At 42.4% G+C, this 52990-nt stretch carries 51 protein-coding genes; 16 read left to right on the top strand and 35 right to left on the bottom strand.

Annotated elements, in window-relative coordinates:
- Positions 1–405: 405 nt before the first annotated feature.
- The 4 genes from AX660_RS19735 to AX660_RS19720 all read right to left on the bottom strand — a co-directional run bounded on the left by AX660_RS19735 (position 406) and on the right by AX660_RS19720 (position 5204).
- Positions 406–897, bottom strand: coding sequence for a DUF6436 domain-containing protein (locus AX660_RS19735; protein WP_068380972.1), 492 nt, complete (start codon positions 895–897; stop codon positions 406–408).
- A 48-nt stretch (positions 898–945) separates the two neighbouring features.
- Positions 946–2424, bottom strand: a complete 1479-nt coding sequence (locus AX660_RS19730; RefSeq protein ID WP_068380969.1) for a methyl-accepting chemotaxis protein — start codon at positions 2422–2424, stop codon at positions 946–948.
- 367 nt (positions 2425–2791) lie between these two features.
- Positions 2792–3673, bottom strand: a complete 882-nt coding sequence (locus AX660_RS19725) for an alpha/beta hydrolase (RefSeq protein WP_068380965.1) — start codon at positions 3671–3673, stop codon at positions 2792–2794.
- 70 nt (positions 3674–3743) lie between these two features.
- Positions 3744–5204: a polysaccharide lyase family 7 protein gene (locus AX660_RS19720; RefSeq protein WP_068380962.1), complete on the bottom strand. Its 1461-nt coding sequence runs from the start codon at positions 5202–5204 to the stop codon at positions 3744–3746.
- Between the two features lie 287 nt (positions 5205–5491).
- On the opposite strand from AX660_RS19720, the gene AX660_RS19715 reads away from it, so the two are divergent.
- Positions 5492–6223 carry a FadR/GntR family transcriptional regulator gene (locus AX660_RS19715; RefSeq protein WP_068380958.1) on the top strand — a complete coding sequence of 244 codons (732 nt, stop codon included), beginning with the start codon at positions 5492–5494 and terminating at the stop codon, positions 6221–6223.
- A 36-nt stretch (positions 6224–6259) separates the two neighbouring features.
- Here the strand turns inward: AX660_RS19715 and AX660_RS19710 are convergent, their stop codons facing one another.
- Both AX660_RS19710 and AX660_RS23245 read right to left on the bottom strand, forming a co-directional pair.
- Complete coding sequence (locus AX660_RS19710) at positions 6260–6631, bottom strand: hypothetical protein (RefSeq protein WP_068380953.1); 372 nt, start codon at positions 6629–6631, stop codon at positions 6260–6262.
- Between the two features lie 118 nt (positions 6632–6749).
- Positions 6750–6905, bottom strand: coding sequence for a hypothetical protein (locus AX660_RS23245; RefSeq protein WP_157884362.1), 156 nt, complete (start codon positions 6903–6905; stop codon positions 6750–6752).
- Positions 6906–7202: 297 nt separating this feature from the next.
- Here AX660_RS23245 and AX660_RS19705 point away from each other — a divergent pair, with 297 nt between their 5' ends.
- Together AX660_RS19705 and AX660_RS19700 are read left to right on the top strand one after the other, a co-directional pair.
- The gene (locus AX660_RS19705; RefSeq protein ID WP_106404115.1) at positions 7203–8378 is read left to right on the top strand and encodes a benzoate/H(+) symporter BenE family transporter; all 1176 of its coding nucleotides are present in this window, start codon (positions 7203–7205) and stop codon (positions 8376–8378) included.
- 1 nt (position 8379) lies between these two features.
- The gene (locus tag AX660_RS19700; RefSeq protein ID WP_068380949.1) at positions 8380–9027 is read left to right on the top strand and encodes a GntR family transcriptional regulator; all 648 of its coding nucleotides are present in this window, start codon (positions 8380–8382) and stop codon (positions 9025–9027) included.
- Here the strand turns inward: AX660_RS19700 and AX660_RS19695 are convergent.
- The 3 genes from AX660_RS19695 to AX660_RS19685 all read right to left on the bottom strand — a co-directional run bounded on the left by AX660_RS19695 (position 9024) and on the right by AX660_RS19685 (position 11422).
- Complete coding sequence (locus tag AX660_RS19695; RefSeq protein WP_068380947.1) at positions 9024–9536, bottom strand: hypothetical protein; 513 nt, start codon at positions 9534–9536, stop codon at positions 9024–9026. The genes AX660_RS19700 and AX660_RS19695 overlap by 4 nt on opposite strands.
- Positions 9536–10018: a hypothetical protein gene (locus AX660_RS19690; RefSeq protein ID WP_068380945.1), complete on the bottom strand. Its 483-nt coding sequence runs from the start codon at positions 10016–10018 to the stop codon at positions 9536–9538. Before AX660_RS19690 ends, AX660_RS19695 begins: the two co-directional genes overlap by 1 nt.
- Before the next feature lie 192 nt (positions 10019–10210).
- Positions 10211–11422, bottom strand: a complete 1212-nt coding sequence (locus AX660_RS19685; RefSeq protein ID WP_068380943.1) for a pyridoxal-phosphate-dependent aminotransferase family protein — start codon at positions 11420–11422, stop codon at positions 10211–10213.
- A gap of 459 nt (positions 11423–11881) precedes the next feature.
- On the opposite strand from AX660_RS19685, the gene AX660_RS19680 reads away from it, so the two are divergent.
- Positions 11882–12589, top strand: coding sequence for a hypothetical protein (locus AX660_RS19680; RefSeq protein WP_068381209.1), 708 nt, complete (start codon positions 11882–11884; stop codon positions 12587–12589).
- On the opposite strand, the gene AX660_RS19675 is transcribed toward AX660_RS19680, so the two are convergent.
- Positions 12567–13490: a LysR substrate-binding domain-containing protein gene (locus tag AX660_RS19675; protein ID WP_068380941.1), complete on the bottom strand. Its 924-nt coding sequence runs from the start codon at positions 13488–13490 to the stop codon at positions 12567–12569. The genes AX660_RS19680 and AX660_RS19675 overlap by 23 nt on opposite strands.
- A gap of 115 nt (positions 13491–13605) precedes the next feature.
- On the opposite strand from AX660_RS19675, the gene AX660_RS23240 reads away from it, so the two are divergent.
- From AX660_RS23240 to AX660_RS19665, 3 genes are all read left to right on the top strand, one after another.
- Entirely contained in the window at positions 13606–13749 is a 144-nt protein-coding gene (locus AX660_RS23240) for a hypothetical protein (RefSeq protein ID WP_157884361.1), read from the top strand.
- Between the two features lie 26 nt (positions 13750–13775).
- Positions 13776–14240 (top strand): GNAT family N-acetyltransferase, encoded by a 465-nt coding sequence (locus AX660_RS19670; RefSeq protein ID WP_068380938.1) that lies wholly within the window; start codon positions 13776–13778, stop codon positions 14238–14240.
- A gap of 114 nt (positions 14241–14354) precedes the next feature.
- Positions 14355–16445, top strand: coding sequence for a TonB-dependent receptor plug domain-containing protein (locus AX660_RS19665; RefSeq protein WP_068380935.1), 2091 nt, complete (start codon positions 14355–14357; stop codon positions 16443–16445).
- Between the two features lie 241 nt (positions 16446–16686).
- Here AX660_RS19665 and AX660_RS19660 read toward each other — a convergent pair whose 3' ends face one another.
- The 10 genes from AX660_RS19660 to AX660_RS19615 form a co-directional block, all read right to left on the bottom strand.
- Positions 16687–16968, bottom strand: coding sequence for a YkgJ family cysteine cluster protein (locus AX660_RS19660; protein WP_068380932.1), 282 nt, complete (start codon positions 16966–16968; stop codon positions 16687–16689).
- 581 nt (positions 16969–17549) lie between these two features.
- Entirely contained in the window at positions 17550–18851 is a 1302-nt protein-coding gene (locus AX660_RS19655; RefSeq protein WP_082769026.1) for an ATP-binding protein, read from the bottom strand.
- On the bottom strand, positions 18841–19584 hold the full coding sequence (locus AX660_RS19650) for a response regulator (RefSeq protein WP_068380927.1): 744 nt from the start codon (positions 19582–19584) through the stop codon (positions 18841–18843). Before AX660_RS19650 ends, AX660_RS19655 begins: the two co-directional genes overlap by 11 nt.
- Positions 19584–20018 (bottom strand): DUF3019 domain-containing protein, encoded by a 435-nt coding sequence (locus AX660_RS19645; RefSeq protein WP_157884360.1) that lies wholly within the window; start codon positions 20016–20018, stop codon positions 19584–19586. The genes AX660_RS19650 and AX660_RS19645 overlap by 1 nt, the downstream gene beginning before the upstream one ends.
- Before the next feature lie 10 nt (positions 20019–20028).
- Positions 20029–20862 (bottom strand): MipA/OmpV family protein, encoded by an 834-nt coding sequence (locus AX660_RS19640; RefSeq protein WP_068380921.1) that lies wholly within the window; start codon positions 20860–20862, stop codon positions 20029–20031.
- A gap of 99 nt (positions 20863–20961) precedes the next feature.
- Positions 20962–21378 carry an ACT domain-containing protein gene (locus AX660_RS19635; protein WP_068380918.1) on the bottom strand — a complete coding sequence of 139 codons (417 nt, stop codon included), beginning with the start codon at positions 21376–21378 and terminating at the stop codon, positions 20962–20964.
- Positions 21379–21420: 42 nt separating this feature from the next.
- Complete coding sequence (locus AX660_RS19630) at positions 21421–21732, bottom strand: DMT family transporter (RefSeq protein WP_068380915.1); 312 nt, start codon at positions 21730–21732, stop codon at positions 21421–21423.
- Between the two features lie 111 nt (positions 21733–21843).
- Positions 21844–22842, bottom strand: coding sequence for a cation diffusion facilitator family transporter (locus AX660_RS19625; RefSeq protein ID WP_068380912.1), 999 nt, complete (start codon positions 22840–22842; stop codon positions 21844–21846).
- Between the two features lie 6 nt (positions 22843–22848).
- Positions 22849–23565, bottom strand: a complete 717-nt coding sequence (locus AX660_RS19620; RefSeq protein WP_068380909.1) for a transglutaminase-like domain-containing protein — start codon at positions 23563–23565, stop codon at positions 22849–22851.
- A 131-nt stretch (positions 23566–23696) separates the two neighbouring features.
- Positions 23697–24188, bottom strand: coding sequence for a YcxB family protein (locus AX660_RS19615; RefSeq protein WP_327082865.1), 492 nt, complete (start codon positions 24186–24188; stop codon positions 23697–23699).
- Positions 24189–24476: 288 nt separating this feature from the next.
- Between AX660_RS19615 and AX660_RS19610 the strand changes: the two genes are divergently transcribed.
- A complete protein-coding gene (locus tag AX660_RS19610; RefSeq protein WP_068380907.1) occupies positions 24477–26561 on the top strand; it encodes a bifunctional diguanylate cyclase/phosphodiesterase in 2085 nt (694 codons plus the stop codon).
- Positions 26562–26642: 81 nt separating this feature from the next.
- Here AX660_RS19610 and AX660_RS19605 read toward each other — a convergent pair whose 3' ends face one another.
- A complete protein-coding gene (locus AX660_RS19605) occupies positions 26643–27194 on the bottom strand; it encodes a pyridoxamine 5'-phosphate oxidase family protein (RefSeq protein ID WP_068380904.1) in 552 nt (183 codons plus the stop codon).
- A 238-nt stretch (positions 27195–27432) separates the two neighbouring features.
- On the opposite strand from AX660_RS19605, the gene AX660_RS19600 reads away from it, so the two are divergent.
- The 3 genes from AX660_RS19600 to AX660_RS19590 all read left to right on the top strand — a co-directional run bounded on the left by AX660_RS19600 (position 27433) and on the right by AX660_RS19590 (position 31351).
- Positions 27433–27975: a YkvA family protein gene (locus tag AX660_RS19600; RefSeq protein ID WP_068380902.1), complete on the top strand. Its 543-nt coding sequence runs from the start codon at positions 27433–27435 to the stop codon at positions 27973–27975.
- A gap of 286 nt (positions 27976–28261) precedes the next feature.
- The gene (locus AX660_RS19595) at positions 28262–29545 is read left to right on the top strand and encodes a M24 family metallopeptidase (protein ID WP_068380900.1); all 1284 of its coding nucleotides are present in this window, start codon (positions 28262–28264) and stop codon (positions 29543–29545) included.
- 60 nt (positions 29546–29605) lie between these two features.
- Positions 29606–31351, top strand: a complete 1746-nt coding sequence (locus AX660_RS19590; RefSeq protein WP_068380898.1) for a DUF885 domain-containing protein — start codon at positions 29606–29608, stop codon at positions 31349–31351.
- 113 nt (positions 31352–31464) lie between these two features.
- Here AX660_RS19590 and der read toward each other — a convergent pair whose 3' ends face one another.
- The 9 genes from der to ndk form a co-directional block, all read right to left on the bottom strand.
- Positions 31465–32919 (bottom strand): ribosome biogenesis GTPase Der, encoded by a 1455-nt coding sequence (gene der / locus AX660_RS19585; RefSeq protein WP_068380895.1) that lies wholly within the window; start codon positions 32917–32919, stop codon positions 31465–31467.
- Between the two features lie 108 nt (positions 32920–33027).
- Positions 33028–34257, bottom strand: a complete 1230-nt coding sequence (gene bamB, locus AX660_RS19580) for an outer membrane protein assembly factor BamB (protein ID WP_068381203.1) — start codon at positions 34255–34257, stop codon at positions 33028–33030.
- 10 nt (positions 34258–34267) lie between these two features.
- Complete coding sequence (locus tag AX660_RS19575; protein WP_068380892.1) at positions 34268–34903, bottom strand: YfgM family protein; 636 nt, start codon at positions 34901–34903, stop codon at positions 34268–34270.
- 68 nt (positions 34904–34971) lie between these two features.
- Entirely contained in the window at positions 34972–36246 is a 1275-nt protein-coding gene (gene hisS, locus AX660_RS19570; protein ID WP_082769037.1) for a histidine--tRNA ligase, read from the bottom strand.
- A gap of 144 nt (positions 36247–36390) precedes the next feature.
- Positions 36391–37509 carry a flavodoxin-dependent (E)-4-hydroxy-3-methylbut-2-enyl-diphosphate synthase gene (gene ispG / locus AX660_RS19565; RefSeq protein ID WP_068380886.1) on the bottom strand — a complete coding sequence of 373 codons (1119 nt, stop codon included), beginning with the start codon at positions 37507–37509 and terminating at the stop codon, positions 36391–36393.
- A gap of 43 nt (positions 37510–37552) precedes the next feature.
- Positions 37553–38497, bottom strand: a complete 945-nt coding sequence (locus AX660_RS19560; RefSeq protein WP_068380882.1) for a RodZ domain-containing protein — start codon at positions 38495–38497, stop codon at positions 37553–37555.
- 3 nt (positions 38498–38500) lie between these two features.
- Positions 38501–39730, bottom strand: a complete 1230-nt coding sequence (gene pilW, locus AX660_RS19555) for a type IV pilus biogenesis/stability protein PilW (protein ID WP_082769036.1) — start codon at positions 39728–39730, stop codon at positions 38501–38503.
- A 25-nt stretch (positions 39731–39755) separates the two neighbouring features.
- The gene (locus AX660_RS19550; protein ID WP_068380876.1) at positions 39756–40901 is read right to left on the bottom strand and encodes a bifunctional tRNA (adenosine(37)-C2)-methyltransferase TrmG/ribosomal RNA large subunit methyltransferase RlmN; all 1146 of its coding nucleotides are present in this window, start codon (positions 40899–40901) and stop codon (positions 39756–39758) included.
- A gap of 156 nt (positions 40902–41057) precedes the next feature.
- On the bottom strand, positions 41058–41489 hold the full coding sequence (gene ndk, locus AX660_RS19545; protein WP_068380874.1) for a nucleoside-diphosphate kinase: 432 nt from the start codon (positions 41487–41489) through the stop codon (positions 41058–41060).
- Positions 41490–41703: 214 nt separating this feature from the next.
- Here ndk and AX660_RS23425 point away from each other — a divergent pair, with 214 nt between their 5' ends.
- Positions 41704–41877 (top strand): hypothetical protein, encoded by a 174-nt coding sequence (locus tag AX660_RS23425; RefSeq protein ID WP_164483522.1) that lies wholly within the window; start codon positions 41704–41706, stop codon positions 41875–41877.
- Positions 41878–41935: 58 nt separating this feature from the next.
- Here AX660_RS23425 and clpB read toward each other — a convergent pair whose 3' ends face one another.
- The 3 genes from clpB to rluD all read right to left on the bottom strand — a co-directional run bounded on the left by clpB (position 41936) and on the right by rluD (position 46349).
- Positions 41936–44506 (bottom strand): ATP-dependent chaperone ClpB, encoded by a 2571-nt coding sequence (gene clpB, locus AX660_RS19540; RefSeq protein WP_068380870.1) that lies wholly within the window; start codon positions 44504–44506, stop codon positions 41936–41938.
- 98 nt (positions 44507–44604) lie between these two features.
- Entirely contained in the window at positions 44605–45363 is a 759-nt protein-coding gene (gene pgeF / locus AX660_RS19535) for a peptidoglycan editing factor PgeF (protein WP_068380868.1), read from the bottom strand.
- Positions 45364–45365: 2 nt separating this feature from the next.
- On the bottom strand, positions 45366–46349 hold the full coding sequence (rluD, locus tag AX660_RS19530; protein WP_068380866.1) for a 23S rRNA pseudouridine(1911/1915/1917) synthase RluD: 984 nt from the start codon (positions 46347–46349) through the stop codon (positions 45366–45368).
- A gap of 167 nt (positions 46350–46516) precedes the next feature.
- On the opposite strand from rluD, the gene AX660_RS19525 reads away from it, so the two are divergent.
- Entirely contained in the window at positions 46517–47284 is a 768-nt protein-coding gene (locus tag AX660_RS19525) for an outer membrane protein assembly factor BamD (protein ID WP_068380864.1), read from the top strand.
- A 195-nt stretch (positions 47285–47479) separates the two neighbouring features.
- On the opposite strand, the gene AX660_RS19520 is transcribed toward AX660_RS19525, so the two are convergent.
- Positions 47480–48418, bottom strand: coding sequence for a flagellar motor protein MotB (locus tag AX660_RS19520; RefSeq protein WP_068380862.1), 939 nt, complete (start codon positions 48416–48418; stop codon positions 47480–47482).
- Positions 48419–48421: 3 nt separating this feature from the next.
- Positions 48422–49186: a flagellar motor protein PomA gene (gene pomA / locus AX660_RS19515; protein WP_068380859.1), complete on the bottom strand. Its 765-nt coding sequence runs from the start codon at positions 49184–49186 to the stop codon at positions 48422–48424.
- 284 nt (positions 49187–49470) lie between these two features.
- Between pomA and xseB the strand changes: the two genes are divergently transcribed.
- From xseB to dxs, 3 genes are all read left to right on the top strand, one after another.
- The gene (gene xseB / locus AX660_RS19510; RefSeq protein WP_068380856.1) at positions 49471–49722 is read left to right on the top strand and encodes an exodeoxyribonuclease VII small subunit; all 252 of its coding nucleotides are present in this window, start codon (positions 49471–49473) and stop codon (positions 49720–49722) included.
- Positions 49722–50612 (top strand): (2E,6E)-farnesyl diphosphate synthase, encoded by an 891-nt coding sequence (gene ispA, locus AX660_RS19505; protein WP_068380851.1) that lies wholly within the window; start codon positions 49722–49724, stop codon positions 50610–50612. Before xseB ends, ispA begins: the two co-directional genes overlap by 1 nt.
- A gap of 63 nt (positions 50613–50675) precedes the next feature.
- Positions 50676–52538 carry a 1-deoxy-D-xylulose-5-phosphate synthase gene (dxs, locus tag AX660_RS19500; protein WP_068380848.1) on the top strand — a complete coding sequence of 621 codons (1863 nt, stop codon included), beginning with the start codon at positions 50676–50678 and terminating at the stop codon, positions 52536–52538.
- Positions 52539–52990: the final 452 nt, after the last annotated feature.

Below are 52990 nucleotides of genomic sequence, written 5' to 3'. Positions count from 1 at the left end.
AAGATTTCTCTGGCTTTTCGGTTGGTGATTCCTTAGATACTGATAACCCTAATTCACCGTATAATAGCAGCACAAGCGAAGCGGTAGTTGAGTTATTAGAGTAACGAATCAATTCACCTAATAGTCAAATTAGACTAATAAAAAAAACCAGTGGCTTACCCTACTGGTTTTTTTATGTGTATTAGAGCGTTGCCCCGTCCTAAATCATGTGAACAATTTGTCTACTAAGAGGAAGCAGCAGATAGATTATGTTATTCCGTTAATTTTTCGATTAAAACTGAGCTTCCGTTCAAACCCACATTTTCGTAAGCCTGAGTCTTAAGTCCTGAACCAGTAACACACCATTTTAGCCAACAACAAAAGGCGGTTTATCCGCCCTTTTTATAACTGCAATTACAACCTCTATCATCCATGGCAATAACAACCAGTCGATTCGAAAGGGATGATTGCACCCAATGTACCTCGCGTTGCGAGGTAAGGTTCCACAGTACCATTACCAGAAAAGCATCCAATACCTGTTGCATAAGGACCCAAATAACTTAGCTTACCTAGCTCATCAAATATTGCGATGGCTGGAGTACTAGATAGGATGCTGGATAATCCTATAATATCTTCGACAAAGACAGTCTCGTTTGTCTTGCCAATAGACTTAACCATATCTTTTACCGACTTAATATGGCGGTTTGCAACCAACTTACACAAGCAATCCTTACTACTTGTAATATGCACAGCAACATTCTTTAAAGGTGTATTCAAAGCGCTATGCAACAATTTATTTACCTGGTTCTCAAAATCAGGCTGGTTAGACGCATAATATAAATTACCACTAGGATCGAAGGGCGTTTCAGTACTTTTATTCGCAAAAAACAATCCTATTATGGCGACCAATAACCACAATAGGATGACAACTCCTAATAATAAATTTTTTGTATTTGAGCGCACAATCTAGACTTCAAACTTCGCTAGTGCTTTGTGTAAACCTACAATCTCGCCTTTTAAATCGATAAGTTCAGAGAGGTTATGTTCGATATCTTTAACCTGATGATTAGTTAAATCTACTAGTCGTTTAGCTGAGCCAGAAATGGTTGATGACATCATTGCTTGCTCTTCTGCTGAGGCGGCGACTGAACTGATGTTTTGACTTAATTTACCTATTAGTGTATTTATCTCGCCAATACTTTTACTGGCTACATTTGAGCCAATCACATTTTCTTCTACCCGTTTCGCGCAAGCTAACATCACAGCCACTGCGTTACGGGAGCCATCAATTAATTTTTTGGTTATTTTTCCTATTTCCTCGGCATTTTTCCCTGTTTTTACAGACAAGCTTCTGACTTCATCAGCAACCACGGCAAAACCTCGACCGTGCTCTCCCGCTCTAGCTGATTCGATGGCAGCATTTAGGGCAAGTAAATTTGTTTGATCAGAAATACTTTTAATGGCAGCCATTGCAACATCAATCTCATTACACATTGATGATAAATTTTCGAGCGAAGCGGATGCGGTATCAATTTCAGCTTTTAAATTTTTAGCATCATTGGCATTTCTGTCGATAATGCTTTTTGCACTTTTAGTTCCCTCACTGGCTTCCTGGCTTAGGCTGTCAATCTCAACAACACTGCGAGACACATCACTATTTGCCAAACTAACTTGTTCGAGAGCTATTCTAATTTGCTCCACTTCACTTTGATTGTCTTTTGCTCTTACCATAGAGACTTCTGAGCTTTGAGACAAACTGTCGGATAAGTGTTTTGAATTATCTCCACTTTTTTTAATATTGACGACTAAGGAACGTATGGCTCCAACTAAGCCATTAAAATCCACTATGGATTTGCTATTTCCTTGAACATTTTTGGTCAGATAAATTTTATCTTTGCCAACAATTTCATCAACTGAATGGCTCAGTATATAACCTGATTTAGACTCTAACTCCGAACTACGGGCTGAAATGGCCAGAACAATACCTTCGGCGACAGCAAAAAAAGCATGGATCGCCAAAAACATGTAAGTAAGATGGCCATCTTCAAAAACATAAACTCCGGATATGGCTCCCTGTAAGGCAAAAAACAGAAAGTGATGGACAGCAACAACAACAACGCCTGTCACAATGACCTTCCAGTCTCTGTAGATACTTAAAAAAGCCAACAAAGTAAAGATTTCAAAATGCATTTCTGCCAAACCCATCACTTGCTGGATATGTAAGGCTGTTATTAGCTGAGTACCTATTGCCACTACATGTCTAGTGCTTTGACTATACGGACTCAGTCTCGTCATGATGAGCGGCAACGCAACAATAAGAGTCCCTAGAGTTGCACTCATGAGAACCGTGTCCGTAAAAAAACCAATAACGATGGCTGCTATCCACTGAACAATAAGAACACCGGAAAAAATGTCATTTGCCGCTTTGTGCCAAGGATAATTCATATACCTGCCTATAGATTTATTGAACAAAAATTGAAGGTTTTACGGAAGGCAACTTAAGATTATTGATAGCCTGACTATTTAGCGTAGTTAAACTCATTAGTCGTGAGTAGTATCTTGCAATTTAAAATTGCAAAATACATAAATTCAACATGGTAAAACGATAAGTGGGATAGGTATTTTCTGACCAGATCATTAACGTACTCACAATTTAAACATCGCATAAGAGTCAGTACGGTATAAATCTAATATTGGTTCACTTAGGGAGAGTTAGGGCACAACAATACTTGGTATAAATTATATTAGGCCCCTATATAGACTACAAAATCTGTTACAGGCTCATTAGATGCGGTGGTTATTGGGCTTATTTCTATTGCGTCCACTTATTTATAAATTCAAGATATTTGGCGTAGACCTGTTTGGCTTGTTGCGGTGTGGAGCGGTTCAAGCTATGAGTTCCTCCTTTTACTTCATGGTATTCAAAATTGTGCTGTCGTTTCTGCAACTCTTTGGCAAAGTCACGGCTCATTGTTACCGGTACTATGGGGTCCGCATCTCCATGTGATAGGAAAAATGGCGGGTCTTGGCTATCCAAATAAGTGACAGGGGACATGGCTAAAAGTACCTCTACCAGATTGTCAGCATTCAGCGGGGCAAGCCGTTGTACCGTAAGACTATTGTGGTATTGGGGGGCAGAGAAGTCGGCTATTGGTGCTGATTGGGCTGCAACCGCTCGTACTGAGCTGTCATACTCTGTATAGAGTCCGTGTTTGGAAAAACCATCTGCATTGCCCGTTACCCCTGCCATCACGGCCAAGTAACTCCCTGCCGATGCGCCAGTGACAATGATTCTTTGTGGGTTAATATGGTATTGGTTTGCGTTTGATTTTAAAAAGCGAATGGCTAGCTTTATATCTTCGATTTGTGCTGGAAAACGATGGTCGGGTGATAAACGGTACATGGCACTGGCGGCAACAAATCCGCGCTTAGCGAAGCGCTGGATTTGAGCATTTTTATCTTTTTTGTCGCCGGATTTAAATCCCCCTCCATGGATAAACAACAAAACCCCACGAGGTTCTTCACTTTTGCTATCAGGAAAAGCAATATTAATTGAGAGCTTAACCCCTTCAATTTGGCCTATTAGAATATCTTCCAACAGGCCTTTGAATGCACTTGCATAAAGTGTGTTGCTGAAGCTTAGACTGCCAACAAAAATGGCAAGCAGTAAGCTCCTCTTTATGACAATTCGCATGTTATGCTTTGCTCCGTTTAATCGCTATCAGCTTAGCAAAAACAAGCGGATCATGGGTAGCTTCCCGCTTTTATTGTTCGCTATGCGCATAGCCCGTGTGGGCGTTTTTAATTTCGTAGAATGTCGCCTGGGCGTATTCATCAGGATCACTGGAATTATTTAAGTGATACACGCCCACTTTGAAGTAGTGATACTGGCCGTCTTGCTCAAACAAACTTTCCCCCATATCGTAATGCTCTACCACATCACTTTTATCTTCTCGGCTAATAGTCACGCTGAGCAAGCTACCTTCAACCTTAATGTGATAACTAAACTTTTCATCTAGGGCTATGCCGTCACTAGGATTAGCGGCGGTATTACTTCGTGAGCCTAACAATTCAACATAAGCTTCATCAACATTGCCGACTCGGCTTTCATGGGCAAAATAAACAGAGCCCAAGCTATTCCCCGGCAATTTACGATAATACAGGCGAACTGGCTCATCATCGTTAGCGTGTATTTGGCCAATAACCACTCGGCCAATCTGATAATCTTCGCCCGTTGTTGTTACCTGATTCACAGCCAATGTCACGCGCAAATCACCATCTACGCCACCGGCTTTAGATTGGCCTTGGGCCGATGCACTGCCAAATACCCAATTGTTTTTGTTTACACCTTGAGTGCTAATCGAGCGATCGCCTCGGCGCAACATTTCTCTTAATTCCACTCGTACATAACTGGTATTGGTTGAAGTTTTAAAGCCATAACTGGGGGAGCGCATGACAATGCCATCGTCCTTCGAGGCATAAAAATATTCCGAGTTGGTATAACCTTCGGCAAGTGCCGTCTCAGATATGGAGTCAGCTGTACCACTTTTATCTTCATCAATAGGTAGACTCAAATACCAATCAATTAATTCGATACCTAGCTCGTTGGGTAAGGTTGCTGCGTATTCTCCATTTGCATCCTCGCAACTATGTGCCTGTGCTTCAACAATACTATTATTACTGTCTTCGTTATTACCCAAGCCAACAATTTTAATATAACGCGCCTCAGACTCAATGAGGTTAAACAACTCAAAACCACTGTGTTTGCCACTGGATTGTGTCTTTGTCAGGACGTTTGTCCAGTTTGTATTATCAACAGAGGTATCTACTGAAAAATTAGCAACTCGCTCAGCCCCTTTAAACCACTTAATTGTTAATGCACCTAATGTTTTTACAGCACCTAAATCAAGGATAAGAGATTTATTTATGCCCTCACTTGACCATCTTGATAGTGTTGATGTGTTTGAGTCGATGGCGTTTTGTGGTGGGTAATTAAGCTCAAAAGTGCCGTCATCACTGGCTGTTGCCATAGGGTAAACTTCATTCACACATTGGCTTGGTGTTGGTTGCTCAACTTGTGGGGGGGCTGGCGGCTGTATCACGGGTGGGCTAGCTTGGCTGCCACCACCTCCTCCGCAGGCGCTTAACAACAAAGATAAAAGCACTATCAAAAAGGCAAATGGCTGGTAGTAACCACGAATAATTTTTACGAAATTTTTAAACATTCTTTTACCTCAAGATGTTGAGCACATTAAGCTTTGATGTGTCAGTGATAAGGAGGGATTATAGGTATAAAACATTATCGATCCAACAAAAACATAATACCAATATTTAAATTTGGTAATAACAATTGGTATTCCATACTGTTAGGATAATCATTTCACTCACTGTAAAGTAGGTGTCAATGAGTGTTAGGGATGATTAATTTATTTTATAAACTTTTGATTAGGTTAGAATAAATTATCAAGTGACACTTAGCGTTGCTTAAGTTGTGTTTGCATTAGAGGTAAAAATGAAAAGTCGTCGTATGTTTTGGCAAATAGTCGAAAAAATTGAAGTATTGATTGATTCTGGTCAGTACCCTCCCGGCAGCCGATTGCCACCAGAGCGTGAATTGGCCGAAATGTTTAATGTAAGTCGCCCAACGATACGGGAGGCGATTATTGCTTTAGAAGTACGCCAGCGCATTGAAGTAAAAATAAGTTCTGGGGTTTATGTCTTAGAAAATCCAGATGCCGTCATGCCAGTGCTAAATGTCAGTGCTTTTGAGCTAACTCAAGCCAGAGCCTTAGTGGAGGGAGAGGCTGCCGCGCTAGCTGCAGTTTCAATAACAGAATCTGAACTTAAGCAACTTGATGCAACTTTAAACGCTATGGAAAATGGCATAGAGCCAGAAAAAGCCGATCGTGAGTTTCATTTGATCATATCGACAGCCACGCGCAACAACGCCATATCGTTAGCCATTGAACATTTTTGGCAACTACGTGACTCACTGCCCGACATTATCAATGCCTATAAAAAGGTGTGTGACCGCAGTGACAGTGACCGTTTGAAAGAGCACAGAAACATCTATTTGGCTTTGCAAAAGCATGATTCAGCAGAAGCAAGAGCGGCAATGCACTTACACTTTAATCGTTTGATCAATAATTTATTTGAAATCAGTGAAGCCAAAGCCCTTGAAGAAGTGAAAAAACAATCAGATAAAACCCGTGACTTATACTCGTTAAACCATTTAGTGGTGTAACACTTACAACTGTCTTGAGTTCAAACTTAAACCGCTTTAGCGGGATAGTGCAACGTAGTAGCTGATTACCGCTATTGTAAAAAAGCACAACCAAGATAAATGTTTGCCACGAGAAAATAACAATGAAACCGTGCCACTTAAAGCAAATACGCCAGCAATGATGTACAGGATCTCAGCTTGAACATCCACACTTGGAACCGACAATACATATAAAATAGCAGCAAAACCCCACCATGCTAAGGTCGTTATATGCCAAGCAAATCTAAGTACCCGTTTAGTGAACCAATCACCCCCAAGTAATTTGGGTAAATTGTCCCGCTTAAACAAACGAATAAGAATGTATTTTTCACCTAAATAAGAGTGAATTACACCAATAATTACCAGCAAAATAGCGCCAACTAACAACATACTGTTTCCTTACATCAACGCCAAAATGGCGAACTGGGTTAATTTTTGGCAGTTGGTTTAGACATTAAACCTTTTAGCGATGAACAGTGAGCTGGTCTATAGCCTATTACCGCTGCAATTATTCTTTTAATGCACCAGACTTTTTTAATAGCTCTTTTAACTCTTCGTGCTCCTTCCGAAGCTGAGTAACTTGAGTCATGGTGTTCAGCCCCATGATGCCAAAAATAAAGCCCATAGTGCCCATAGACATGCCGATTATGCCAAAAACTTCCATACTATTTTCCTTCATTAACGTTCTGCACGTTGTCTTTAATTATTGTACTTTTCTGGCCTAACACCACGTTAACCGTCGATGTGATGGCAAAATAACATCTTGATAAAATTTCGTGAGCAACTTCTAACCCACAGCTAAACGAACCTGTTGTAGCACCAATTAACAACTAAGGTCAAATATTGCTAGCTAAGGCGGAATCGAGCATTTTTGCTCTCAAAAATCCCTTGGCACTGGTAAACTACGTCTGTATAAATGTATACATTATTATTTTTGTATACATTTTTGAGTAACAAGCCAATGAAATCATTTATGTCCGACCTGAGTTTATCTGCCATCAGCGCGGGTTTTATTGCAGTATTAGTGGGTTTTGCCAGTGCCATGGCCATCGTATTTCAAGCGGCTCAAGCGGCAGGTGCTAGTCATGAAATGATAGAGTCCTGGGTATGGGCTCTAGGTTGGGGTATGGGCATTGGGTGTTTGGCCTTTTCGCTGTATTACAAACGTCCCATTATTATTGTGTGGTCAACACCCGGAGCGGCCTTATTAGCCACCAGCTTGACCGACATCAGCATTGAACAAGCTATAGGGGTGTTTGTCTTTGTTGCGGCGCTTATCATCATTACCGGCTTATCAGGTTTGTTTGATACCTTAACTAAACGCCTGCCCTTGCCCATTGCTGCGGCCATGTTAGCCGGTATATTGGTGCAATTTGGTTTAGGTATTTTTACAGCCTTACAAGCCAGCCCTTTGTTAGTTGGGATCATGTTTGTGGTATTTATTGTGGCCAAACGTTGGCTGCCTCGTTATGCCATTATGCTGGTATTATTGAGTGGTTTGGCCATGGCCTATGTGCAAGGTAGTTTGTTAATTGAGGTATTAAATCTGTCTTTAGCTACACCTGTGTGGGTGATCCCAGATTTTAACCTTAGCCATCTTATTGGCATTGGTATCCCCTTATATATTGTGACCATGACCTCACAAAACATTCCCGGTGTGGCCATCTTAAAATCCAGTGGTTATGCTGCCCAACCCATTTCTCCCATCCTCAGTGGTACAGGTATTATTAATTTAATCTTGGCACCCTTTGGTGGTTTTACTTTTAACTTGGCAGCCATTACCGCAGCAATTTGCACCAGTGAAGAAGCCCATCCTGATCCTGAAAAACGTTATGTCGCTGGTGTCTCAGCTGGGGTGTTTAACATATTGGCGGGCATAGGCGGCGCTACTGTAGTGAGTTTGTTTGCGGCCTTTCCTAAACCGCTGATTGCCGCGTTAGCGGGTTTGGCGTTGTTAAGTACCATTGGAGCCAGTTTGCTGGCAGCTACCGAAAAAGCCCAATATCGCGATCCCGCCATCGTGACCTTTTTAGTTACCGCTTCTGGGGTATCCTTTTTTGATATTGCCTCCGCTTTTTGGGGTTTAGTACTGGGATTGCTGACTCACTTTGTTTTACGCCAATATAAGGGCCGTTAATATGCAAGATAAACCCATGGCTCAATCTCTCTACGAACAATTAAAACAGGATATTCGTGATAATAAACTGCCGGTGGCTATGGCCTTAAAGCAAGAAGAGCTGGCCGCTCAATATGGTGTAAGTCGTATTCCTATTCGGGATGTATTACAAAAACTTAAAAACGAAGGTTGGTTAGTACAAAGTGGCAAATGCGGGGTGATGATCGCAAGCTTAAGCGCCCAAGAAGCTGAGGATTTAAGCCTGATGCGCCAGTATCTAGAGCCTTTAATATTGGCTTATGCCCTGCCCAATCTCACTAATAATATCCTCGGCCACGCTGAGGATTTATTGGTGGCATTAGACAACAAACATCTGAGTGTCACTGAGTGCGGTGAATTAAACTGGCAGTTTCACGCTTGTTTGTATCAAGCAGCTAATCGGCCAACCTTGTTTAATACTATTGTTAGTTTGCATCAACAGTGCTCACGCTACATCGGTTTTCACAATACACAGTTGAACTACAACAGCACCAGTCAAGGTGAGCACTATCAGCTACTTGATGCACTAAAAAACAAACAACTCGAACTGGCACAAAGCATATTAAAACAGCATATCGCACAAGCCAGTTGTCAGTTAGTGAGCTACTTGCAAGCTGAGAATAAGCCTTAGTTTTGCTCTAAGGCATGAATATGCGAAATGTAGTGATTACGAGTATGTCTGAAAAACACATTGCAGTGTTGTAGCTGAATTCCATCCTCATTTTTTTCAATATATGGGTTGAGCTCTATGGCCACTGGCACTCTGCCCTGTTGAGTATCTGCCAAGTTTACTATGGCCAGATAAAGTTGATACTTTTCACTGACATCATGCTGAGGCGCGACCCAGGGCATGCGTAAAATAATGTCGCTTTTGCACTGCGGAGCGGGTATTGGAAACTCAGCCTTGTTAATGAGCAATTCAAATTGACCACCATTAACAACAAACTGCTGCAGAGTCACACGCTCCACACTCAGTAAGTTTTTAGGCGATAAGTCATACAGTACATGATAATAAGCTTTGCCATTGCCCCCTAGATTGACCGTATAGGGAGCTGGAGTTTCTGTTATCGCGGCATTACTGCAACTACTTAAAAAAAGCAGCAGACTTAAGCCACTTACTAGGTCGGTGAATTTTGTCATTACCCCTCATCAGTCATCACATAGTGCTGCCATTTTTCAACATATTCAGCTGGTTTTCCCTTACCCAATGGCGTATTGAAATACTGCTTCCAGTAATTGGCTTGTGCCTGCACATCGCCTTGTTTGGGTAAGGCTTCACGCACTCGCATATAATGCACACGTGCCATGGCAGTCGCATACTCATCATTGTTTTCTAATTCACTGATTTTATCGGCTGTGGGCGAAGATAAAAATGCCAATACCAGTTCGGCTTTTTTGGCATTATATTTTAAATAATTATTCCAAATATCATCGTGGGTAGCAGGCTCCATTTGATAATAACCACGCGCCGGGCCGTTGCCCATTTGCCTTCTGTATTTAAAATTAAGACTTTCTTGTACCGCGGTGCCTAATAACAGCTCTTCTGCGGCTACACTGTGGGCCTGCATTTTAACCAATACGGGTTTGATGACTTGTCGCTGAAATTGAATAGCCTTGTTCATTGTTACATCCTTTTATTAAGTCGATTGCAAAATCGTGACAAAACACAGAATTATTCAACAACAAGTATTTTAAATTTCATTACTTTGAATAAGATATTTTAAGCCGAAGTTAAGGTGAATGACGTCGTAACTCAACCCAGCTTCGGCTAAAAGCGTAGTCCAGCACAGCCTTAATACAAGCTCAAAGCCCGACTACAGGCCTTCACTAAATTCAAATTGATTAAGCGCCCCTTCGAGGGCTGCCATACCGGCAGGTAAATCGAGTTTCGAACCTAATATATTAAAACTCGCGCCAAAGGCATGTAGAGTGCGGAACAGGTTATGAGCGCGGCACTGTTCACCCATTTGGCCAATACGTACAATATTAGGACCAAACGAACCAGAAATTTCCACTTTAAAACGCTTCGACATAGTATTGAGCAAAGCCTTGCCTTCGATGCCCTGTGGCAGGGTAATACCCACTACCGAATTTAACCGTGCCTGAGGTTTAACGTACAAATCTAAGCCCATAGCTTCGATACCGGCTTGTAGGGCTTGAGAGCAGCGCAAGTGGCGCTCAAATCTTACCGACAGTGTTTCGTTACACACTAGGCGCAGCGCTTCGTGAATAGCCAAAATACCCGATACCGGCGCAGTGTAGTGATACGATTTTTTATACCAGAATTGATCCGCCAGTTTGGCATCCAGACACCAGTGTTTAAGTTGATCTTGGCGCGCTTCGATATGCTGCCAAGCTTTGGCAGAAAAACCCACTAAGGAGATGCCGGGAATACACGACAAACCTTTTTGTCCACCGGTGATCACCGCATCAATGCCCCATTCATCCATATCAAAACGCATGGTGCTTAAAGTACAAACTGCATCGACGATCACCAAACAATTATGTTGTTTAGCAATAGCGCCAATTGCGGCTAATTCGCTGTTGTACACGGTATTCGAGGTTTCGCCTTGTACTATGGTCAGTACCTGAGGCTGATGCTGAATGATGTATTGCTCAACTAGTTGTGCACTGGCACTAATACCATTTTCAATATTAAGTTGCACAACATCTGCTCCTACACGCTGCGCCATTTGAGCTAAACGATTACTGAAAAAACCATTACACACACTCAAGACTTTACTACCCGGCACCACAAGATTAACCACAGCCATTTCCATGGCAGCGGAGCCAGGGCCAGCGACCCCAAGAATATGCCCAGCCTCGGTTTGAAATACATAACGCGACATCACCTTAACCTGCTCGATAATCTGCGCCATCGTATCGCCCAAATGGTTGATCACTATGCCATTGGCTGCCGCCACTTTAGCGGGAATAGGTACAGGTCCCGCGCCCATCATCAATAAAGGTTCATCAGGCAGGATGTTATCTAAAGCTAACAGGTTTTTGGGTACCGCTATACGCACAGCTATTCCTTAGTCATTTATACCCTTCACCCTTAAAACAGTACGTTTGTTGGCTGCACTCATTCACCTTCATGCACTCTAGAGCTCATGGGGTTTCATTCATTTGCCGCCGTACAATTCCATTGATAAGGGGTATATAAATCAAATTGAGGTAAATTCGTCAGACATCATAAGCTATCACAAAATTAACTTACCAGAGGCAGGCATTAACTCTTTGTGCATAAGATATGCTTAAGGCAGGTAAACAAAAGCGTCTGGCTTGGTTTGAGGATTTTACTACTTAATGCGCTACTAACAAATCTGTCACCACGCTTAGTACTTCCCATGGATAGCTGCTTGGGCTTACCATTTTACTAAATGATTACTTTTGATTACAACAACATACATTTTGATAAAGAATCCCCAAGCCAGCTACTTTACAGTAACGCGCAATTATCCCCCTCCCTCTATGAGATATTTATGAAAAAGACGCTAATCGCTCTATATTGCTTAGGTTTGTTACAAGGTTGTAATTTGGATCTCAATTCTGACTCGTCAGATCAAAACTTATCATTTAACTACGATTTTGAATCAGGCGCCCAGGGCTGGATAGCTGGCTTCTCAGACTATCCAAGTGACTACGACGATTTAAGTATTTATGAACTAGCCTCAGGCGTAATGACTTTACCAGCCGATACCAGCAAACACGGTTTCTACCTTGCGGGTCACAATCGGAGCGATGATTTGTTTATGTTTATCAAAACCAAAGTTACAGGTTTGCAAGCATCTAGCCGTTATATCGCGAGTGTTAAAATTGATCTGCTCTCTGATAAGGGTGAAGACTGTTTTGGTATTGGCGGCTCGCCTGGCAGTTCAGTTTATATCAAGTTTGGTTTTGCTGATGTTGAACCCAAACAGGCCGAATATTATATGAACATTGACAAAGGAAATCAGCTCGCAGGTGGAACCAACGCGAATACCCTTGGAGATATTGTAGTAAAAGGCGAAGAATGCGAAATAGGTCGGTTTTTACCTAAGGTCATTGCAAGCACCAGTGAAAACCACCTAGAATTGACCAGCAATGCAGACGGCAGCATCTGGCTGTTTGTTGGCTCAGACTCGGGTTTTGAAGGCTTAACACAACTCTATTATGACAATATCACTATTACTTTGACACCTGCTTCGTAGCGGGTGTCATACCGCGGTTTATTTCACTCTTAAGCCATTGCCGAAAGGCCAGAATACGCGTCAGTCGTGGCGATTCTTCATCATATAACAGTGAAAATTTAAGACCTGGTTCAAGTTGAACAGTAAAGGGTTTAACCAGTACTCCATTATCCAACATATCCTGCACCATGCTGGCTGCGCTCAGGCAAATACCATGACCACTGAGTACGGCATTAATACCCATTTCCCAGGTGGTTACCTCTATCCAACTGAGTTTACCGGGCTGCATGGTGACTTGAGCTTTTTCAAACCAGTTACGCCAGCTAAATAGCCCAGGATTAATAGCCTCGACTAACTGCATATCACAAATACAGTGGGGTGAACTTAACTGCACTTGCTTAGCTATCTGCGGCGAACATACCGGAAAAACCGGATCCACCAACAACAATTCCTGATGTACTTTTGTCACAAAGTTATCGCCCTGCCGAATAGCCACATCAATATCTGAATGGCGCAGTTCTTCATATTGGGGCGAGGCTAAGGCTCGTACTACGATATCAGGATGCAGCGCAGAAAATTTCCATAAACGCGGCACCAACCAACGTGAACAAAAAGACGGAGAAGCCGTCACCGTCAGCACACCACCTAAAGATTCCGTTTGAATACTATTAAAGGCTGTTGAAAGCGTGGTAAATGCTTCGCATACCGCAGTAAACAAGGTCCCCCCTGCCTTAGTTAGGCGCATTTTGCGCCCCTCACGGGCAAACAATTGTACGGCAAGCTGCTCTTCAAGATTTCGAATTTGCTGACTTACCGCCGCTTGAGTAATAGCTAATTCCACAGCGGCTGCGCTATAACTTTGCAGACGGGCACTGGCTTCAAAACAGCGTAGTAGTGCCAACGAACGTAATCTTTTATCCATAGCTAACTCACAAGAATCCTATAAGTGATACTTATATTAATAGCAAAAATTGATTGTTGGATTTGTAACACATCTCATTTGAAAATGCAGTCTCAAACTTCAAAAGGAAAACATCATGCAAAAATCAAATACGCTACCAATATCATCAGAACAGCATGTTGCCAAAATAAAGCCAGCCAAAAAGCCACATAAGTTGCAGCACTATTTGCAGTTGATTGGGCATTATTTATTTTTGGCTCAACTTTCAAACTATAAGTAAAACTTCACAGTAATAAGGAGCAACTCATGATTGAATATGTGACTAAACACAATTTAGCTGAAGTACTACCATTGATAGCTGACTATCAGAATTTTTATCAGGCAGGTGAGATTTGCCAGCGTAAAAATAGCGTCTTTTTTGCGCGTTTTTCTGCTCATAGCCCCATAGGCTGTCAGTTTGCCTATCGGCACCAGCAGCAAGTCATTGGTTTTGCGACGGTATTATTTAGTTACTCATCAATCTTAGCCGCCAAAGTGGCGCTACTTAACGACCTGTATATTGTGCCAGAGCAGCGCAACCAAGGTTACGCCCGGCAGCTAATTAAACATTGCCATCTGTTTGCCCAAGCTAAAAAAGCCGCACGTTTACAATGGTTGACTAAGCAAGACAATCATAGGGCACAAGGGCTATACGACACCCTGCCAGCAACTAAAAGCCCGTGGTTTGTTTATACCTTAAACAACCAGCTATCAGTTAAAACCATGCGATAAGAAAGATTACAATTCAATACAAGGCCTTACAAAGACACTCATATTTCACACAGTAACTACATATTTTTATCCCTAAGCTTGACCGGTAAATTTTAGTCACTTGAAAGGCTCAGGATGAAAACCCAACTTGTACTTACTCCCATTGCGTTATTATTAGCCAGCTTATTTGCCAACTCGCCGTTATGTCAGGAAGTTACTGATACAGCTTCAGATACTAGCAAAATCGACCGCATCGAAATTAGCTATAAGCGCAGTAGTGTGATGTCAGAAATCACCGAAAATGCAGAAAAATTAATCGCCATGCCTGGCACTAATGGTGACCCACTGCAAGCCGCCTTTGCATTACCGGGTGTGGTTGCCGCAGGCGGCGCGATGGGCTCACCTGCTGTCAGAGGTTCATCGCCTGAAGATAACCTGTTTGAAATAGACTTTATGCCCGCTGGTTATATTTTTCATGACTTTGGCCAGTCGATTTTTAACCGTCATCTAGTTCAAGATTTTCAACTCTATTCCGCTGGTTATGGCAGCAGTTACAGTGGCGCCAGCGGAGCCGTATTTGATGTAACCTTACGCAATCCTAAACATCAGGCCATACAAACCACGATTGACCTCAGTTTGTTTAATTCAGGGATTTTTATCGAAGGCCAGGTCAGTGAAAACAGCGCCTTTTATTTTTCAGCACGCAAAAGCATGTTGCCCTTGTTTTTTGACGAAGGTGAAGAACTCGAAGATGAAGATGGCGAACTTAGTGGTATCAGCATTAACGATCCGCCCGACGACAATGACTATCAAGGCAAATGGGTGTGGGATATTAATAGCCGCAATGTGCTGAGTATGTCGCTGACCGGCGCCCGCGACAGCGCAGCGATTAATTTGAACGAACGTGCCGACATCAGTTTAAAAATTCCAGAATATCAAGGCGACGCCGAGTTTAAGCAAAAATTTAACAGTCAAAGCATCGTTTGGGATCACTACGGCAAAAACCTGCAGATTAAAAGCGGCATCGCCTATTTGCACGATAACGAACGGCTAGAACTCGGTAAAAGCCCAGGTAACCCCGATGGTTTATTTGTAGACAGTGATAAAAAACAAATATCCTATAAAAGCCGGCTTAATTATCAGCTTAATCAAGCCCATCACGTGATTGTTGATGGCGCCTATTATGATGTCACTGAACAGTATGCCTATGACATGTTTTTGCAGCTTTGTACCGAGATTGATCCCGACTGTGAATCTGAGTTGGGCGAGCGCTTCACTGATGTAAGCTCAATAGATACCAGTAATCAATTTGTTGGTATTACTGACGTATGGACCTTATCACAAAGTTGGCAGACCGAATTAGGGCTACAGTGGCAACACAATAACTACAGCAAAGAAAGCTTTGTACTGCCGCGTTTTGCGTTGAAGTATTTTATCACCGACAACAGCACCATCAGCGCCAAATACGGTAAATATAATCGCCTGCAAGATATTGAATACATCCTGCCCACTATAGGCAACCCGGCGCTGCTATCGCAAACCGCCACGCACAGCACACTGGGTTTTGAGCAGCATTTAGCTAACGAGTGGAGCTGGTCGATTGAAACCTACTATAAAGATATGCAAGACCTACCACTGGCATTAAGCGACGAGCAAAGTGATGCCAATTTACAATACAGCAATGATGTGGCGGGCAAAGCCTACGGTGTTGACCTGCTGATTAATAAAAATCGCACCGAATCCTGGTATGGCTGGTTGTCGCTCAGCTATGCCAAAAGTGAGCGCACTAATCTACGCGACAATACCACCATTAACTATTACGCTGACACGCCTCTGGTACTCAATATGGTGCTCAATTATCAACTTAACAATACTTGGAATTTAGGCTTTAACTTTACCGCACGCAGCGGCCAGCCTTATACCCCTATCATAGGTGTAAAAGAAAACCCCCGAGCCGATGGTTATTTTCTGCCGGTTTATGGTCAGCCCTACTCTAAGCGCTTTGATTTGGCCCATCGTTTAGATGTCAGGGCCGAACGTAAAAGCACCTTATGGGGATTAGATGCAACTTGGGTATTTGAAATCATGAACGTCTATGGCCAAGATAACGTCAGTTACATTGATTTAGATTATCAAAACATTCACTCAACAAACGACCTGTTGGTTAAAGAAGAAACCGATGATTTTACCCTGCGCCCCTCGGTGGGTTTAAGTATTACGTTTTAAATACCGGTTTATATCAGCAGGCTCATTACGGAGCCTGCGAATCAATCAATTTATTCACTTATATCCAAGCTGATCAGATCGCAATTGAGCAACCTGAGAGACGGCCATGAACGAAATTAGTTGCAGAAACTAAACAATGTAATGCCCTTAACATTGCAAACAACGCGCAACGTCTGGTTAGCACTGCCTAAGTTTATCATGGGATTTTTCTTTACATTAAAATTGCTAGCTAATATGAAAATTAGGTTCGCTCCTCGATGCATTCATAACCGCCCATTTCGAATTCTCGGCAGATCAATGGACGATTTTCATAAATACTACAAAGCATAGTGGCTCGATCTAAAGCGGCACACCACCCATCGTCTAAGCGAGCCATCGTCATACCACCCCAATGATCAAACTCGATATATCTTTCGGGCACACCTGTGTCAGTAATAAGCATGACTTCTAAGCGACAGCAGTTTGCCTTGCATGTTGAACATGTGACATTGCTGTTAGGTAAGTTAACTATTTCAATTGTCATTTTTTATCATTCACCAGTTTTATTGAAAAATAACGCCACAAGCAGTAGAAAACGTGAACGCGTTACCCTAGTAGCCAGTGTTTGGTTTTCCGATGAATTGACTTGTATATGCCTATTCGCATACTACTTCGTTTTTTTATTAAGAGTAATTACGACTCTTTTATGAATTTCATTATTAGTTAAATAGCCACAATTCCCACGAAACACAATTGAACTTTTACTTTTATATTGGTAGTAATAAACACCATCGTTTTGTTGTATATATGGTAGTGCAGTGTGTTCTCCTCACGACCCCTTAACGCCCCTAAGTTCAAATTAGAACTTGGTAAAGCGACCTCAACTTGCTCAATGACATTACCTGATTTATTTACAATAGTAACGCTAGGCATGACAAATGCGCTGCCATAATCGGCAAAAAAATCACCATCAGCAAATAAAGTACAACATTAACGAAAAACTTCTTACTGCATCCATGGACACATAACACCGCGAAAAACGATCCAATAGATTGTTAGGTTAGAAAACACCAAACCTTTTATTTATCCAGACTTTTAGGCTGCCTTATGATCAGTGCAAAACAGTTAATCAGCACTTGGAAAAACCACCTTGATCTCTGCACCGCCCAGTTGTTGACTGCGCCCTATCAGCAGCTTAGCTTGATGCCATTCAACGATGCGCTGCACTATAGCCAGACCCATACCATACCCCTTGGTTTTATCGGCGGCGGTTTTGCCACGTACAAAAGGTTTAAGTAGGGCTTGTAGATCTTGCGTAAAACCCTCACCGTCATCAGCAATGATTAAACTTATATTTTTGGTACTCTGCTGCAGTTGCACCTGTACTTGCTCACGTCCATAACTGAGGGCATTTTCTAATAAATTATTGATCATGATTTGTAGATATTTAGGGTCGCCTGGCACCCACATTGGGTCTGCACTCATGTGCCACACGATAGCATGATTAAGGGTGTTTTTAGCCTTAACACAGTTCTGGATAAGTGCATTGAGATCGACCTTTTGTTTATCAATTTTAACCATCACTTGCTCTAAGCGAGCATAGTCCAAGAGTATTTCAACCAAACTTGTCATTTCTTCCACGTCATTGCTTAAATGCTCAAGATATACCGCTTGTTGTTTTGGGTTATCTTCTTCAGCAAGGGTATCGATGCCAAAACGCATACGTGCCAATGGTGTTCGTAAATCATGAGACACAGCACTGCTGAGCAACTTTACATCACTCACTAAGTGTTGGATGCGTTGAGCCATATGATTAAATTCAAGTTCCAAATCTTTCACATAAGACACACTGCCGACTTTGATACGCTGATCTAACTGCCCTTTACCAAATAATTGTGCGCTGTGGCGTAACTGAACCAAACGCGAAACCAAAGGGTAGGTCCATAGCCAAATCAAGCACACCAAGGCGACATAAAACATTAGAGTGAGCAGCAGTTTTATATGGCCATTGTCCTGTTGGCTACTAACAAACTGAGGCTTTATTAATAATAAGGACTGTTGATTGGCCATATAAAAGTACAAACTAAATTCGTCATCGTTAGTCAACAACAAAGGTTCACCTGAGGTAACTTGCTGGATTAATGGCTGTGGTAATTGAATATTACTTAAAGCCACCATAGTGAGCTGATAATGACTTTGAGATGGCCAATTTTTTATAAACTCTTGCGGATGATCTAAAGTATTTAACGTTGTCGCTAATTCTTGGCCGATTTGTTCTAACATGAGCACACTATCGTTAGTTAATGTGTTCACACTAGGCACCACATAATAAAATAAAGTATCCAACAATCGCCCTATACCAATGGTGGCGGCTAATACCGCGGCAATCAATGAAAGGGTCACTAAGCCCATTGAATTACCACGCATCTGGTGCAAACAAGTAACCCTTGCCCCAAATGGTTTTTATTTTTAATGGGTCGCGAGATTCATCGCCTAACTTTTTTCTGAGCTTAGAAATGCGTAAATCAATAGAACGATCAAAGCCGTCATACTCAATACCACGTAGTTGACTGATTAAGCTATCTCGTGAAATCACTTTGCCTGCGCTTAAAGCCAGTATCCACAAAACATCAAACTCTTTAGACGACACCTTAACCACTTGGCCATTTAAACTTACACTGCGCGACATTTTATCAACCTGTAAACCTTTGAAAGTGAGTTTTAAAGGTTCAATTGAGCTTTGCTCAATCCCAGTATTATTGACACTTTTCAACTGTGAAACTGGGATAAACTTAGATGCTATGGCTTTATTGATTCGAGTCAGTAAGACTCTTGCTCGCACTGGTTTAGTAATATAATCATCCGCACCTAATTCTAAGCCAACAACTTCGTCAATTTCTTCATCTCTGGCAGTTAACATAATGATGACGCCCGTGTATCGAGCTCGAGCCTGTTTACATACTTCAAAACCGTCCAAGCCAGGTAACATACCATCCAAAATCACTACTTCGGGCTGTAAACGAGTAATGGCCGAAATCGCTTCATCACCACGCATGCATTGGGTGACTTTAAAGCCTTTGTTGTTCAGATAATCTCGTATCCAATCGGATAAAGAGGCATCATCTTCTACTAATAGGATCTGTGTGACTTTTTCATTCATTAAAATAGACGCCAGCTTAAACGAGATTTTTGTTGTTTTTTATATACCCAGGATACCTCTAATTCAGCCGCAGCAATGACATCATCACTTTTATCCTGCTTTAAATAAAAGTGCAGGCTTTGCGCTGTATTAAACTCCTGAACCATTACGCCTTGGTTATCCGCCATCCAGCATTTAAGTGCACTTGTTTGGTCGGACGAATATAAACAATAATTACCCTTATTTGCCGTGTGCCAACTTAATGTCAAATTAACAAAACAAGCTTGGCCCTGATGCAAAGACACGCAGGTAGTGGGCTGTATTTGAAATGTATTGGTTAAATTAGAAACCTCTTGTTGCTTAACATCTGCCAATACCAAACAACTAAAACTGAGCAAACAGACTAAGCTTAATTGCCAGCCAAACCGCATAACGTCCTTGTGTAACCACCTCATGTCATTCCCCTTAAAACAAAACATAAACAAGAGAAATTTGAGCGATGGTTTCTATGCGGTTTTCTACCAAGGGACTGTCATAAATACTGTTGGGTAAACGAATTACTTTCAACGAACTTTCAATCACCCAGTCTTTTGCCAGCGGATACGTCAAACCCAACTCCGCACTTAAAGTCAGGCCTCCCCCCGCTTGATAAGCGCGAAATTTATCACTGATTTCTGAGCCACTAACACCATAAAAGTGGTTCAATGTTCGCTTACTATCATATTGGGCGCTGAGAATAGTATGAAAATTGGTGTTATAACGCTGCCAGCTTTTGCCATACCACATTGCCAGGTGAATATCGCGATGCTCAAGCGCGGAAAACGGTGCAACTAAAACTCTTAGTACACTGGAATCGTCAAAATTATAAGTCGATCTCAGACCCGCACGTTGTTCTTCTTCGCGCGGAAGGATCCCCACCAAGCCATCTTGCTCATTTCCAATGTCATAAGCGTCATCTGAAGCAATGGCACCATAGATTTCGCTAAAATACACATCAAAAGACCATTCTTTACCGCGATAAAAATTATAACCAAAACCCGGTAGGCCTAAGCCATTGACTCCTTTATTCTCGATAAAAAAGCCATTCCATTGATAATTAAGGCGTAAATTAAGCAGAACTCCCAAATGTTGAGGTGCATCTACAAAACGGCTATCAAAGGCAGCAAAGCCAAAAGTCGCCTCCATAAAACCGCCGTTTTCATCTTGTTCTTCATTGGTGTTTTGCTCCTGAGCAATCACCGAACTCAGACTCATCACCAGAGCTAAGATGCCTAAGCAATAGACTAAAAATTTATGCAAAATGTGCTTCCAAACCAAGTGTCAAACCAAGATGTTAATTTAACCTTAAAATACACTGAAACTTTGTATCCAATTGTAGCGTTTTATCATTTACCTTTTCTATTGACGACGCAGCCACTCATTTGTCAGTGACTTCAAGGCATGCATGGCTGCTTGAGCTTTATCTGTAGGCACAAAAATATGATCATGATAATAAGCCGCGATCACATTAGCGCTGATATTCGCCTTAGTGAGAGCAGCAGAAACTGCCGCGGTTAAACCTATAGCCTCTAAACTGGAATGCACATTTAAGGTGATGCAACGATAGGTGCCGCTAAAAGATAAGTTTGCTAGCTGGGTATCGGCCACCGTCAACACCAAAGTTGTGCCCTCACTTTCTACAAACATGGCTTTGGGACTAATGCCTGTTTGCAGTGCCGTTTTTACATCAGTGACTGTGGTAAACACATATTCATCTTGCGCTAAACTCGGCGACATTGAGGTTAACAACAAGGCTAAATCAGTTTCACCCGCCATACACAACTCTCCTTATCCGTTAATGAAGATGATTAGTAAACACTAGCTAAATTTCAGCCCAATAACACCAGCCAATATCAAACCATAGAAAAAATAATGAGATTTAACGATGGGTTCGGCAAAAAATAAGGCATTAATCACCGACATAGCAATCACACCGACACCGACCCAAATAATATAGGCATGGGCCACGGGGATTTTTTGAATGGCTTGGGCAAAAAGGACAAGACTCAATAGCATACTGAGCGCTGCAAATGCCACATAGGGCAGCTTAGTTAGGGACTCCGATTGTTTTAACCCAATCACCCAACCCGCTTCGAGTAAACCAGCAACAAATAATAATAACCAAGACATAAACTCACCTTATTTAACGAGGTCGTCCTCAATATAAGGTTGAGCGGTGGGGTCGTCCCCACTTCTAGAAGTGAAGGCCAATGTTAACAGCTAGAATTAAAAAAAACAGCCTTAACTATCACGACAGACTTCATCAGCAAACTCAATTTCAATAGTAGTATGGGCTAAGTCAAAGCCACTCAGTTTGTTTTGAATATCGCCTTTAAGAATTTTCAGTTCGTCCATCGTCACACTATGGTTCAACACTAAGTGGGCAGTCATTACATGTTGTTCACCATCTAGTGACCAGAAATGCAGATGATGAATAGCACTCACCGACTCAGGCGCCGTGAGTACGGCTTGTAATTGCTCTCGCATGTGTTGATCAGGTGTAGCTTGCAAAAACAATCCGAGGGTTTCACGTAAATTACGCACCACGTTAATTAAAATAAACAAAGTAAAGGCGATGGATAAAATCGGATCGAGTATGGGCCAATCAAAAAACATTAATACGACAGAAACAATTAATACTGCCACCCAGCCCAATACATCTTCGATTAAATGCCAGTTAAGTACTCTCTCATTTAGCGACGTTCCGGCACTGAGTTTATAAGCAGCAAAACCATTTACGGCGATGCCAAACAAGGCGAGTACCAACATGCCTTCAGTGTGAGGCATCTCGGGGGCATAGAGTCTGGGGATGGCTTCAAACAAGATCCACAGCGAGCCGGTTACCAGTACTACACCATTGATCAGCGCACCTAATAAAGAAAAACGTTTGTAGCCATAGGTGAAATTTCGAGATGCTTGTTTATTACCGAGTTTATTCAGCCACCAGGCCGAACCTATGGATAAACTATCACCCAGATCATGCACCGCATCTGCCATAATGGCCGTGCTATTAGTTAACCAACCACCTACAAATTCAATAAGAGTAAAACAAGCATTAAGAAAAAACGCCCAACCTAAACGATTCGACGATGCATCGAAGTGATGATGGTGGCCGTGATGATGTCCATGTGAGTGATGATGTCCATGGGAATGCCCGTGACTTTGCGAATGACCGTGGGAATGCCCATGAGAATATTCATGTGCTTCATGGCCATCTTTATGTTTATGTTGTTCTGCCACTTTTTATTATCCTCTTCGGGCTTGTTTGCGGATCCGTGTTACGTTCCAGTTAATAACATGCCTAAACACTTTGGCATACAACCATCGTTTTACACCTGACAAATTTGTGCCTTGTTTGGCATAAAATTCATCTGGGCTGGCAAATACGCCATAGTCATCATGGATACCTTCTTTTTGAATATAGGTATCGCTGCCCTGCCACTCGACCTGCGGCGCTGACAAACATTGTGTTGCCACGCCATAACCACAAAATGCTTCACCTTGGTGAGCAAAACGCTGTTGTATCACCGACAGATAAGTCTGGTCGAGGATAAAACCTTCTAGATTTACCCAACGCCCCTCAAAATAGACCTCAACCCAAGAGTGTAATATGTATTTGGGTGCCAGTTGATAGATCAGCGGCGGGATCGCGCCTTTTTGTAAACTCTGGTCAATAGTAAAGCCATGTAAACGACAAGCTATGCCCAACGCCCGCAACAAGGCCATCAACAAAGTGCCCTTGGTATTACATTGGCCGTAACCATCATGCAATATTTCACTGGCGCTTAAGTCATCGCTGCGGTTGTAGCCAAAACGGATTTCGTCTTTCACAAAACTATATACTGCGCCAATTTTGTCATAGTCAGTTAAATGCGCCCAGTCTCTCGATGCAAGCAAATTAACAATATCATCATGGTTAAAATTAAGTATGGGAGTGGCTGCGCTTAAGCTGGGATCTTGCATTTTAGTGTCCTCGATAATCGTTAAACTGCTACCGAGCTTAAAGTTTAGAGTTACTTTAAGGTCAAGGACAAAAAATTAAGTTTTATAAAAACCAATGCACCCCATTAAAAGAAATTTTGCAAAGTTCACTATTAAGATTCTGTGCGGGATTTTGCTTGGATAAATTCATTGGCTTGCTCGGACAAACATCTGCCAGCCACATAGTTTTTACCCTTGGTATGAAACAGCATCCAACCCTGACTGGTTTGTTCAATTTTATTTATATCAGCCCACAAAATAGTACTTTCAACGTGTAGCGACTTGCTGCTAACCCCCTCTTCATTGATGTGCAGCGTCAACTCAGTATTAGCCGCTTTACTGATCAGTTGCCGAGCTAACCACCAAGGTTTACGAAAACGTAGGCTAAAAATTTCCAGCCCAGCTAATGCAATTATAAACCAGGCTATAAAGGGCTCTATTTCTGTCAACAGCAAAAGACTTAAACCAGCAAGTGAAAGTAAGCCTGCTAATAAGTAAACCTTGTTAGCATTGTCCGAGGGAGCTGAGGCATCATAGGTTTCACTAAAATGGCTCTTATCGAGGATATAAGTAGTGGAATAGGAAAAGTCTGTGGTCATTAACATGTTAACTTGAACTAAAAATGCCAGTCTAACGATTAGCCATCAGGATTAATAGTTTGCTATTAATAAATTAGATTTTTGCAACTGAATCACTTATTTAATCAATAAATCAAGGTAATCATACCCTTTGACCTATAATCGAAGAGAAACAAATTTCACTTTAAGGGTTTACATTTTTTAGTTAGTAAGTTGATATTAAACACTAAATTTGATTTTTGTTTAAAACTGCTAATTTAACTATTTAGGCCTATGATTAAGGTAACCTTATGAATTGTATGGATATCACCTAAGATGGACTCAGACAAAGTTGAAAATATATTAGTCCATCAATACGTTATCAACGATCCACTGCATCAATTATTTGATGCAGTGAATGCTATTTCTGTACAAGGCTACGATGAAGAACGCCGTGTTATCTATTGGAATGAAGGTAGCGAATTACTCTATGGCTATAGCAAAGCAGAGGCAACAGGACAAAAACTAGAAGACCTTATTATTCCTGTGCCTATGCGTGAGTTTGTTATTGCCGCGCATGGTGACTGGATAAAACATGGGATAGAAATACCTGCCGCTGAGCTTAACTTGCGCCATAAAGACGGTCACGACGTATCGGTATTTTCAAGCCATGTGATGTTTACCAATCAATATGCCACCAAACAAATGTACTGTATTGATGTGGATTTAAGCGATGTAAGGCAAGCGCAAGCGCAAGCTACTTTTAAAGAACATATGCTTGAAACCATATTTGAAGCCATACCCGATTTGTTCTTTTTAATGCAAGATGATGGAACCATCATTGACTATCATGCCAGTAACAAAAATAACCTGTATGTTCCTTCTGAGCAATTTTTGGGTAAAAAGATGGCCGACTTTTTACCCAAGGACGTTGCTGACAAGTTCAAATTTCATATTGCAAAAATCACACAACAAACAGGCATGATAAATTTTGAATATGAACTCTCTTTGCCCCATGGTTTGGTCTATTTTGAGGCCAGAATTAGGCATTTAGCTAAATATAATCAAGTCGTCATCATTGTTCGTGATATCACTGAGCAACATAAATCGGCTGAGCTCATTCGCCACCAAGCCTATTTTGATCATCTAACCGCATTGCCTAACCGTTTTTTAGCACTCGATCGTTTGTCACAAATGCTGATTGAAGCACAAAGGCATCAACTAAAAACGGCTGTGCTGTTTTTAGATATCGATGATTTTAAAAAAGTGAATGACTCATTAGGCCATGAAATTGGCGACAAACTTTTAATTAAAGTTGCCAAAAGATTACAGCAAGAATTACGTAAAGAAGATACGGTTGGCCGTTTGGGTGGTGATGAGTTTATTGTTTTGTTAAGAGACATTACCGACCGCCAACATGCCTTAGTCATTGCCGAAAATTTACTAAACATCTTTCGCTCCACTTTTCTCATTGATGGTCGAGAGTTAAATCTAAGCATGAGTATTGGCGTTGCTATCTACCCTGAAAATGGCCGTAGCGCGTCTGATCTATTAAGAAATGCTGATACGGCAATGTATCAAGCCAAAGCCTTAGGACGTAATACCTATTCATTTTTTACTGAAGAAATGAATGCCATTATGCGCCGACGTTTTGCAATAGAGGAGCAAATGCACACCGCGCTGGCGCGGAATGAATTTACCATCCACTACCAAGCTCTGTTTGATGTTCAAACCCAAAACATTAGCGGCGCAGAGGCACTATTACGTTGGCATAACGCCACTTTAGGTCAAGTTACTCCCGACGAGTTTATCCCCATTGCTGAGCACACTGGTCTCATTGTGCCCATTGGCAAGTATGTGATTAAACAAGCACTTGTGTTTTTAAATGAATGGCAAAATATCGACCAGCAGAAATATAGTATTTCAGTCAATTTATCTCCCCGTCAACTTAGGGATGCAACCTTGATCGACCTGATTAAAGATGCACTGCAAGATGCCAATATTAGTCCTGAAAGTCTGCAACTTGAAATTACCGAGGGTGTCCTAATGACTGGTCAAGCTTATATTCAAGAAGCCTTAACTAACATTAGTGACTTAGGCATCAAATTAGGCATGGATGATTTTGGTACTGGTTATTCGTCCTTAAGTTATTTAAGACAATATCCTTTTGATGTACTCAAAATAGATCGCAGTTTTATTTATGGTATCGCTTTAAATAAGGCCGATTGTGATTTAGTTAAAGCCACTATCGCCATGTCACATAGTTTAGGTTTAACCGTTGTTGCTGAAGGGGTTGAAACGCAAGAACAACTGCACTTGTTGAACGAACTTGGCTGCAACTTCGCCCAAGGTTATTATTTTGCTAAACCTTTACCGGCAAACCAGTTACTTGATTTTTCCGCCTCGAAGAAGAAAAAATAAACCCTTTTTTATCCATACTCAAACGACGTTTAAATATGAGTTTTAGCATTTTCAAGTCATTTGAGTAAAGCTACCAATAGCTTAGATATTTTTCTCAACGATATGGCTGGGTAAACCATCTAAACTAAGTTGATTTTTTTGTTGCCAGTAGTCCTTAAGTCCTTCATCACCCTTGTTGATTGCCCAGTTTTTAAGTTGCTCGCGATCCTCTACATAATCAAAAAACGGCACAGCCATGCCACAGGAGCTTTGTACCAAATCAATATCCAAATCAAATATCTGTCGAGCACCGGGTGTTGGTTTAAACAAGGCTGACAGTTCACTCCACTGCGCATCGTTGTGATGAATAACTTTAGCTTGCCCATACAAACGCAAAATTAAGGGGCTACCTTCAAACGCGGCAAACATTATGGTCATGCGCGGCGCTTGCTGTACATGAGCTGCGGTTTCGTTGCCACTGCCCGTGACATTCAGCCACACTACTCTGTTGCCATTGATCACTCTTAATGAATCCATGCCCTTGGGCGAAATATTCACTCTACTATCTGCAGTCGCAGTACCCACAAAAAACAAGTGCTGGCGTTCGATAAATTCCACCATTTTGGCAGGAATGCTATTGTATTGTTGTCCCATATTGCTCTTCCTTGTAGTGATAGTTCGCGCAAAAATCCAATAATATGGTGTTTATATTAAAGCTTCATGGTCTTTGGCATATATTTTTGCCACATCACTAAAAATATGCAAAATATTGTGACCTGAAATCAAACTTATATTTGGCTAATATTTAAGCGGCCTTGCTTTATACCCAGTTACTATTCAATAATCTATGGCGTAATTGATATTACTTAACCACTAAAAAAGGGAAATAGACATGGCTTTTGATATTACATTTAGCTTAACCGACACTGATTTAACTTATTTTAAAGACGTGATGCGTAAGGCGTGCAGCGGTGCCGCCACTCTTGATGAAAAATCAATACTCGAAAAAGTTAAAGCGCTGTCAACTGAAGTAAAAACCGGTGTACCAGAATTTGTAGTCGAGCGTTTGAACAAACTCGATACCTTGGTCAAGATGGTAGAAGATAAAGAATGGCAAATACCTGACGAAGAACGTAAAGACGTCATCAGTGCCTTAGCTTATTTTGGCAATCCAACTGATTTAATCCCCGACCACATACCCGCTTTAGGGTTTTTAGATGACGCCATCATGATTGAGTTAGTGGTCAATGAGCTACACGACAATATTGAGGCCTATGTTGAGTTTAGCGAATATCGCGAGCGTGAAAAATCCCGTAAAGATCCATCTACCATCACTACGGGCGATTGGTTAGAAGCAAAACGCAAAGAGTTACACAACCGCATGTATCGTCGCCGTTCATCACGCAGTGGTCGTTCATCTTTTAGAATATTTTAATACCGCATAATTTAAATTACTGGCAATACATGCCATGCACATTGGGGCCAAAAGTCATTAAAAACACTCACTGACCTTGGCCCCATTCTTTCATAAGGCATTAATTCAGTCCCCCATATAAAAAATTACGTACTGATTACATTACAAATCTTTGTCCCCTCAAAATCTGCTTTTAACTCAATGACCTGTAAAATATCTGACATTTATAATAATCTGTTCCAACTCACCAACACAAAAAATTAAGCTTGCCCTTAACATCCGAAAGCCAGCGAGGATAGAGAACAACATGGATCTGCATAAAAGACAGTTTTTAAAAGCAAGTAGCCTGACCTTGGCATCTTTATCACTTAGTCCTGTGGTTGGCGCTGCTAGCTCAACTGCAACCGACAGCGTTGCCTTAACAAACCTCACTAGCAAGGTAAAACCCATAAGCGTCGATGAACGCAAGGCGCGGATAAAAAAAGCACAAAAACTAATGGCTGAGCAGAACATTGCTGCCATCGTTCTCGAACCGGGTGCGGCCATGGATTATTTCACTGGTATTCAATGGTGGCGCAGCGAGCGATTAACCGCAGTGGTTATCCCTCGTGAAGGTGATATCGCGGTGCTTTGCCCATTTTTTGAAGAGCCAAGTATTCGCGAATCCCTAGCGGTAGGTAAAGATGTGCGGGTTTGGCAAGAGCACGAAAGCCCCTTTGCATTAGTAAAACAAATATTAGTTGATCGCAACGTCGCTAAAGACGGCGCCAAACTCGCCTTTGAAAATACCGTACGTTATTTTGTATTAAAAGGTGTCATGGACTTATTACCCACCATGGTGGACGTGCGCGCTGAGCCAATTACTCTGGGCTGTCGTATGTTTAAAAGCGAACATGAAATTGAATTGATGCGCAAAGCCAACGAAATCACCCTAAAAGCTTATGCCCATGTATGGTCAAAATTACAATTGGGCATGGATCAAAACGAAGTTAAATCCCTGATGGCCAGTGCTCAAAGCCAACTTGGTGGTAGTGGTGTGTGGAATATGGCTTTGTTTAATGAGGCCAGTGCTTATCCCCACGGCACCAATCAGGCGCAAACCATCCGTGAAGGATCTATTGTACTGATGGACTGTGGCTGTGAAGTACAAGGTTATCAATCAGATATCAGCCGTACTTTTGTATTTGGTGAGCCTACTAAAAAACAACAAAAAATCTGGCACAACGTACGTGAAGGGCAGCGTATTGCCTTTGAAACTGCCCAGCTTGGTGTTGCCGCAGGTGTAGTTGATGACAAAGTAAGAGCTTTTTATCAAGAACAAGGTTTTGGGCCGGACTATAAACTACCAGGTTTATCCCATCGCACTGGTCATGGCATCGGCATGGAAGGTCATGAAAGTGTTAACTTTGTGCATGGTGAAACCACCGTCCTTAAACCCGGCATGTGTTTTTCTAACGAACCCGGTATCTATCTGCCTGGTGAATTTGGTGTACGTTTAGAAGACTGCATCTACATGACCGAACAAGGTCCTAAGTGGTTTACCGTGCCGCCTAATTCGTTGGCCGACCCTATAGGCACCATGGGTAGCTAAACCCAGGTATTTTGAAAAAGACACATCACAAACAACTAAACAAAAAATGACAGATTAATCATGACTAAAAAAATCTTTAGCGCTTTATTACCCCTAACACTAGTGGCCTTATACAGCAGCCATGTACTGGCTGATGCCGACCAAGACTTTAGTAAACTGTTAAATCAACACTGGCAAAATGCAGAGCAGGAAAAAGTGTTTTTTCGCACCGATCCGGATGGCTGGAAACCTGATGCTAAACTTGCTGATTGGACACCCAAGGCCATGGCAAGGCGCGATGCTTTTAATACTCAAATGTTAAAACAACTGGCGAGTATTGATATTAAACAACTCAGTACCGACAACCAGATGAGTTATCGATTGTTTGTGTATGAGCGCAATACTGAAAAAGCCAGTTATCTGTCGGCGGATAAATACTTCCCAATTAACTTTTTAAGCGGCTGGCATACCTATTTTGCTGAAGCACCAGCCAACATGGCGTTTTTAAATGCAGGCGATTACGATAAGTTTTTAGTCAGTTTGGCTGATTACCCACGATTTAATCAGGAAAATATTAACCTGCTCAAAGACGGCGTTAAACAGGGCTTTGTGCATTATTGTGGTAGCTTTAAAAACTATGGCGAGACCATCAAAGAGCACATAGTAGCTAACCCAAAAGACAGTGCACTGTTTGAACCTTTTACCCGTTTTCCGAAGCAATTTACTGAGCGACAAATCACCCATTATCGCAGTAAAGCTGAGCAACTGCTCAAAGACGCAGTTATCCCAGCCTACCAAGATTTTTACGACTATTTTCAACATAGCTATATGTCAAAATGCCGCACAGAAGCAGGTATTGGTAGTGTTAAAGGTGGTGATGAATATTATGAATATACTGCCAATTACTACACCACCACCACATTAACTCCTAAAGAAATTCACGAACTGGGTCTAAGCGAAGTCGCGCGCATCCAGCAAGAAATGAATGCCATCATCCAGCAACTCAACTTTAAGGGTACTCAAGCTGAGTTTTTACAGTTTCTTGCGACTGATCCACAATTTTTTGCCATTGATCGCCAAGATGTATTAGAAAAGACCGCCTTTATCACCCAAAAAATGTACGGCAAACTGCCCTTCTGGTTTAGTCATCTGCCACGTAATACTTTTACGATTAAAGGCTCTGCTGCCCGAGGTGCGTTTTATATGCCACCACCCGACAATCGTACACCCGGCACCTATTTTTTAAGCTCAGATCCTAAACAGCAACCTTTGTATAACCTCGAAGCACTAAGTCTGCACGAAGGTGTGCCTGGCCATCATTTACAAAATGCCATTGCTCAAGAACTAGATGTGCCTGAATTTAGACGCACACTGAATCACTCAGCTTTTGCCGAAGGTTGGGGTTTGTATTCAGAGCGTCTAGGTAAAGAAGCTGGTTTTTATGAAAGTCCTTACAGTGACTTTGGCCGTTTAGGCTACGAGATGTGGCGAGCAGTACGTTTAGTGGTTGATACCGGTATTCATGCTTTTGGCTGGACTCGAGAGCAAGCCGTGGAATATTTAGCCTCCCATACTGCTCTGACCGACAAATCAGTCAATGATCAGATAGATCGTTATATCTCATGGCCTGGACAAGCTCTGTCGTACAAAATTGGCGAAATTAAAATCCGCCAATTGCGCGCAAAAGCAGAACAAGAGCTTGGCAGGAAATTTGATATTCGGCAATTTCACGACACTGTGATTGGCCAAGGTTCATTGCCCATGGATGTATTAGATGATGTGATCAACGAGTGGATATCACAGCAACAAGCAGTAGCTAATCACTAGTTTTTAGTTGTAAGAGAAAGACAAAAACAGAGTGATATAGGCCGCTGGCCTTACTACATATAGTAAACCCATGCTTTGATATGCAAAAAAAAGAGGCCTTCATGGCCTCCTTGTTAATCTTGTTTATTTTTCCTGCTCATACGTTGCAAAAACGCTCTAGTACGACGCTGGGAATCATTCACAAATTCTTGTTTAGTTTCATAAGGGTTGGATCCTTCACGGAACTCAACTTTAATCGGTGTACCCATAATTTTTAATGACTTACGGAAGTAGTTAACCAAATAGCGTTTATAAGCATCAGGTAAATCCTTAACCTGATTTCCATGCACCACGATCAAAGGTGGGTTATAACCACCGGCATGGGCATATTTCATTTTAACGCGGCGGCCACGTACCACTGGTGGTTGATGATCTTCCTGCGCCATATCCATAATACGGGTTAACATGGCGGTATTGGTACGTTTAGTGGCTGATTCATAAGCCTCTTGTACCGATTCAAACAAGTTGCCTACGCCGGTACCGTGTAAAGCTGAGATAAAGTGAATACGGGCAAAATCGATAAAACCTAAACGCCTGTCCATCTCACGTTTGATTTCTTCTTTGAGGCCTTTATCCAAGCCATCCCATTTATTTATCGCCACAACTAAAGAGCGGCCAGCGTTAAGCACAAAACCCAATAAACTTAAATCCTGATCGGCTAAGCCTTCCTGTGCGTCAACCACTAACAGTACAACGTTAGCTTGTTCGATGGCTTGCAAGGTTTTAACAATAGAGAATTTTTCTACCGCGTCCGCCACATTTTTACGACGTCTCACTCCGGCGGTATCAATTAAGATATATTCGCGGCCATCGCGTTCCATAGGAATAAAGATACTATCGCGAGTGGTGCCGGGCTCGTCATAGACTACAACTCGTTCTTCGCCCAAAATTCGATTGGTCAGCGTTGATTTACCTACGTTAGGTTTACCTACTAAAGCCAGTTTGATGGGCAAACTTTGCAATTTGGCCAACTGTTCGTCAGCATCAAGCTCTTCTTTAATTTCTTCTACTTCAGGAATGACCATTTCCGGGAACTGTTCACCCAGAGGATTAAGCGCCAGCTCTAATAATTGCGATATACCACGGCCATGGGCGGCGGCAATTTGGCTGACCTTGCCTAAACCTAAGGCATAAAAATCAGCAGTTTCGCTGTCACCGTCGATGCCATCGACCTTATTGGCTACGACATAAACGGGCTTGTCTTGTTTGCGTAAATGATTAGCAATGCCCTGATCGGCGGCTGTCATGCCAGCACGTGCATCAACTAAAAATAACACAACATCGGCTTCAACTATGGCTAACAAAGATTGCTCTGCCATTGCCTGATCGATACCTTGTTCGTTGCCACTGATGCCACCTGTGTCCACTACGATAAATTGTAGGTTTTCGAATTTGGCCTGACCGTATTTACGATCCCGGGTTAAGCCAGGGAAATCGGCAACCAAAGCATCACGAGTGCGAGTTAATCGATTAAAAAGAGTCGATTTGCCGACATTCGGACGACCAACCAGAGCAACAACGGGTAACATAAATGATAATCCTATAGACAAAAAAGGCTTAGAGATGCTCTAAGCCATTAAAAATTCAAACATTATTTGTCTTGGCACAACAAGGCCTTGTAGACAAAAAAATAGAAATTAGGGCGTTTGCACAGCCACTAATTTTCCATCACGGGTTTGGGTATAAATGATTTTACCATCAACCACAGGTGAGCTATAGATACTTTCATCTTCATCATCATCACCTACAGCCAAACGAGCCACTAGCTTACCGTCAGACTGATTAAACCAATGTAAAAAGCCCCATTTATCACCCGCCACTAAATATTCACCCACCGGAACAGCAGAGGTTAACAGGCGTTTTTTAAGTTTACCCTGACTCCATAATTCCACGCCGTTACGGCTATCCAAGGCATACACATTACTATTAGCATCAACTACATATAAATTATTACCTGCAGCAGTCAAGCGACGATAAGATTTGTAATCACGTTTCCATATGATACGACCACTGCGCAATTCAACAGCGGCTAAGGAACCGTCATAAGTGATCACGTAAATGATACCTGCGGCCACTAAAGGTTGACTGTCGATATCAACAATACGTTCAAGCTCAGTCACACCACTGGCCGATGAAATGACTTGCTCCCAAGCAGTTTGCCCAGTACCCAGTATATTGACGACTAATTTGCCGTTGGCTGTGCCAATGATAGCGCCACCCGATACTGCCGCAGGTGCAGAAACACCACGTAAAGATAAAGGTGGAACTTCAGACTCATAAACCCACAACTGTTCGCCAGTATTAGCATCCAGCGCAAACACCAGACCTGAGCCAGTATTAAGCACCACTACACCTTCATCGATTGCCGGTGCGGCGATCACTTCACCTTTGACTGTGGTTTGCCATTTCACTTCACCATTTTTGGCATTAAGTGCAATGACTTCACCATTTTCGGTGCCAAAAAAGAGGGTTTCGTAGGCAACACTTAAACCACCAGAAATTTTAGCGGGTTCACCGTTTGACCAAAGTTTTTTCAAACCAGAAGTGAGTCCTTGGTCCAAATAAACGGCAAAATTACGTTCCCATACTTTTTTACCGGTTTTTTGCTCGTAAGCAGCAACTAAACCCTGGCGATTAGCCGCATAGACATTGCCATAAGCTAAAGCAGGTTCAAGGCGCGAATAAAATTTAGATACGCCATTACCTAGCTCGGTTGACCAGATTTGCGTGGGTGTAAATTGCACTTCAATGGGTTCAAGGCGGCGGATAGCCACTTCGTCATCATCAGAAAACCAATCGGACACAGTGCTACAGCCTGACAATAGCACCGAGCAGCCTAGTACTAAGGAAAAAATACCCTTATTCAATGTATTCACCTTATCCATTAGCCGCAGCAACTGTCATGCTGGCTAAACTGTCTAATTTCATTTTTAATACGCGATCGTTGGTATTTTTTTCTAGAGCAGCACTATAAGCAGCACGTGCTTTATCAATTAACTGCTGAGCCAGATAAACATCACCTTTTACTTCTTGAGTTTGGCCTTTAAAGGCCTCGTCAGTAATTTTTTCAATACTTTGAAGTGCTTGCTCAAACTGACCTTGCTCAAGTTGTACACGGGCCAGTCTAATACTGGCGATAGCTTGTACTGCTGACATTTTTGCTTGTTCAACCACAAAAGTTAATTGTTTTGCAGCTTCGGTTAAATCTTTACGTTCGATTGCTTGTTGTGCTAATTGCAAAGCCATTAAATAGGCATAACCGGTGTCACCATGTTCAGTAATATAAGCCTGCGCCGCACCAAAACCTTTTTCATCTTTAACTAGGTCCATTTCAGCTTTTTCAAAGGCAACAGATGCGGCTTCTTGAGCTTCTATTTGACTCTCGTTGTAATAGCGCCATCCGTATAGACCACTTAAGCCCAACACTGCACCAATCACTAAAGCTGAACCATTTTCTTTCCAAAAACGTTTGATCGCTTCGACTTGTTGTTCTTCTGTTTCGTAACGTTCCATCAAGATTCCTCTTACTACACCACCCAAATTTGAGTGTTAATGTTAAATCAATATTCTAACCAGCAGTTTTAAAACGATTGCTGGATAAAATGGATAAGTTCTGCACGTGCCACAGATACTTGCTCTGTGTGTTCACGTAAATATTTAATGGTGACTTTTTGCTCTTGCAATTCGTCTTGACCGACTATCAATACCCAACGAGCACCACTCATATCGGCTTTTTTCAATTGTTTTTTGGCATTACCACCACCACAGTGATTCATCAAACGCAACTGGGGTAAAGCGCTTCGTATCTGCTCACTCAGTTGCCAAGCATATAACTCTGCCGATTCATCTAAGGCGCTGATATAGATATCCACCGGCGCCGCTACTTGCTGATCCAGCTCCAGAGTTTGCAACAGCAAAATCAAACGTTCAAGACCAATAGCAAAACCAACACCTTGCGTGGCTTTACCACCGAGTTGTTCCACAAGGCCATCATAACGTCCACCAGCACAAACTGTGCCTTGCGAGCCTAAACTCGTGGTCACCCACTCAAATACAGTACGGTTATAATAATCCAAACCACGCACCAAACTAGGGTTAACCCGGTATTCGATGCCTAAGTTATCTAAACGTTCACATAAAGAGTCAAAATGTTGCTGAGATTCAGCATCTAAGCAATCAATTAACTTAGGAGCATCTTTAACTACCGCCTGTACTTGAAGATTTTTACTGTCTAATACACGTAAGGGATTACTTTCTAAACGGCGTAAACTATCTTCATCCAATTCACTCTGACGAGTCCGTAAAAAAGCCACTAACTTTTCTTTGTAATCTGCTCTAGCTTGATTAGAGCCTAATGAATTGATTTCGAGCGAAACATGTTCGCTGATACCAAAACGTTGCCATAGGCGATGACTTAATAAAATAACTTCAGCATCTATATCTGGGCCAGCAAAACCAAAAGCTTCTAAACCAAATTGATGAAACTGGCGATAACGACCTTTTTGCGGTTTTTCATAACGAAACATCGGCCCCATATACCACAAGCGTTGTTGTTGATTATACAATAAACCGTGTTCACAACCGGCACGTACCACACTAGCAGTACCCTCTGGACGCAAGGTAATACTTTCATTATTGCGATCATCAAAGGTGTACATTTCCTTTTCAACAATGTCAGTCACTTCACCAATCGAGCGTTTAAACAGATGTGTGCTTTCAACTATGGGGGTGCGGATTTCCTGATAAGCGTAACTCGCCACTACTTGGCGGATCACTGATTCGACATATTGCCATAAGCCGGTTTGCGCCGGCAGGCAATCATTCATTCCACGAATAGCCTGAATTTGTTTAGACACTGACAAAAATTCTCTTGAACTGATTTAAAAAAAGCCCCGCATTATAGGGGCTTTGTGCTGAAACGTAAAATAATGTGGCGTAAAAAGCTGGATTAAGATGCTAAATAACGGCAACTCGGCATAAGCACCTTATGCAAAAGCTAATTAACTGACTTGCTTAACCTTAATTTGATTCTTTTGCTCTAATTGTGCAGCTTTAGCACGAATACGTTTTTCTAACTGGTCAACTAAATCATCGTTGGATAAACGTTCTTTTTGGCGCTTTCCATCCACATAATATCCACTCATATTACGTGCTCCAGTTAAACCAATATCTGATACTTCGGCTTCGCCAGGGCCATTTACCACACAGCCAATGATTGATACATCCATCGGCGTTAATAGATCTTCTAGGCGCTGCTCTAAAGCATTAACTGTGGTGATCACATCAAACTCTTGACGAGAACAACTCGGACAGGCAATAAAATTAATCCCGCGCGAACGTATCCGCAGTGACTTAAGAATATCAAATCCGACTTTTATTTCTTCAACCGGATCAGCGGCCAGTGATATACGAATGGTATCGCCTATACCTTCAGCCAATAACATGCCCAAACCTACTGAGCTTTTAACTGCTCCAGCACGCAGGCCACCGGCTTCAGTAATACCTAAGTGCAAAGGTTGATCGATACGTTTTGCCAATTCACGATAAGCGCCAACGGCAAGAAAAACATCAGAAGCTTTAACACTGACTTTAAACTGAGTAAAATTTAACTTATCCAGTATATCCACATGACGCATGGCTGATTCAACCAAGGCCATTGGCGTAGGCTCACCATATTTTTCTTGCAGATCTTTTTCGAGTGAGCCGCCATTTACACCGATGCGAATAGGAATACCTTTATCACGGGCACAATCCACCACTGACTTGACTCTGTCCATACTGCCAATATTGCCAGGGTTAATGCGTAAACAGTCCACCCCGTATTCAGCCACTTTAAGGGCGATGCGGTAATCAAAATGAATATCGGCGATGAGTGGAATATCCACTTGTTGTTTAATCAGTTTAAAGGCTTCAGCGGCATCCATAGTGGGAATCGATACTCGAACAAGTTCGCCACCCACAGCTTGAATACGTTTAATCTGGGCCACGGTGGCGGCCACATCGGTGGTCGAGGTATTAGTCATAGATTGCACAGCGATGGGTGCACCATCACCAATAGCGACATTACCGACATAAATTCGTGTCGATTTTCGACGTTTAATAGGAGATTCAGCGAACATAGTTAATCTGATTAAACCTCAATGGTTCCGTAAAAAAAGTAAGTTATTCGGTAAAAGGTAAATTGAACTTGGCGGTAACACCCTGTCTGAAACCTGATAAGTCTACGTCTTGCCCATCGTAAGTAATTTTAACCACTTCAGGGGAGCACAAGATAACTGCAAAAGGTGGTGTGCCTGACACAGGCATTACGCGTCCTTGGGTTTTAGTACCGTAGGCGATATCTTCCCCCTTAGCATCGGTTAACTTCATCCAACAATCACTGGCAAAAGTAAACACCAAATCAATCGTTTCCAAAGGAGGCTCTTCAACTTGAATAATACCTTGGCGACTGGGGGCCAGCTCAAATATTTCAGACTCTGCCAAAGCTGGATTTGCTTCAGGAATTTCTTGAGCAGCAGTCGTTGACTCAGCTAAACCATCATCTGCCAATGAGGTTTGTGCAAACTCAGTGTCAAGGTCTTGCTCATTGCTGACATTGGTATCTGCGCCAGCTAAATTGTCTTCATTGCTAGCTTCAATTTTGGTTTTATTGGCGGATTTATCCACCATAACCGCGGGATTAAGTGTGGTGATAGTTGGGCTAGAACTGCTTTGTTGAAGCCACCAGATAACCACTAAAGCAATAACCACACCCACAATCAAATAAGTGACTAACATCAACTTATCGTCATGGGCTTGATGGGCGATACGCTTAGAAAAACTTTGCAGTTTGGCCGGTTCTTTGTTTTGAGTTTTTACGCTATCAAAAGCATTGATCACTAGTGCTTCTGGTATACCAACCTGTTTAGCGTAAAGCTTGAGATAACCTTTTAAAAAAGTCAGTGAGATATTAGCATCGTAATTATCCGCTTCGATGTCTTGGATCAAACTGTTTTTCAAACGCACTTTATCGGCGATATTCTGGGTCGTCAGATTTAAGGCTTCTCTGGCATCTTTTAAAATTTTGCCTGGACTAATTTGCGGCTGCTCTTCTAATTCTTCACTCATATTTTACTCTTGTTCGGTGGCAGTGTCGGGAGCCGTCAGGCGTAATTTTTTGCCGGCAAAAATGTCCGAGGCATTGGTTAAACTGTTCCATTCTATCAGACGTTGCATTTTAATGTTGTAACGCAAGGATATACGATACAAATTTTCACCGTCTTTGACGACATGAAATAACGGTTCGGCTGCAGATTGTTGTTCAACCTTGTCTACAATAGCGACTTCTGCTTCTTCAGTATCTTGTTTTTGTTGTTCGTTTGTTGGCAGCGCTTCTACTTTAGCGGTTGTTTCAGGCTCAGCGGACGCTTCGACATTCTCGACTTTGCCGACATTTTCTGGCATTTCTGGCATTTCAACAACAGCGGGCTCTGTGCTTTGTGGATTTTCTACGAGGGGCTTTCTATCGGCCTTTGCATCTTCTGGCTCATCAACTTGCGACTTAGCTTTTATTGATTTACGTACCACAGGTTGCACTACTTGAGTTAGTCGTTGTTTATAGACTTGGCTGGCTGGAGAATCCGGATACATTTTTAATAACATATCCCCATAACTCAGTGCAATTTCTAGGTTACCCAGTGCTTGTTCAATCTGGGTAGACAACAACAAACTCTCGGCATTAATTTGCGCGACTTTTTCATATTTTCGTAAAGTACTTCTGGCTTCATCCCACTTTTGCTCGCGCACTAAAGACTGAGTCAATAAAAATAGGCTTTTTGAACGTCCAGGCTGATGATTAACTGCGCTGCGTAAATATTCAGTGGCCTCAGCTTGATAGCCATTGCTCTGGCTGCATAAGGCTAAATTTTCGTAGGTTTCGGCACTAGATATATAGTTACTGCTGTTGATCGCCTTTAAAAAATATTCTTTAGCTTTGGGATATTTACCTTGCTGACATAAAAATGCACCGTAACTATTGGCGATATCGGCATTGTGAGGATCATAATCCATGGCTTTTTGGTAGGCACTTTCAGCGGCGGCAAACTCGCCTACCGACTGATAATAATAGGCTAAACCAAAATGCGCATCGGCAGAACGTGGCGCAAACTCCAAGGCTTTATCTAAATTAAACTTAGCTTGACTATAGTTGCCGTTTTTCAGATAGGTTAAACCCAATGAAACCCGAGTTTTAGCCGCTTTTTGTTGATCAAAATTATCACCCATCTTGGGGCCACTAGTTTGACTAGTGCAACCAATCACTAAGGTGAAAACAAAACAAAGTAAGTAACTAGAATATTTCATGGCGCTCATTCAACCTCTAAAAAATCTATTGTGCCATCTTTACCGAAATATTCTCGCCCTTAAGTTGTTTTTTCAACATTCTTTTTGTTCTATCAACCACATCGCCTACTAATTGACCACATGCAGCATCAATATCTTCACCACGAGTTTTGCGCACCACTACAATAAAGCCGTATTCCATCAAGACTTTAGCAAAACGATCGATACGAGAATTGCTAGAACAGGTATAGGGCGAACCTGGATAAGGATTAAACGGAATTAGATTAATTTTACTTGGTGTACTCGCTAATACTTTAGCCAGTTGATGAGCTTGGTCGGTGCTGTCATTAATACCATTAAGCATCACATATTCAACCGTCACTTTGCCTTGATTGGCGTTGGATTTTGCTAAATAACGGCGCACAGCGGCTAAAAACACTTCAATCGGATATTTTTTGTTTACCGGTACTATTTCATCACGCAGTTTATCGTCTGGTGCGTGTAAGGATATGGCCAAGGCAACATCTATTTGATCACCTAATAAATCCAGCGCAGGCACCACACCAGAGGTGCTTAAGGTGACACGGCGTTTAGACAAACCAAAAGCTAAGTCATCTAACATCAAATCCATGGCTGGCACTACGTTTTTAAGATTCAATAGTGGCTCACCCATGCCCATCATCACCACGTTGGTGATAGGACGACGAGCCGAGTCATTGTTCAAACCTATTGTAGTGGCCACTCGCCATACTTGACCGATAATTTCCGAGACTTTTAGATTACGGTTAAAACCTTGTTGAGCCGTCGAGCAAAAAGTACATTCCAGTGCACAACCTACCTGTGAAGACACACATAATGTTGCTCTGTCACCTTCGGGGATCCACACGGTTTCAACTTCTTGTCCACCTTCTAAACGCAAGGCAAATTTTATGGTGCCATCAGAAGCATTTTGTTGATAAGCGATCTCGGGGGCTCGCACTTCACAACTTGCAATTAATTTAGCGCGTAAATCTTTATTGAGATTAGTCATCAAATCAAAATCAGCGACTCCCTGCTGGTAAATCCATTTCATGACTTGATCAGCTCTAAAAGGTTTTTCACCTATTTCACTGAAATAAGCCCGTAAGCCCGCCCGATTAAAGTCAAGCAAGTTGGTTTTGATGGATTTCAGCGTTGATGTTTCAACAGTCACAGGTAACCTCGATATTCTAGACACACATTAAACTAAATTATAACCATGTCACCTCAAACTGCGCGGCAATTTAAAACTGCTAAGTTTAAACTGACATGGGTATAGATAGCACAAAAGGGAGCCAAGGCTCCCTTTTAAGTTAATTTATCAATAAAATTAACGTGTACGTGGGCAAAGTTCTTCATCAGCGAAGAAATAAGCAATCTCACGAGCAGCAGATTCAGCAGCGTCAGAACCGTGACAAGCATTTTCGTCGATAGAAGCAGCGTAGTCAGCACGTAAAGTACCAGCCAAAGCTTCAGCAGGGTTAGTTGCCCCCATAATTTCACGGTTTTTACGTACTGCGTTTTCGCCTTCAAGCACTTGGATCATAACTGGACCTGAAGTCATGAAGCTAACAAGTGCGCCAAAAAATGGACGTGCGCTATGCTCGGCGTAAAAGCCTTCAGCTTGCTCTTTGCTTAAATGTAACATTTTTGATGCAACAATTCGTAAGCCAGCGGTTTCGAAGCGATTGTAAATTGCGCCAATTACATTTTTTGCAACAGCGTCTGGTTTGATGATTGAGAAAGTGCGCTCTAAAGCCATTTTCTGGACTCCATAAATTAGTAAATACACAGCTAAAACAGGTTAGCAAAATTTTTCGCGCGGATTATATGCAATTAGTGCCTAAATACCTAATAGATCCCAAGAGTTTTTATTAACTCCCTCATTCAACAAGCAATTTATTAGTACTTGGACTCATTGGCTACGGGCTTTTTTCTGTTAGGCTTATACCAATGTTATTTATAGGAGAAAGCTTTTGATCCGATTTTTATTTTTACTGCCCGTTACTTTGTGTTTGATATGGTTTGTTTATTTGCGGATCCGTGGTTATAGCCTATCTCAGGGTAAACAGGGATTTATCTATATTTTGGTATCTTCAACCACTATCGCCATTTTTTATAGCGTAATGTTATGGCTGACTCAGCGTTAACTAATCAACAATATACCAGTCAGCTTATCTGACTGGTAAATCCCAGCAATGTACTTCACTAGTTGATAATAAAACCATGGTCATTAGCGTCGATCCTAACCATGCCATCGACACCTAAATTACCCGCAAGAATTTTTTGTGCCAAAGGATTTTCTATCTCAGTTTGAATAGCCCGTTTTAATGGTCTTGCACCATAAACAGGATCAAAACCTGCTTCGGCTAATTTTTCTAAAGCCGCTTGACTCAATTCTAATTTAAAGCCTTTATCAGCTAAACGTTGTCTTAAAGACAGCAATTGGATTTTAGCTATAGATTTAATTTGTTCACGACCCAGTGGATGGAAAACCACGGCATCATCAATCCGATTTAAAAACTCAGGGCGAAAATGTTGCGCGACCTCTCCCATCACCAAGCTTTTCATTTGCTCATAATTATTATCTCGATTGGCATCTTGGATAATATCAGAGCCTAAGTTGGAGGTCATGATGATCACGGTGTTTTTAAAATCCACCGTGCGCCCTTGTCCATCGGTCAAACGACCATCATCAAGCACTTGCAACAATATGTTAAATACATCCGGGTGGGCTTTTTCAACTTCATCCAGCAAGATAACTGAATAAGGTTTTCTGCGCACGGCCTCGGTTAAATAACCACCTTCTTCGTATCCCACATAGCCGGGAGGCGCTCCCACCATACGCGCCACTGAATGTCGTTCCATAAATTCAGACATATCTATACGTACCATGGCATCTTCGGTATCAAACAGAAAACTTGCTAAGGTTTTACACAGTTCGGTTTTACCCACACCTGTAGGCCCTAGAAACAAAAATGAACCTATAGGACGATTGGGATCTGATAAACCTGCTCTTGAACGTCTTATGGCATTTGCTACCGCACTGACGGCTTCAGCTTGGCCAACCACACGTTGATGCAATGCACTTTCCATATTCAGCAGTTTTTCTTTTTCGCCTTCGAGCATTTTGGACACTGGAATACCAGTCCAACGTGACAACACATCGGCTATTTCATGTTCGGTTACACGGTTTTTTAATAAGGTGGTTTCGAGATTTTCTGACTCGGTGGCTAATTCGAGTTTGCTTTCTAACTCTGGAATACGGCCATATTGCAACTCAGACATACGACTTAAATCTGAGGCACGGCGCGCTATTTCTAAATCTAGCTTCGCTTGCTCAAGTTCAGAGCGAATCGTTTGGGTGCCTTGCATTGCTTGTTTTTCGGCCAACCATACTGTCTCTAATTCCGAAAATTTGAGTTCAGCTTGTTCACGTTCAATTTCAATCAGCTCTAGACGTTTATGACTGGCGTCATCTTTTTCTTTGGATAGCGCCTGCTCTTCTAATTTAAGTTGGATCACTCGCCTTTCGAGTTTGTCCATTTCTTCTGGTTTAGAGTCCATTTGCAAACGGATACTCGATGCCGCTTCATCAATTAAATCAATGGCTTTATCGGGTAATTGGCGATCACTAATATAACGATGGGATAAAGATGCCGCTGCAACGATGGCCGGATCGGTGATTTCCACCGAATGATGTAATTCATAACGCTCTTTCAAACCACGTAAAATGGCAATGGTATCTTCGACACTGGGTTGATCCACCAATACCTTTTGGAAACGTCTCTCTAAAGCAGCATCTTTTTCGATATATTGGCGATATTCATTAAGCGTGGTCGCCCCCACGCAGTGCAAGTCACCTCGTGCTAAGGCAGGTTTAAGCATATTGCCGGCGTCCATTGCGCCCTCACCTTTACCGGCACCAACCATGGTATGCAGCTCGTCGATAAACAGAATAATCCGGCCTTCTTCTTTGGCGAGTTCATTTAGTACCGCTTTTAAACGTTCTTCAAACTCACCACGAAATTTAGCACCCGCAATCAACGCGCCCATATCCAGAGACAATACTCGTTTATGTTTAAGACCTTCAGGCACTTCACCATTAATAATACGCTGAGCTAAACCTTCGGCAATGGCGGTTTTACCCACACCCGGCTCACCAATTAACACTGGATTATTTTTGGTACGACGTTGTAAGACTTGAATAGTGCGGCGAATTTCATCATCCCGCCCAATAACAGGATCGAGCTTACCTTGTTCGGCTCGCTCGGTTAGATCAGTGGTAAATTTTTCTAAGGCCTGACGCACATCTTCGGCATTTTGATCGGTGACTTTTTGTCCGCCACGCATTTTTTCTATGGCTTTTTCAATTTTTTGCTCATCAGCACCAAATTGTTTAAGTATCTGCCCTAACCTACCTTTATCTTGCACAGCAGCCAGCACAAAGATCTCAGAGGTGATGTACTGATCTTTACGTTTTTGCGCAATTTTATCGCTTAAATTCAGTAAGACGATGGTGTCTTTGCCAAGTTGCACATCGCCACCTGTACCATCAACACGAGGTAGTTTATCCAATGCTTCTGCCAAAGCGGAACGTAAGCCGTTGATATTTAGCTGAGCATGATCAAATAAGGAACGAACCGAACCACCTTGTTGATTTAATAAGGCACTTAATAAATGCACTGGCTCAATATATTGATGGTCTCTGCCTAAGGCTAATGATTGAGCTTCAGAGATGGCTAACTGGAATTTGCTGGTAAAACTGTCTAATCGCATAATATGACTCCATAACGATTGTATATGAGTCAGTTATGGGTGCCATATAACCACAATTCAAGTAAGGTTTTTTAGAATCCAATAAAATTTTTAATATTTCAGCGTAAATAAACTGCACTGACCATGCGCCCTGTGGTGTTTAAACCCAGGTGTGTAGCGCGTCGATGAGAGAAAAATAACGAATCTTGAGCATAGGTGCAAAAATCTCCTCCTGTGATATTGCTTATTCCAAGGGCAGTCAGTTTGCGTCGAGCAATTGCATATAAATCAGCGAGGTATTTGGGTTGGTCTAGAGTGCTATTGGGGGAGGATATAAACGCCTCGGGATAGGCAGAAAAAGCCTGATAAACCTCGCTACCCACCTCAAAATTAGCCTGACTAATAGCCGGACCTAACCAGGCTAGCAACTCACTTCCAGCATCATTCATTTGTTTGACGGTGTTTTCGATGATGCCATCGGCTAAACCACGCCAACCAGCATGCACTGCTGCAACTTGAGTTCCTTGTTTATTACACAATAAAATTGGCAAACAATCTGCTGTCATCACTGCGCAAACCTGCATCGGCTCGCGAGTGCAAACTGCGTCCACTGCCAGTGATGCATTATTTTGCAAGGAAGCTTGTAGTGGCAATGTTAGGCACAGATTACTGTGCACTTGTTGCAGCCACACAAAATTTTTATGGTTGCTGAGTTTTTGGCGATTTAACTCCACTGTCTTTGCATCGTCACCCACATGTTGGGCGACATTAAACGATGCAAAAGGTGGCAGCGAGTCACCACCAGTGCGACAGCTTGTATAAGCCACCACATTAGCCGGTGCTTGCCACTTAGGTTTAATTAAATCAATCTCAGGCAAAACTAAATCTCACCATTGCCATTAATGACTTTGTCGCCACGAATTATCGACAACAAATGCACAAAATCGGCAGGCAATGGCGCATGCCAGCTCATCCAATCACCACTTACCGGATGCACTAATTCTAATTGCACCGCATGTAATGCCTGACGGCGAAAGGCGCGTAAGGTTTCAATAAACTCCTCGTTGGCGGCTTTAGGTGGACGTGGACGACCACCATAATTAGGATCGCCCACAATAGGAAAACGAATATGCGACATATGCACTCGTATTTGGTGAGTACGACCCGATTCTAATTTAAGTCTAATATAGGTATGAGCGCGGAATTTTTCTTTTACCCGATAATGAGTCACCGCTGGCTTACCGGACTCGCGCACCGCCATATTGATTCGTTTAGTTGGATGTCTACCTATAGGCGCATCTACTGTGCCACCTGCCACCATAGTACCGTAAACAATAGCTTCGTATTCGCGGCTAACTTCACGGGCTTGCAACTGCTCGACTAATTTAGATTGGGCAATAATGGTTTTGGCCACCACCATCAAACCGGTAGTATCTTTATCTAAACGATGCACAATGCCTGCACGCGGCACGTTGGCAATTTGGGGTGCATGGTTAATTAGCGCATTTAAGATTGTGCCACTGTTATTACCTGCACCAGGGTGCACCACTAAGTTAGCCGGTTTATTGATCACTAAAATGTCATCATCTTCGTAGACGATATCTAACTTGATTTTTTGACCTTCGTGTTGCACCTGTACTTCAATGGTGGCGTTGATTTCAATCGTTTCTTCGCCCATCATTTTTTCACGGGGTACGTTAACTACGTGGTTATTTATGGTCACACAATCGCTTAAAATCCATTCTTTTAAGCGTGAACGTGAATAATCAGGGAACATTTCGGCTAAAGCTTGATCTAAGCGTTTGCCAAATAGATTTTGCGGTACACTTGCTTGCAAGTGAATTTTTTCACTGTGGGTAGACATTCAATAAAGATCCAGTAGGGTTACATGACGATTAATATGTGCATAGCCCAATTTGCTAGGGTAGAATGCGCAGCAATTATCGATAAACGACTATTCTAACGGATTTTTGATACTCAATGAACGACATATCAGGTATCAGTCAATAAATAAGAGTAATTAGAAACAATATGAGCAAAAGATCTTCAATTTATACCTTAATGCTAAGCGGTGTGCTTATCTTAGTAGTAGGCTGTTCCTCATCTCCAGATGAACAGGATATCGTCATTGGAAACCGCAGCGAACAAGCGATGTACTTGGATGCCAAAGAAAAAATGAAGTTAGGTAACTTCGGTGCGGCGACAGCCACCCTTAGCTCCCTTGACTCCAAATATCCTTTTGGTCCTTACTCCCATCAAATCCAGCTTGATCTCATTTATAGTTATTACAAATCGGGTAAAAGCACCGAAGCCATTGCCACCATTGACCGTTTTACCCGCCTCAACCCTAATCATTCCGATGTGGATTATGCTCTGTATATGCGTGGTTTAACCAATATGGAAACCGATAAAAATTTATTTCAAGAATTGATTGGTATCGACCGTTCTGATCGCGACCCTTCCCATTCTCGTGAAGCCTTTGAAGATTTCAGACACCTGATTGAAAAGTTTCCCGAAAGTAAATATGCCGCAGATGCGCAAAAACGCATGTTGCATATTAAAAGTCGTTTAGCTAAATATGAAATAGCCATCGCACGTTTTTACATGCGCCGTGAGGCTTTTGTCGCTGCAGCTAACCGTGGCCGCTATGTACTGGAATATTATTCAGACACCACCCACGTGCAAGAAGCGCTGGAAATCATGGTGGAATGTTATGATCAGCTAAATTTGGAAGAGCTCAAAATCAACGCCATGAAAACCTTAAAACTTAACTACCCCAATAGCAGTTTTATTAGTTAAGTAGCAAGTAATTCGATGTTCGATGAAAAAGCGCTAGCCTAGCGCTTTTTTTGTGTCTGAGGTTTATTAGGAGATGGTGCAGAGTTTCTATAAATATTCGCAACTAAAGCAACACCGACACAAGCCACTTCAAATGAAACATATGCTTGATACACGTCTCTTATCGCACAGACTAATACAGCGATAGACAAGTACTTATTCCAGCACCGAAATAGGCTCAGAGATCTTAGGTTTACCTTGTTTAATCGCAATCTCTACCCGCCGATTGCGACTACGACCTTGCGCATCTTTGGCTTGCACCAGAGGATCAGTATCAGCTTTGCCCACTACAGACATACGGCTTTCGTCAAAACCAGGAGCCTTGCGTAATTCTTCGGCCACTGCCACAGCACGCTGGGCAGATAAATCCCAATTAGAGCGATACAGTTCATTGGAAATATGCTGACTATCACTGTGCCCAGAAATTTCTACATCTCCTGGCATATCCGCCAGCACCATACCAATTTTGCGTATAATCGGCTTAAACTGGGGTTGTAAAAAAGCCGAGCCTGCCGAGAAAGAACCATTCTCGCGGATCCTTATGGTGATTTGCTGACCTAAAGATTCCATCTCGATGGCCCCATCAACAATTTCTTTTTCTAATTGTTGCTCCACCTTTTTCAGGCGCTCACTGGTTTGTTCTTGGCTGGGATCTTTACTCTGAGCAGTTTGACTACTCGCACTTTGCTCGCTGGCAGTTTGTTGGGCTGCCCCGCCTCTTTGCTCACCCCGTTGTTTTTGTCTGCCGCCCGCAGAATCTTCACTACCGGCTTGAAACTCTAACATCTGCTGAGTCATTTCGATGGTTTGTTGTTGAATAGTATCAATAGGCGTGGGTTCTGGGCGCCCAGGTCTAAACTCCATGGCAATCACGCTGGTGCCTTTGGGAATATCTTTGACTTCAATTTTATTCTGCACACCAAAAGCAAACTTCATCGAGCCTGCGATTTGTTTAAACTTAAGTACGTCCATTTCCGAAAAGGATAACAACAAAACAAAAAAACACATCAATAGCGACATTAAATCGGCAAAGGTGCCCATCCAAGCAGGTAGACCCTCCGGTGGACAAACGGGACAATCTTGTTCGTCAGCCATAGCTTACTCGGCGTCCGCTTCTTTACCGCGTTTATTCGCAGCAAGATAACTTTTCAAAATACCTTCAATAACCCTCGGGTTTTGCCCATCAGCTATACCAATGATGCCGTCGAGCACTAAACTTTGATTGAGCTTTTCTTCGTCTGCACGGTTACCCAGTTTTACCGCTATTGGCAAACAAACAAGGTTGGCCAACATTGCACCATATAAAGTTGTTAACAAGGCCACGGCCATCGCCGGACCGATAGATTTAGGATCATCCATGTTTGATAACATGGCAACAAGTCCCACCAGTGTACCTATCATGCCCATGGCAGGTGCCACATCGCCTAAGCCTTTAAAAATACTTTTACCAAATAAATGGCGCTCTGAGGTCATGCTAATATCTTTGGCTAACGTGGCTCTAACCACTTCCACGTCATGACCATCTACCAACATATCCACCCCTTTTTGCATAAAAGGATTGGCAATTTCAGCTTCTTCTAAGGCCAAAAACCCCCCTTTTCTGGCAGCATCGGCCATTTCGACAATTTTTTCAATTTGTGACTCTGGGGTTTCGATTTTGAACATAAAGGCTTTACCGGCTATTTTTCCGGCACCAAAAAATTGTCCAAGAGTATATTGAGACAAGACCACAAAAAGACTGCCACAAAATACAATCAGGATAGAAGGTACGTTAACAAACATCATTAATTCCCCCCCCTGCACCATTGCCATAACGACAAAGCCGATAGAGCCAAGAATTCCTATTATGGTTGCTAAATCCACACTCTACTCCCAAAGATAACTAAACAGATCATGTTAACTGAAACCACTATAATGCAGTTTGCCGTATAAAAGGCCATCTTAAAACAACTAAATTACTGACATATTTCAGTATTTTATCGACTAATTAAGCAGATACTATAGGCCCATATTAACAAAACAGGATAAGTTGCTAAACAACCACCAAATAAAGCAGCTAAATGACATTGAAAAGTGTTTGACCCGATTTTTTTGCTCAGGTATGGTGCGCTCAACTTGGCACTTAGGCCAGCCATATCGAAGACAATATGACCACGCGTAAAAAAGTAGAAACCTTATCCTTTGAACAGTCGATGCAAGAACTTGAAACCATAGTCAGTAAAATGGAACAAGGCGATTTGCCCTTGGAAGATGCTCTGCAAAATTTTGAACGAGGCATCCAACTGGCCCGATTGAGTCAGCAGAAACTGAAAGATGCTGAGCAAAAAGTACAGATTTTGATGAGCCAAAATGGCCAGGCTAACTTGTTAGATTTCGACACTGATAATACTGACAACTAATGGATCTTAACGAATACCAGCAGCAGGTTTCCCACGCTGTTAATAGCTATTTAGTTGATGTCATTGAGCGACTGCCAGAACACGCACCACAATTAAAACAGGCCATGCGTTATGCCTTGTTAATTGGAGGCAAACGTATGCGACCGTTTTTGACTATGGCCTGTGGTGAAATGATCGGTCTTAAAGCCGCTGATTTGCTAGGCCCTGCTGCTGCCATTGAAGCAATCCATGCGTATTCCCTAATCCATGACGATTTACCCGCCATGGATGATGACGATCTGCGTCGTGGACAACCTACTTGCCACATTAAATTTGATGAAGCCACCGCGATATTGGCCGGTGATGCCTTGCAAACCCTTGCTTTTGAAATACTCTGTCATTGTGAATTAAGTGACAAAACCCAAGCTAAGCGCATTGATTTGGTTAAAATATTAAGTCAGGCCGCTGGTTATTCGGGCATGTGTGGAGGCCAAGCTATGGATTTGGCCGCGACTAATCAACTCATTGACCAACAACAACTTGAATCATTGCACAGCAAAAAAACTGGCGCCTTGATCTCTGCCTGTGTGTCGATGGTAATGGCCTTAACAGATGACGTAAGTACAGAAAATAACATGCACATGCAGCGTTATGCCCAACTCATCGGCCTAGCGTTTCAAGTGCAAGATGACATTCTTGATGTGACTAGTGATTCGGCCACCTTAGGTAAACCACAGGGTTCAGACCAAGCATTAAACAAAAGTACCTATCCGGCTCTGCTTGGATTAGAGCAAGCGAAGGCTTATCTGTACGACTTACATCAACAAGCGCTTCAAGCTTTGCACGCTTTACCTTACAATACCCAGATGTTGGAATCTTTTACCGATTTCATTATTCAGCGCAAGTATTAAACCAAACTAATATTTGTATGGCATTGCATGAAAAATAATAACCCTATAGTTGACTAGCCATTCATGACCCTAGATCTTGCAAACTACCCCATATTGGCGCAAGCCAATACGCCTGACCAACTGCGTGGCTTACCACAAGAAAAACTCCAACAGCTATCTGCCGAGTTACGTCAGTACCTGTTAACTTGTGTTAGTCAAAGTAGTGGTCATTTTGCCTCAGGGTTGGGAACGGTTGAGTTAACCGTGGCTTTGCATTACGTATATAACACCCCTTTTGATCGTTTGTTATGGGATGTGGGCCATCAAGCCTATCCACATAAAATACTCACCGGCAGACGTGAGCGTATGCCTACTATTCGCCAAAAAGGAGGGTTACACCCCTTCCCTTGGCCGCCCGAAAGTGAATACGATACTTTTGCCGTGGGACATTCGTCCACGTCTATCAGTGCCGCTTTGGGCATGGCCGTTGCGGCCGAAAAAGAAAATAAAGGCCGTAAAGTTGTTGCCGTGATTGGCGATGGTGCGATGACCGCCGGCATGGCTTTTGAAGCCTTAAATCACGGTGGAGACATCGACAAAGATTTGTTAGTGGTACTGAACGATAACGAGATGTCTATCTCCGAAAACGTTGGTGCGCTTAATAGCCACTTGGCCCGCTTACTCACCGGCAGTTTGTTTAATACCATTCGAGATGGCAGTAAAAAATTACTAAGCTCTGTGCCCCCCATCAAAGAATTTGCCAGCCGCGCCGAAGAGCACATCAAAGGCATGGTAGTACCAGGCACCATATTTGAAGAACTGGGCTTTAATTATATTGGCCCTATCGATGGCCATGATGTTAAAGGCGTAGTCGAAACTCTGCGTAATATGCGCAATATCAAGGGTCCACAAATCCTGCATGTAGTGACCAAAAAAGGTAAGGGTTTTGAGCTCGCCGAGCGTGACCCCATTAAATTTCATGCTGTCCCCAAATTTAATCCTAATGCCGCAGGTTTACCCAAATCAGCCCCCAGCAACCCCACCTTTTCCGCCATCTTTGGCGACTGGTTGTGTGACATGGCAACACTTGATCCTAAATTAATGGCAGTCACTCCGGCCATGCGAGAAGGCTCGGGCATGGTAAAATTTTCCCAACAGTTTCCTGAGCAGTACTTTGATGTAGCCATTGCCGAACAACATGCCGTAACCTTTGCCGCAGGCCTCGCCAAAGAAGGCCTCAACGCTGTAGTTGCGATTTATTCAACCTTTTTACAACGGGCTTACGATCAATTGATCCACGATGTAGCCTTACAGAATTTGCCGGTATTGTTTGCCATCGATCGTGCAGGTTTAGTGGGTGCCGATGGCCCAACTCACCAAGGTGCCTTTGACATCCCGTTTTTGCGCTGTATTCCCAACATGGTGATCATGGCGCCTGCCGACGAAAATGAATGCCGCCAAATGTTGTATACCGGCCATAAACTCAACAAACCCGCCGCAGTGCGTTACCCCCGTGGTGCCGCAACTGGCGTTACCCCTGAAACCGAAATGACGGAGATGCCACTGGGCAAAAGCCGCACTATTCGCACAGGCGAAAAAGTCGCGATTCTAAACTTTGGGGTGTTATTACCTTTTGCTCAGGCGGCTGGCGAACAAATCAACGCCACGGTCATTGATATGCGTTTTGTTAAACCATTAGACACCGCCATCATTGAGCAACTGGCAGCCAACCACGACTTATTTGTCAGCCTAGAAGACGGTGCAATCATGGGCGGTGCAGGCAGCGCAGTTGCGGAATATCTCATGTCGAGTAAACACAGCTGTAAACTACTGCAAGTAGGTTTGCCTGATGAGTTTATTATGCAAGGTACCCAACAAGAAATGTATGCTGAATTGGGCATGGATGCAGCGGGGATACTAGCGAAAATCGCTGCTTTTCAAGCTTAAGCTTTTGAAGGGAAACGTTAAAAAAAACGCGCTGCCCCACGTGGTCACTTTTGACATAGATACTACAGTCATCCGCCTAACGGCAGAACTTATGTCCTCGGCGTTCAAGCTCGTTATTAAAGTCAGTCCCTAGGATGTTTGAGAGTAATGGCGAAAATGGCCCTCCTCTCCCAGCTACGCACCATGCCTGGCGAGCACAACAAAAGTGGCTTCATCATGCAAGCTCGTTACTATTTCATTGTAGAATATTTTACTTACACTAGGGCGTATTAACTTTTAGCTCGCGCTGTTATTTGTGGGAAATTAATGGCTCTTATACCAACTTTTTCTATCACGGATATTCAGGCCGCATTAAACCAACAAACGACAACTTTAATGTCTTACGCCTGCGATTGTGGTGAATATAGTTGTTGGATATTTTTGGCAAAAATGGAATGTTATCAACAGTTTGT

This window comes from Paraglaciecola hydrolytica (genome assembly GCF_001565895.1).
Classification (GTDB): Bacteria; Pseudomonadota; Gammaproteobacteria; order Enterobacterales; family Alteromonadaceae; genus Paraglaciecola; species Paraglaciecola hydrolytica.
The sequence above is the reverse complement of the archived record's forward strand: the minus strand, read 5'-3'. Positions and strand labels throughout refer to the sequence as shown.

Bases quoted from the DNA above. Each gene is read 5' to 3' on its own strand.
- AX660_RS19730 (WP_068380969.1), bottom strand. From the start codon at position 2,424: ATGAATTATCCTTGGCACAAAGCGGCAAATGACATTTTTTCCGGTGTT.
- AX660_RS19725 (WP_068380965.1), bottom strand. From the start codon at position 3,673: ATGCGAATTGTCATAAAGAGGAGCTTACTGCTTGCCATTTTTGTTGGC.
- AX660_RS19720 (WP_068380962.1), bottom strand. From the start codon at position 5,204: ATGTTTAAAAATTTCGTAAAAATTATTCGTGGTTACTACCAGCCATTT.
- AX660_RS19715 (WP_068380958.1), top strand. From the start codon at position 5,492: ATGAAAAGTCGTCGTATGTTTTGGCAAATAGTCGAAAAAATTGAAGTA.
- AX660_RS19710 (WP_068380953.1), bottom strand. From the start codon at position 6,631: ATGTTGTTAGTTGGCGCTATTTTGCTGGTAATTATTGGTGTAATTCAC.
- AX660_RS23245 (WP_157884362.1), bottom strand. From the start codon at position 6,905: ATGGAAGTTTTTGGCATAATCGGCATGTCTATGGGCACTATGGGCTTT.
- AX660_RS19705 (WP_106404115.1), top strand. From the start codon at position 7,203: ATGAAATCATTTATGTCCGACCTGAGTTTATCTGCCATCAGCGCGGGT.
- AX660_RS19700 (WP_068380949.1), top strand. From the start codon at position 8,380: ATGCAAGATAAACCCATGGCTCAATCTCTCTACGAACAATTAAAACAG.
- AX660_RS19695 (WP_068380947.1), bottom strand. From the start codon at position 9,536: ATGACAAAATTCACCGACCTAGTAAGTGGCTTAAGTCTGCTGCTTTTT.
- AX660_RS19690 (WP_068380945.1), bottom strand. From the start codon at position 10,018: ATGAACAAGGCTATTCAATTTCAGCGACAAGTCATCAAACCCGTATTG.
- AX660_RS19680 (WP_068381209.1), top strand. From the start codon at position 11,882: ATGAAAAAGACGCTAATCGCTCTATATTGCTTAGGTTTGTTACAAGGT.
- AX660_RS19675 (WP_068380941.1), bottom strand. From the start codon at position 13,490: ATGGATAAAAGATTACGTTCGTTGGCACTACTACGCTGTTTTGAAGCC.
- AX660_RS23240 (WP_157884361.1), top strand. From the start codon at position 13,606: ATGCAAAAATCAAATACGCTACCAATATCATCAGAACAGCATGTTGCC.
- AX660_RS19670 (WP_068380938.1), top strand. From the start codon at position 13,776: ATGATTGAATATGTGACTAAACACAATTTAGCTGAAGTACTACCATTG.
- AX660_RS19665 (WP_068380935.1), top strand. From the start codon at position 14,355: ATGAAAACCCAACTTGTACTTACTCCCATTGCGTTATTATTAGCCAGC.
- AX660_RS19660 (WP_068380932.1), bottom strand. From the start codon at position 16,968: ATGACAATTGAAATAGTTAACTTACCTAACAGCAATGTCACATGTTCA.
- AX660_RS19655 (WP_082769026.1), bottom strand. From the start codon at position 18,851: ATGCGTGGTAATTCAATGGGCTTAGTGACCCTTTCATTGATTGCCGCG.
- AX660_RS19650 (WP_068380927.1), bottom strand. From the start codon at position 19,584: ATGAATGAAAAAGTCACACAGATCCTATTAGTAGAAGATGATGCCTCT.
- AX660_RS19645 (WP_157884360.1), bottom strand. From the start codon at position 20,018: ATGAGGTGGTTACACAAGGACGTTATGCGGTTTGGCTGGCAATTAAGC.
- AX660_RS19635 (WP_068380918.1), bottom strand. From the start codon at position 21,378: ATGGCGGGTGAAACTGATTTAGCCTTGTTGTTAACCTCAATGTCGCCG.
- AX660_RS19630 (WP_068380915.1), bottom strand. From the start codon at position 21,732: ATGTCTTGGTTATTATTATTTGTTGCTGGTTTACTCGAAGCGGGTTGG.
- AX660_RS19620 (WP_068380909.1), bottom strand. From the start codon at position 23,565: ATGCAAGATCCCAGCTTAAGCGCAGCCACTCCCATACTTAATTTTAAC.
- AX660_RS19615 (WP_327082865.1), bottom strand. From the start codon at position 24,188: ATGTTAATGACCACAGACTTTTCCTATTCCACTACTTATATCCTCGAT.
- AX660_RS19610 (WP_068380907.1), top strand. From the start codon at position 24,477: ATGGACTCAGACAAAGTTGAAAATATATTAGTCCATCAATACGTTATC.
- AX660_RS19605 (WP_068380904.1), bottom strand. From the start codon at position 27,194: ATGGGACAACAATACAATAGCATTCCTGCCAAAATGGTGGAATTTATC.
- AX660_RS19600 (WP_068380902.1), top strand. From the start codon at position 27,433: ATGGCTTTTGATATTACATTTAGCTTAACCGACACTGATTTAACTTAT.
- AX660_RS19595 (WP_068380900.1), top strand. From the start codon at position 28,262: ATGGATCTGCATAAAAGACAGTTTTTAAAAGCAAGTAGCCTGACCTTG.
- AX660_RS19590 (WP_068380898.1), top strand. From the start codon at position 29,606: ATGACTAAAAAAATCTTTAGCGCTTTATTACCCCTAACACTAGTGGCC.
- der (WP_068380895.1), bottom strand. From the start codon at position 32,919: ATGTTACCCGTTGTTGCTCTGGTTGGTCGTCCGAATGTCGGCAAATCG.
- AX660_RS19575 (WP_068380892.1), bottom strand. From the start codon at position 34,903: ATGGAACGTTACGAAACAGAAGAACAACAAGTCGAAGCGATCAAACGT.
- ispG (WP_068380886.1), bottom strand. From the start codon at position 37,509: ATGTTCGCTGAATCTCCTATTAAACGTCGAAAATCGACACGAATTTAT.
- AX660_RS19560 (WP_068380882.1), bottom strand. From the start codon at position 38,497: ATGAGTGAAGAATTAGAAGAGCAGCCGCAAATTAGTCCAGGCAAAATT.
- pilW (WP_082769036.1), bottom strand. From the start codon at position 39,730: ATGAAATATTCTAGTTACTTACTTTGTTTTGTTTTCACCTTAGTGATT.
- ndk (WP_068380874.1), bottom strand. From the start codon at position 41,489: ATGGCTTTAGAGCGCACTTTCTCAATCATCAAACCAGACGCTGTTGCA.
- clpB (WP_068380870.1), bottom strand. From the start codon at position 44,506: ATGCGATTAGACAGTTTTACCAGCAAATTCCAGTTAGCCATCTCTGAA.
- rluD (WP_068380866.1), bottom strand. From the start codon at position 46,349: ATGTCTACCCACAGTGAAAAAATTCACTTGCAAGCAAGTGTACCGCAA.
- AX660_RS19525 (WP_068380864.1), top strand. From the start codon at position 46,517: ATGAGCAAAAGATCTTCAATTTATACCTTAATGCTAAGCGGTGTGCTT.
- AX660_RS19520 (WP_068380862.1), bottom strand. From the start codon at position 48,418: ATGGCTGACGAACAAGATTGTCCCGTTTGTCCACCGGAGGGTCTACCT.
- xseB (WP_068380856.1), top strand. From the start codon at position 49,471: ATGACCACGCGTAAAAAAGTAGAAACCTTATCCTTTGAACAGTCGATG.
- ispA (WP_068380851.1), top strand. From the start codon at position 49,722: ATGGATCTTAACGAATACCAGCAGCAGGTTTCCCACGCTGTTAATAGC.
- dxs (WP_068380848.1), top strand. From the start codon at position 50,676: ATGACCCTAGATCTTGCAAACTACCCCATATTGGCGCAAGCCAATACG.